This window comes from Streptomyces sp. NPDC046759, assembly GCF_040645475.1.
Lineage (GTDB): Bacteria > Actinomycetota > Actinomycetes > Streptomycetales > Streptomycetaceae > Streptomyces.
This window is the reverse complement of record NZ_JBEYYJ010000032.1, coordinates 55,012-112,682: the sequence shown is the minus strand read 5'-3', so window position 1 is coordinate 112,682 and position 57,671 is coordinate 55,012. Positions and strand designations below refer to the sequence as shown.

Below are 57,671 nucleotides of genomic sequence, written 5' to 3'. Positions count from 1 at the left end.
CAGGTCGCGCAGGTAGTCGCCGAGCCGTTCGGGAGGTACGGCGGAGTCCTCCCAGCCCTCCCAGGTCTCCCGGTCGTCCGGCGGGCGGGCGGTGACGCCGAGTCCGGCCTCGCGGGCCCTGAGCATCTTCTGCTCGCGCTCGGGGTCGTCGGAGAAGGCCACGCGCGTGTCCTTCTCGTCGCGGCCGATGGCCCGCAGCAGGGAGTGGGCCTGCGCGTCGACGTCCTCCTGGCTGTCGCCGCTGTACTGCACCATCAGCCAGCTGTCGCCCTCGGGCAGCACGGCGAGCGAGTCGAGGTAGGCGCCCTCCTCCCGCATCAGCTGCGCCATGCGGCCGTCCAGCGCCTCCAGTTGGGTGGGCGAGCAGTGCTCCAGCAGGAGCGACACGTCGTCGGCGGCGGCACAGATGTCCTCGTAGCCGAGGACCAGCAGCGACTGGTACGGCGGCACGGGAACGAGGTCGAGTTCGGCGCGCAGGACGGTGACCAGGGTGCCCTCGCTGCCGACGAGTGCCTTGGCCACGTCGAAGCCGTTCTCGGGCAGCAGCGAGTCGAGGTTGTAGCCGGAGACGCGGCGCGGGATCCTTGGGTAGCCGCGGCGGATGTCGGCGAGGTACTCGGTGGCGATGCGATCGAGGCCGGAGTAGATCTCGGCGAGCCGGCCGCCGGCGGCGACGATCCGGTCGCGCTCGTCGGGAGGCGTGGGACCGACCCAGGCACGCAGTCCGTCATAGGTGAGGATCTCCAGGCGGCGGACGTTGTCGACGGTCTTGCCGTAGGCCTGGGCGGACGCGCCGCAGGAGTTGTTGCCGATCATGCCGCCGAGCGCGCAGTGGGTGTGGGTGGAGGGTTTCGGCCCGAACTGGAGCCTGTGCGGGGCGAGTCGGTGGTTGAGCTCGTCGAGCACGATCCCGGGTTCCACCACACAGGTGCGCCGCTCGGGGTCTACGGAGATCAGCCGGTTGCAGTACTTGCTCCAGTCGATCACCACGGCGGTGTTGGTCGACTGTCCGGCCAGGCTGGTGCCACCGCCCCGGGAGAGGACGGGGGCGTCGAAGCGTGCGCACACCGCCAGTGCCCGGGCCCCCGCCTCGACCGTGCGGGGGACGACCACGCCCAGGGGGACCTGCCGGTAGTTGGAACCGTCCGTGGCGTAGGCGCCGCGGCTGCCGGCGTCGAAGCGGACCTCGCCGTCCACCTCGGCGCCGAGGGCCGCCTCCAGGCCGGACATGTCCGCAGGGGTCATCTGCCCTCCTTTTGTTCACCGACGTGCTGCCCTGTCCGAGGCCGGGCGAGTACCCGGCAATCCGACAGGCAAAACTGAACAGGAAGTCTGAGCAGGAAGGCTGAACAGTAAAACTGAGCAGCCTGGGCTGGACAGTTTGGGCTGCGGGTCCTAGGGTGACGGGCATGGCTGACATCTCCGACTCCGCCGCCCGCGCCGCGCGCGATCTGCGCGTGGTGTTCAGCCGGCTGCGGCGCCGCATCCGCGAGGTCGCACAGGACACCGACCTCAGCCCCTCCCAGGAGTCGGCGCTCACGCTGGTCGGCAAACACGGAGCCGCCACGGCCAGCGCGCTCGCCGCCGCGGAGGGCGTGCGCCCGCAGTCGATGGCGACCACGCTGGCCGCCCTCGACCACCACGGGCTGATTAGGCGCGCTCCCGACCCGCAGGACGGCCGCCGGCAGCTGGTCACCCTGACCGACGCGGGCCGGGCCCGCGTCGAGGGCAACCGGCAGGTGCGCGAGGAGTGGCTGGCCCGCGCCTTCCAGGACCGCTACACCGAGCAGGAGCGGCAGACCGTTCTTGCGGCACTGGAGCTGATGGAACGGCTGTCGCAGCCGTGATACCGAGGCTCAGCGGACGCACCGGCACGGCGGCCCGCCCCTCCCCCGCCGGTTTCGACCGCCGGCTGATCCCGCCGATGCTGGTCGGATCGGTCCTCAACCCGGTCAACTCCTCGATGATCGCCGTGGCCCTGGTGCCGATCGGCGTCGCCTTCGGGGCCCCGCCCGCCGAGACCGCCTGGCTGGTGTCGGCGCTCTACCTGGCCACGGCCGTCGGGCAGCCCGTCATCGGCCGTCTGGTGGACATGTACGGCCCGCGCCGGCTCTATCTCGCCGGTACGGCCCTGGTGGGCGTCGCCGGTCTGCTCGGCGCGCTCGCGCCCTCGCTGGGCGCCCTGATCGCGGCGCGGGTGCTGCTGGGTCTCGGGACGTCGGCGGCGTACCCGGCGGCCATGCGCCTGACCCGCAGCGAGGCGGAACGCACCGGGCAGGACAGCCCTGCCGGGGTGCTGGCGGCACTGGCCGTCGCCAACCAGACGGTGGCCGTCGTCGGGCCCGCGCTCGGCGGCCTGCTGATCGGACTGGGCGGCTGGCGTGCCGTGTTCACCGTCAACGTGCCGCTCTCGGCGGCCTGCCTGGTGCTCGGCACCCTGCGGCTGCCCCGGTCCACGACCCGTCCGCGCCGCGTCGACCTGCCCGGCATGGCGCTGTTCGCGCTCCTGCTGGCCGCGCTGATGCTGTTCTTGATGGACCCGCGCGCGGACCGCTGGTACCTACTCGTGCTGTCGGCCGCCGCAGGCACGTGCTTCGCGGTGCGCGAGCTGCGGGTGCCGGACCCGTTCGTCGACCTGCGCGTCCTCGGCGGCAACGGCCCGCTGCTCGCCACCTACCTGAGGCAACTGCTCGCCTACACCACCTCCTACGCCTTCATGTACGGCTACACGCAGTGGCTGGAGCAGGGGCGCGGGCTCGGCGCCTCCACCGCCGGTCTGATGCTGCTGCCGCTGTCGGTGTCCGCGCTGATCGTGTCCACGCTCACCGGGCGCCGGGAGGCGGTGCGCACCAAGCTGCTCGCCGGCTCCGCGCTGCAGGTCGCGGGCTGCGCCCTGCTCCTTCTCGTGCGGGCCGGCAGCGGGCTGTGGCTGCTCCTCGCGGTCGGCGCACTGCTCGGCGTCCCGCAGGGCCTCATCGGCCTGGCCACGCAGAACGCCCTGTACCGGCAGGCCGATCCGGAGCGGATCGCCTCCGCGGCCGGGCTGCTGCGGACCTTCATGTACCTCGGCGCGCTGGGCGCGTCCGCCGCCACCGCGGCGTTCTACCCGCACCGCGCCGACACGGCCGGGCTGCACGGCCTGGCCCTGTTCATGCTCGCCGGCTCCGCCCTGCTGCTGGCGACGACCCTGCCGGACCGCTCCCTGGGCCGGCTCACCCCCACCACCCGCCGAACCACCGGAAAGGCCTGACCGACTCATGTCGCTCACCACGCTCGACCCCCGTACCGCCCTCGTCGCGATCGACCTGCAGAACGGCATCGCGGCCATGCCCGTGCAGCCGCACGCGGCCTCGGACGTCATCTCCCGCACCGCTGGACTCGCCGACGCCTTCCGCGCGCAGGGACTGCCCGTGGTCCTGGTCCGGGTGTCCTTCGCCGCCGACGGCGCCGACGCCGTCCCCGGCCGCACCGAGCGCCAGCCACGCGGCCTCGCCTTCCCCGAGGGCTGGGACGTCATCGTCGACGAGCTGTCCGGCCACCCCGGTGACATCCACGTCACCAAGCACAACTGGAGCGCCTTCCACGGCACCGACCTCGACGTCCAGCTGCGCCGCCGCGGCATCACCCAGATCGTGCTGACCGGCATCGCCACCAGCATCGGCGTGGAGTCCACCGCCCGCGACGCCTACGCCCACGGCTACCACGTCACCCTCGCCACCGACGCGATGGCCGACGCCGAAGCCGCGGCGCACGCCAACAGCGTCGAGCGGATCTTCCCGCGGCTCGGCGAGAGCGGCACCACCGCCGAGGTGCTGGAGCTGCTCGCCAAGACCCGCTCCTGACCGTCCGTCCGGTCCCTTGCGGCTGAGCGGCGATATCCGCACATCCGTGCAAGGGGCCGGTTAGCATTCGGCCACGCCACCGCACCACAACGGCAGGCGAACCGAGGGGGGTTGGAGCCGGATGCCGGTCAAGGTCAGCGTCACCGCCCCCGTCCGCCCGATCGGTGCCCCGGACCGGACGACCGACCGGGCGGGCGCTCACGCCCGCCGGCGGCACCCATGCGCTGCCGCAGGCCCGGCCTGCCCGCGCAGGAGCCGCGCAACGCCCTGGGACGCAGCGAGCCGTACCCGGCCGGGGGACGGATCTGGAAGCTGCCGCTGCGGGTGGACCGCACGCGCGGTGCCGCCGAGGTGCTCCGCCCGTCGGCGCCCGGCCGCTTGCGCCGGCTGGACGCCCGGCTCGGCGGCCGCTCGGCCGGGTACGGAGAGATCCAACGACCACCACGACAGGGAAGGCGTGACGGCGTGCGGCAACTGGGGATAGGCGACGCCTGGGTGCTGGAGTCCCAGGCGTTCCCGGACGACCGGGGCAGCTTCCACGAGTGGTACCGGGCCGCGGAGTTCCGCGAGGCCACCGGGTACGACTTCACGCTCGCCCAGGCCAACTGCTCGGTGTCCCGGCGGGGTGCGCTGCGCGGCATCCACTTCGCCGACGTGCCACCCGGGCAGGCCAAGTACGTGACGTGTGTGCGCGGTGCCGTCCTCGACGTGGTGGTGGACATCCGCGTCGGCTCCCCCACCTACGCGCAGTGGGAGGCCGTACGGCTGGGCGACGACACCCGGCGCGCGATGTTCCTCGCCGAGGGCCTCGGGCACGCCTTCATGGCGCTCACCGACGATGCCACGGTGGTGTACCTGTGCTCGGCCGGGTACGCCCCGCAGCGCGAGCACGGGCTCCACCCGCTCGACCCGGCGCTGGGCATCGCCTGGCCGGAGGGCGTCGAGCCGGTGCTGTCGGACAAGGACGCCGAGGCGCCGTCGCTGTCCGAGGCGGAGCGGTCCGGGCTGCTGCCCTCGTACGCGGACTGCTCGGCCCACTACCGGCGGCTGCGCTCGGGGGAGTTCAGCGGTTGACGACGTAGAGGAGCCGGCCTGTAGGCGCGGCGGCTCGCGGCCACGAAAGCGTGTCGTGCCCCGGTCGCGTGTCACCGCCGGCGGCTGCCGGAAGCCGGCTGCAGGGAACTCCTGCGGCTCGACGGCCTGGTGCGCCCAGCAGACGGAGCACGGATGACCTGGACATCCAGGTCGTGGGTGCGGTCGCGGGCCAGGCCGGCGGGCCGGAAGGAGGCCTTGGAGGCCTGCGACTCGGCGGCGAAGTGCGCCGCCTGGCCGGCATGGGCCCCCGGCGTCTCGGCACGAGGACCGCTTCCCGTCCCGCCGGTTCAGTCCACTCCGCGCACTATGTTGTCCTCGGACCCGGTGCTCTGCCGCTGCGCCGACGTGCGCTGCGCCACGGCAGGGAGGCAGGTCCGCACGCCCCGGTTCCGCCGCCGGCGAGCCTTCGCCCACCCGGTCTCGGCGTAGCGCAGGGCGGGTTTGTCAGTGGGCTGCGCGGTCACGTCGTCCATCTTCCTTCTGGGTCGTGCTTGCTGTGCCGGGCGTCGGCGGGCCGGTCCGCCGGCCCCGCGCGCCGGCTGGGGACTGTGCCTCAGCGGGTCCCCGCGGGACGCGGCGGCAAACGCCGCCCCCGCTCAGGTGCGGCCGCCGCCTCCGCCCCCGAAGGACCCGCTGGAACCGGGCGACCAGCGCGGACGGCGCTGGTCGTCGGCGCGCCGGCTACGGGCGTTGCCGACCTGGTGGGGGGTGAGCCGCTCGCCGCCGTCCGCGGCCCGGGGCACCTCGTCCGGTTCGCGCATCTCGAGGGTCTCGCGGACCGGGCCGGACGGCGGCACCGTGGGCTGCTCGTCGGGTCGCGGCGGCGCGGATTCGTTCTGGCGCACCTTGAAACCGAAGCGGAACGCCCAGATCAGTCCGGCGACACAGGCGACCCCCGCGAGCAGGATGAGGACGTATCCGAACGCCTGGGCACCCGAGGCTGCTGCGTACATCGCGAAGTTCATGTCCGCCGGGTACCCGGCCGAGCGGCGGATACGACTCCGGGTGCGAGGCGTGGCGCGCCGGGGGCCGCAGCGCACGAGGGTAGCGTCGCCCACGATGACGGAACTACCGGAAATGTCGGACATCAGCGAGGTCGTCGCGCGCTACACGGCGCCCGCCCCGCGTCCCGGCCGGGGCCTGCTGCGCTGGATCTCCACCGCCGACCACAAGGTGATCGGCCGGCTCTACATGGTCACGGCGTTCTGCTTCTTCCTGCTGGCGGGGCTGCTCGCGCTCGGGATGCGGGCGGAACTCGCCCGGCCGGGTCTGCAGTTCCTGAGCGAGCACGGCTACAACCAGTTCTTCACGATCCACGGCACGATCATGATGCTGCTGTTCGCGACCCCGATGTTCGCCGGGTTCGCCAACGCCGTGATGCCGTTGCAGATCGGCGCTCCCGACCTCGCCTTCCCCCGGCTGAACGCGCTGTCGTACTGGATGTACCTGTTCGGCGGCCTGATGGTGGTCTCCGGCTTCGTGGTGCCCGGCGGGCCGGCCGCGTTCGGCTGGTTCGCCTACGCGCCGCTGAACAGCTCCTACTTCTCCCCCGGCGCCGGAGGCGACCTGTGGGCGATGGGGCTGGTGGTCTCGGGCGTGTCGACGACGCTGACCGCGGTGAACTTCGTCGCCACGATCCTCTCGCTGCGCGCGCCGGGCCTGACGATGTTCCGGATGCCGATCTTCACCTGGAACGTGCTGTTCACCTCGATCCTGATCCTGCCGGCGTTCCCGGTGCTCACGGCGGCGCTGCTGGCGCTGGAGGCGGACCGGAAGTTCCAGGCGCACGTCTTCGACGCGGCGGACGGGGGCGCGTTGCTGTGGCAGCACCTGTTCTGGTTCTTCGGGCATCCTGAGGTCTACATCGTGGCGCTGCCGTTCTTCGGCATCATCTCGGAGATCGTTCCGGTGTTCTCCCGCAAGCCGCTGTTCGGCTATCTGCCGATGATCGGGGCCACGATCGCGATCACCATGCTGTCGGCGGTGGTGTGGGCGCATCACATGTTCGCCACCGGGGCGGTGCTGCTGCCGTTCTTCTCCATCATGTCGTTCCTGATCGCGGTGCCCACGGGGATCAAGTTCTTCGCGTGGATCGGCACGATGTGGCACGGCTCGGTGTCGTTCGAGACGCCCATGCTGTGGGCGATGGGCTTTTTGGTGTCCTTCCTGCTGGGCGGGCTGAGCGGGGTGCTGATCGCCTCGCCGCCGCTGGACTTCCATCTGACCGACACCTACTTCATCGTGGCGCATCTGCACTATGTGCTGTTCGGCACGGTGGTGTTCGCGATGTTCGCCGGGTTCTACTTCTGGTGGCCGAAGTTCACCGGCAAGATGCTGGACGAGCGGCTCGGCAAGCTGCACTTCTGGCTGCTGTTCCCCGCTTTCCAGCTGACCTTCCTGGTGCAGCACTGGCTCGGCGAGGCGGGGATGCCCCGCCGGTACGCCGACTACCTGCCCGCGGACGGCTTCACCCTGCTCAACACCCTGTCCTCGTCGGGCGCGTTCCTGCTGGGCATCTCCACCCTGCCGTTCCTCTACAACGTGTGGCGCACCGCCGCCAAGGGCGAGCGAGTCACCGTGGACGACCCGTGGGGGTGGGGCCGCGGCCTGGAGTGGGCGACGTCCTGCCCGCCGCCGCGGCACAACTTCCTGGCCCTGCCCCGGGTGCGCTCGGAGTCGCCCGCCTTCGACCTGCACCATCCGGAGGTCGAGGCCCCGGCCGGAGAGGAGCTGGCGCGATGAAGGCGGAGGCGGTGCTGTTCGGCGGGGTCGCGCTGTTCTTCGGCGGGTCCGCCGCGCTGTACGGGCTGTGGTCGGGAGAGGAGGCGGGCACGGTCGCGCTGGTCGTCGCGTGCGGGATGTCCGGACTGATCGCGTTCTTCTGCCTGATCCAGTACCGGCGCCGGGGACCGCGGGCGCAGGACCGCACCGAGGCGGAAGTGGCGGACGCGGCGGGGCCCGTGGCGTTCTTCCCCGACGAGAGCGTGTGGCCGATCGTCACCGCGCTGGGTTTCGCTCTGACGGCGACCGGCGTGGTCTACGGGCTGTGGCTGTTCCTCATCGGCCTGGGCGTTCTGGCGCGTGGGGTGTTCGGGATGGTCTTCCAGTACGCGCACCGGTGAGTGTCCTGCGCGGGGCGCCGGGCCGGAACGTCTCGACGGGCTCGTGATCGGTCTCGTAGGCGCCGGTGACGCTCTGCCGGATCTCGCCCGTGGGCACGCCCTCGGCCAGCCGCTCGTTCTCCGCCGCCGTCAGGGCCCGGCACAGCCACCGGGTGACCAGGAAGGCGAGCACCGGTCCCACCACGAGGGCAATGCGCAGCAGCCAGGTGATGGCGTTGACGGAGACCCGGAAGGTCTGGGCGATGACGTCGTTGCCGCCGGCCAGCAGCAGCACGCCGTAGAACACCGCGCCCGCCACGCCGAGGCCGGTGCGGACGGGGCGCTCGCGGGGCCGGTCGCACAGGTACTGCTCGCGGTGCCACTCCCCGGTCAGGCGCTGCTCGACGAACGGGTACGCGTAGAGCACGGCGAACAGCAGGAAGGGCAGGACCACGGCCGGGAGCAGCACGTTCCACATCAGCGTGTGCCCGGCGAAGTTCGTCTCCCAGGGCGGCACGAGCCGCAGCGAGCCCTCCAGGAAGCCGACGTACCAGTCGGGCTGGGAGGCGGTGGAATCCTGGTCGGCGCGGTAGGGGCCGTAGTTCCAGACCGGGTTGATCTGCGCGATGCCCGCGAGGAGCACCAGGACGCCGCCGACGGTGAGGGACAGGCCGATGGAGGAGCCCGCGAACTGCGGGAACAGGGGCTTGCCGACGGCGTTGCGGTGGGTGTGGCCGGGACCGCGCCACTGCGTGTGCTTGAGCTGGAACACCAGGATCAGGTGGACGGTGACCAGGGCGATGAGGAGGCCGGGCAGCAGCAGGATGTGCAGGGCGTACAGGCGGCCGATGATCTCCATGCCGGGCCACTGGCCGCCGAAGGCGAAGAAGGCCAGGTACGTGCCCACGACCGGGATCGACAGCATGATGGTCTGCGCGATGCGCAGCCCGGTGCCCGAGAGCAGATCGTCGGGGAGCGAGTAGCCGGCGAAACCCTCGGCGAGCGACACGGCGAACAGGGTCACCCCGATCGCCCAGTTCGCCTCGCGCGGCCGGCGGAAGGCTCCGGTGAAGAAGATCCGCAGCATGTGCAGCCCGATCGCGGCGACGAAGACCAGAGCCGCCCAGTGATGGGTCTGCCGCATCAGCAGCCCGCCGCGCACGTCGAAGCTGATGTGCAGGGTGGAGTCGAAGGCCTGCGACACGAGCACCCCGCGCAACGGCGCGTAGGGGCCCGAGTAGACGACCTCGCGCATGCCCGGCTCGAAGAACAGCGTCAGCCACACCCCGGTCACGAGCAGCACCATGAAGCTGTACAGCGCGATCTCACCGAGCAGGAAGGACCAGTGCTCGGGGAACGCCTTGCGCAGCAGCGAGCCGCCCTGGCTCAGCGGCAGCCGGGCGTCGAGCGCGGTGGCGAGACGTTCGGCGCGCTCGCCCGCCCGTCTCACCGCTCGTCCGGGGCGGCCGCCGCGTGCGCCACCTCGGCCTCGACCTCGGGGCGCGGCCGGCCCGTCTCCTTCGCGTACTCGCTCACCGCGGTCTGCACGTCCCGGGCCAGATCCCGCCAGGCGCGCAGCGCCGTCTCGTACGTACCCGACTGGGCGCCGGTCATCCGCCGCTCGGCCGGCGGGCCGTACGCGTCCCGCAGCTCCTCGACCGTAGCGTGGGCCGCTTCGGCCGCGCGCTGCTTCTGCACGAGTTCGTCGAAGGTGTGTGCCACACCAATCGACCCTAGGCACCGGTTCCGCGATGCGCCTCCCCAAGCCTCTCCAACCAGCCGAAACGCACCCATGTGGCGGTCAGGCCGCGGCGGCAGGGCGGTCCCGAGGCCGGTCGTGGGGTCAGTCGCCGGGTACCAGGTCCGCCCACACCTGTTTGCCGCCGCTGACCGGGAGCGTTCCCCAGGCCGCCGACACCGCTTCCACCAGGAGGATGCCCCGGCCGCCGGTGGCCTCCCAGCCGATGCTGGTGGGCTTGACGGGGCTGCGCGGGGAGGCGTCGGCGACGGCGAGCCGCAGCCGGTGGTTGACCAGGCTGAGGTCGAGGCGGACCTGGCCGCCGGTGTGGACGAGGGCGTTGGTGACGAGTTCGGAGACCACCAGCAGAGCCGTCTCCAGGGTGTCGGGCGAAACGCCCCAGGTGCGCAGCGTGCGCCGGGTGAAGCGGCGGGCGTGCCGGACCGCCTCCGGTACCCGCCACACCGTCCAGCTCTCGCGCAGCGGGCGCACGGCCATGCCGTCGTAGCGCATCAGCAGCAGGGCGACGTCGTCGTCACGGTGGGCGCCGGTGAGCAGCGCATCGGCGACCAGACCGAGGTGCGCGGGATCGGCGCCCGCCAGTTCCGTGGCGAGCCGGTCCATGCCGACGTCGATGTCCTCGTCCGGCGACTCCACCAGGCCGTCGGTGGTGAGCGCGATCACCGTGCCCGGCAGCAGCCGCAGCGGGGTCATCGGGAACTCGGCCTGGGCGAGCACGCCGAGCGGGGGCCCGCCCTCGGCCCGCACGATCTCGGTCGTGCCGTCCGGGTGGCGCAGCACCGGCTGGAGGTGGCCCGCCCGCACGCACCAGGCGGTGCCCTCCTCCATGTCGACGTCGACGTAGGCGCAGGTCGCGAACAGGTCGGTCTCCATGTCCAGCAGCAGCCGGTTGGCGTGCGCGACGACCACGTCCGGGCTGTGCCCCTCGGCGGCGTAGGCCCGCAGCGCGGTGCGCATCTGGCCCATCAGGGTGGCGGCGCCCGCGTTGTGGCCCTGCACGTCACCGATGACGAGGGCGACGTGGTGGTCGGCGAGCGGAATCACGTCGTACCAGTCGCCGCCGACCTCCAGTCCGGCGGTGGTCGGCAGGTACCGGGCGACGGCGACCGCGCCGGGCAGCCGGGGCAGGCGGCGTGGCAGCAGGGTCCGCTGCAGCATGCCGACGAGTTCGTGCTCGGCGTCGAAGGCGTGGGCGCGCAGCAGGGCCTGCCCGGCGAGGCCGGCGCAGGCGGTGAGCAGGGCGCGTTCGTCGGGGCTGAAGTCGTGCGGGCGGTCCCAGCCGATCAGGCAGGCGCCGGCCATGCGGCCGCCGGCGGGCAGCGGCAGCACGGCGAGTCCGCCGGGTCCGACGTCGGCGAGGGCGGGTTCCAGGCTGGTGCCGGCCGGCCAGATCCGGGAACGGCCCTCGCGCAGCGCGGCGGCCAGGGTCGGCATGGCGCGTACCGGCGCGTCGGGCCACTCGGTGCGCCACTCGGTGCGCCACACCTCGGGCCAGGCCTCGGGGTCCGGCGGGTCGAGGACGGTGACGACGAGCCGGTCGTTCTCCAGCTCGGCGAGCGCCAGCCGGTCGGCCTTCAGCGGCCCGCGCAGTGCGGCGACGACGGCCTCGCCGACGTCCTTGACGGTGGTGGCGGTGGCGAGGGCGGCGGCCAGACGCTGCACCCGGGCGACGTCGGTGACGTCGGAACGCAGGGTGGAGGCGTCGGCGACGGTGCCGACGAGCCGGGCGGAGCGGCCCTCACCGGTGGGCAGCAGCCGGCCACGCAGCCGCAGCCACTTGGGCGGTCCGGAGGCCTGCAGGACGCGGAACTCCAGCTCGCGTTCGCCGATGGACATGTGGTCGGCCTCGACCACGGACATCAGCGCGGGCAGGTCCTCGGGCACCGTGAGCGCCAGCAGGGTCTCGACCCGGCCGTCGAAGTCGTCCCGGGTGAGCCCGAACAGGCGCAGGAGGTCGTCCCCGACCTCGACCCGGCCGCTCTCCATGGCCAGGCTGAAGGCGTCCGGCGACAGTTCCCCGGTGTCGCCCTCGGGCGCGGCCGCGGGTACGGCGATGGCGCGGGCGATGAGCGCCAGGCAGGCGCGGTCGTCGGCGCCGAAACCGCCGAGGTGCTCGGTGACGGCCAGCAGACAGCCGCCGCCCCGGGGGGCGAGCGGCAGCACGGCCACGGAGAAGTCCGCGGACGGGGTGCGCCGGGCCTCGGGGCAGTCGGCCAGCTGCTCGGGGCCGAGCCAGAGCGGGTGTCCGGTGCGGTGGGCCTCGGCGACCGGTGAGCCGCCGGCGGTCGGATACCCGTCGCGCAGCCCGTACAGGGTGCGCGGCAGGCCCGCCGACTCGGCCAGGGACAGCTGGGAGGGGTCGTCACCGGGCGTGTAGACACCGGCGAAGGCCGCCCCGGCGAACACCAGCGCCTGTTCGAGGATCCGGCGCGGCCGGTCGGGTGTGACGGGCGACGCGGTGAGCGCGTCCAGAGCGGCTTCGGCACGCTCCGTCCTCGTACTGCTGACCGCAGTGCCCTCACTCCTCACCACGTTCGCCATTACAGCGCGTACGGGGCTCCGGCGCAGCCCCTGTGGACGCTGCTCATGGCGACATGGTGCGGAAAACCCGGCCGAGGGTGGCCGTCGCCGCGGCCACGGTGACCAGCAGGGGAAAGACCAGCATCGCCGTGCCGGGGCTCAGACGGGCCAGCAGCGCCCCGGCCAGGGCGGGGGCCAGGGCGGCCGCCGAGCCCGCCGCCAGCAGGAGCACGCTGACCACGCGGCCTTGCAGGTGATCGGGAGTGACGGCGGCCTGATGCCCGAAGAGGGCCGCATTGGCCGTGGGGCCGAGGAACACCGCGGCCGCCAGGGGCACGGCGGCCAGGACGCCGGTGGACAGGAGCGTCGCGACCACCATCAGCACGGCGGTGACCCAGCAGAGTACGGTGATCAAGGTGGGCAGGCGCAGCCGCCGCTGCAGGGCGGGGGCCGCGAGTGCGCCGAGGAAGCCGCCCAGCGCGAAAATCGTTCCGGCGAGACCGATCAGGAACGGGGAGAGTCCGGCCCGTCTGAGGGCGAGGGTCATCGCGAAGATCATGCCGGTGAAGGCCATGTTGAGCGGTGCCGCGATCAGGAGCAGCCCCCGCAGGAAGGGGTGCCGCAGCACGAACCGCACGCCCTCGGCGAGGGACGCGCCGGCCGGAGCGGCACTCCTGGCGGTGCCCGGCCGGCGCTCCGTGCCCGGCCGGGGCCCCTGCAGCGGCCGGCGGATGCACAGGACCGCGACCAAGGACAGCAGGAAACTCAGTGCGTTGCCGAGGAACGGCAGGGACCGGCCGACCCCGAAGAGCAGGCCGCCGAGCGGCGGGCCGGCCAGCGAAGTGCCGTACGAGCGGGCCTCGTTGCGGGCGACGGCGTCGGCGATCTGGTCGGCGCGCACGAGGGTGCGGATCGAGGCGTGCTCGGTCGTGCTGAAGACGGCGGTGGCGGCCGCGCTGCCGGCCACGACCGCGAGGACCACCGGCAGGGGGGCCGCACCCGCGGCGACCGCGGCCGCGAGGACGGCGTAGGCGGCGATCCGCAGGGCATCGCAGACGGCCATCAGGCGGCGCCGGTCGCAGCGGTCGGCGAGCACCCCGGAGGGCAGCCGGCACAGTGTGGTGGCGGCGAGTCCGACGGTTCCGACGAGTCCTGCCCGGGCCGTGGACCCCGTCTGCTGCAGGACCAGCAGCGGCAACGCCAGGTCCGCCATGGCACCGCCCAGGTCCGACAGGCACTGACCGGTCCACAGGAGGTTGAAAGCGCGGTTGCACCACAGGCTCGGCGGCGGGCCGGTGTCCGGCGCGTCGGTGTCGCCCTGTGCGGTGATCGGTGGTCTGCTCACGCCGGTTCCTCGGCGGGGGCGGGGTCCGGCGTCGGCCCGGCAGCCGCCACCGGGTCCGCTGCCCCGGCGAGGCCGGACGCGGGCGCCGGGCCGGCAAATCCCCCGGTCGTTGTGGGGACGACGAGCATTTTGGTCACCGACCCGTCGTCGGCGACGACGTCCCTCAGGTGGCGGAAGCCCAGCCGGCGGCACATGGCCAGGCTGGCGGTGTTCTCGGCCCCCACCATGCCGTACGCCTCCTGCAGTCCGAGCTGGTCGGCCGCGTGGCGCAGCAGGCCGCGCACCACCTCGCCGCCCAGCCCGCGGCCCCAGTACGCGGGGGCGAGCGCGGTGACGAGTTCGTGGCCGGGGACGTTGCCGGTCTTCTTCACCTCGGCGTGGCCGGCGTAGGCGCCGTCCAGCCACAGGCCCCACACGTCGAAGCGGCGCTGCGGGTAGACGTCCGTGAGGATCGTGTGGAAGAGGGCGCGCAGGTCCGGTTCGGGCACGAGCTCCTGGCCCATCCAGCGGCACACGTCGGCGTCGCGCAGCAGGCCGACGAAGGCGTCTTCGTCCTGGGGGCGGTAGGGCAGGAATTCCAGGCGTTCGGTGCGCAGTACGGGGGTCATTCGGGCTCCTCGGTGAGGGCGTGCTTCGGTGGGGCCGAGGGCGGTGGGGCGCCGATGCGGCGGTACGGGAGGTGGGGGGGAGCGCGGCGCCTGTGCCGGGCCGGCACCGCGTGGCCGGCCCGGCAGGACGTGCCGTTCCGGGCCGGTCAGGCCCCGGCGTTCTCCATGCGCTCGCGCAGGCTCCGCGGGCGCATGTCCGTCCAGACCTCGTCCACGTACGCGGTGCACTCGGCCTCGGTGCCCTCCTTGCCGACGGGCTGCCAGCCGGCGGGCACCTCGATGTCGGCCGGCCACAGGGAGTACTGCTCCTCGTCGTTGCGCAGCACCTGGTAGCGGGTGTTCTCGTCCATGTCTTGCTCCTTCGTCGTCACGGTCACGGGATGGGCCGGGGGGCGCGGGTGGGGATCGGCCGGGGCGCGGGTGGGGATCGGCCGGGGCGCGGGGCGGGCGCGGACCTCTCGGGGCCCCGCCTCGCCGGGCCGCGTGCCCCGGTGGCGCGTGCGAGGGTGCGGAACGTCGTCACCTGCCTCCCCGGGAGTGCCGGGCGATGTGCCGCAGGGCGACGGCGAACTCCTGCGCCACCCGGCGTATCGTCGCGGTGTCGTGGACGGCGGGGCGGTGGTGCCAGCTGAACGCGAGGCGGCCGTGCTGGACCGCGCCCACCACCTCCACCGGGTGGGAGCCGGGGTCCCGCGGGTCGTGGTCCTGTCCGAAGGATCCGTGCTCGGCGCGCACCAGGCCGCCGTCCGGAGTCCCGGGCAAGGCGTCCCACTGGCCCAGGTAGTTGAACACCACCTGACTGTGCGCGCCGGCGCCGAGGCGCTCGCGGACCTCGGGCGGGCCGAAGGTGCGCAGCGCCCCGAAGCCGATGCCGTTGCCCGGTACGGCGCGCAGCTGGCGGCGCACCGACTTCACCAGGGACCGCCAGTCCCGGTCCGGGCCGAGGTCCGTGGGCGAGGGCACCCGCAGAGCGACCGGATGGACGGTGGTGAACCAGCCGACGGTGCGGGAGAGGTCGACTCCGTCGAGCAGCTCCTCCCGGCCGTGGCCCTCCAGGTCGAGGCGAACCCGGTCCTGTCCGGTCCAGCGGGCCAGCGCCAGGGCGAGCGCGGCGAGCAGCACGTCGTTGACCCGCGTGCGGTAGGCCGTCGGTGCGGAACGCAGCAGAGCGGTGGTGTCCTCCTCGTCGAGTTCCACGCTCACCACGCTGGTCCCGGTGGACTCGGGGCCGGGTGTCGCGTCCACCGGGCCGGGCTCGAGTCGCGCCGCGTCCTCCCAGTACGGCAGTTCGTGGTCGAGACCCCCTCCGGCGACGTGCGCGGCGAACCGCCTCGCCCAGTCGCGGAAGCTGGTGCTCCGTTCTCCCAGGGAGACCGGCTCGCCGTGCAGCGCCTGCCGGTAGGCGGTCTCCAGGTCGTCGCGCAGGATGCGCCAGGAGACGGCGTCGACGACCAGGTGGTGGGCGACGAGCAGGAGGAACACCGGCCGGTCCGGGTCGCCGGTGAACAGGGCCGCCCGCAGTTTCGGGCCGTCGGACAGGTCGAACCCGCTGTGCAGGTCGTCGGCGGTCTTCTCCATGGCCGCGTCCGCCTCCTCGGCGGGCAGACCCGACAGGTCGTGGTGGTCGAGGACGTCGTACCGTCCGGCCGGCGGTGGATTGAACTGCTGCCAGCCGGCCGTGCCGGCGGAGCGGGTGAACCGCATGCGCAGGGCGTCGTGGTGGTCCAGCAGGGCGTCGAGGGCGGCGCGCAGCGCGCGCCGGTCGGGGACGCCGTCGAGTTCCAGCAGTGCCGCCTGGTTGAAGTGGTGGTGGGCGGCGCGCGGGGTGCTCAGGAACCACTGCTGGATCGGGGTGAGCGGCACCTCGCCGGTGACCGGCCCGTTCTCGGCCTGCCGGGGCGCGGTCCGCACCACGCCCGCGAGTTCGGCGACCGTCTGGTGGGTGAACAGGTCGCGGGTGGCCACGTGCAGGCCGTCCCGACGCAGCCGCGACACGACCTGCATGGTCAGGACGGAGTCGCCGCCGAGGGCGAAGAAGTTGTCGTCGGCACCGATGTCCTCGACACCGAGCACGTCGGACCAGATCCGGGCGATACGGCGCTCGGTGTCGGTGCGCGGGGCGATGCGGGCGCCGCCGGAGGCCCGTCCGGGTCCCGGTGCGGGCAGGGCGCGCCGGTCGGTCTTGCCGTTCGGGGTGAGCGGCAGCCGCGGGAGCGGCACGAAGACCGACGGCACCATGTGCGGCGGCAGCAGCCCGGCCAGGTGCTCGCGCAGCTCACCGACGGGCACGTCGGTGGCGGACGGCTCCTCCGGTACGACATAGGCGACCAGCCGGGCGGGTCCGGCGGCCGCACCTTCCTGCGGTGCATCCGCGCGTACGACGACGGCCGCGTCGCGCACCAGGGGACCGCGGCGCAGCGCGCTCTCGATCTCGCCCGGCTCGATGCGGAAGCCGCGCAGCTTGACCTGGTCGTCCGCGCGCCCGGCGAACCGGAGCTGGCCGTCGGCGGTCCACCGCACGAGGTCACCGGTGCGGTACATCCGCTCCCCCGGAGCGCCGAACGGGTCGGCGACGAAGCGCCCGGCGGTGAGTCCCGGCCGGCCCAGGTAGCCACGGGCGAGCCCGGGGCCCGCGAGGAACAACTCCCCCGTCACACCCGGGGGTACGGGTCGCAGAGCGGCGTCGAGGACGTACACCCGGGTGCCGGCCGCGGGACGGCCGATGGGCGGGGCACCCGAGCCGGGAGCCAGCGGGCCGGTCCAGGTGGCGACCACGGTGGCCTCGGTGGGCCCGTACGAATTGATCATCCGGCGGCCGGGTGCCCAGGTGTCGACGAGGTCGGCCGGGCAGGCCTCGGCGCCGACGATCAGGGTGCGCAGCGCGGGCAGGCTGCCGGCGGTGGCGGACGGGACGGTGGCCAGGGCCGCGGGTGGGATCAGCGTGTGGCTGATGCGCCGCTCGGCGAGCACCTCGGCCAGCCGCTCGCCGACCAGTGGCCCCTCCTCCCCGGTCACCAGGGCCGCTCCGCCGAGCAGGGACACGCACAGCTCCAGCACGGAGGCGTCGAAGCTGGGCGAGGCGAACTGCAGGACCCGGTCGCCGGGGCCGGCCGCGTACTGCTCGGCCGCGGCCGCGGCGAAGGAGGCGAGACCCCGGTGGGTCACCACCACACCCTTGGGGGTGCCGGTGGAGCCGGAGGTGTAGATGACGTAGGCGGGATGTCCGGGGGTGAGCGCGGTGGTGCGGTCGGCGTCCGTGGGCGCCGTGTCCGGCCCGTCGGCGGTCCAGATCCCGGCCGGGTCGTCGAGCACCAGACGGGCTCCGGCGTCGCGGATCATGAACTCCCTGCGCTGTGCCGGGTAATCGGGATCCACCGGCAGGAAGGCCCCGCCGGCCTTGGCGACGGCGAGCTGGGCGACCACCGTCTCCGCCGATCGGGGCAGGGTCAGGGCCACCACGTGCTCCGGTCCCACGCCGTCCCGGACCAGACGGTGGGCGAGCCGGTTGGCGGCACGCTCGACCTGCGCGTACGTCAGTTCCCGGTCGCCGTCCACCAGCGCGACCGCGTCCGGAGTGCGGGCCGCCTGCCGCTCGAACAGGGCCGGCAGGGTGGTCTCCGGCACGGGGCGGAAGGTGCCCCGGCCCTGGTCGAGGAGGCTCTTGGACTCGTCGTCGGAGGTGAGCGGAAGGGCGCCGAGTGGGCGCTCGGGGTCCTCGGCGACGGCGGTCAGCAGCGTGCCGAGCTGATGGGCCATCCGTTCGGCGGTGGCCGGGTCGAAGAGGTCGGTGTTGTAGGTGATCAGGCCGTGCAGCGCTCCGGTGCCGGTCTCGGCGAACTCCACGGTGAGGTCGAACGCCGCCTGCCGCGCGTCGGGTTCGACGTCCGTGACGTCCAGGCCGGGCAGGCGGAGGTCGGCGGCGGGGGTGTTCTGCAGGACGACCATGACCTGGAACAGCGGACTGCGACTGGTGTCCCGGACCGGCTGGACCTCGTCCACCACCCGTTCGAACGGCACGTCCTGGTGGGCGAAGGCCTCCAGCGCCGTCCGCCGCACGCCGGCCAGGAATGCGTCGAACGGCTGCTCGGCGTCGACCCGGGAGCGCAGGACCAGGGTGTTCACGAAGAACCCGACGAGGGCTCGGGTCTCGGGCAGGTCGCGGCCGGAGGTGACGGTGCCGACGGCGATGTCCTGTCCTCCGCCGAGGCGGGCCAGATAGGCCTGGGTGGCGGCGACGAGGGCGGTGAACAGGGTGGTGCCCCGGTCCCGGGCGAGCCGGGTGAGGCGCCGGACCGTCCGGGCCGGCAGCACGAGGCGGGTCGTCGCTCCGTTGCTGGTCCGCACCGGCGGCCGGGGCCGGTCGGTGGGCAGCTCCAGCGGTTCGGTGCCGGCCAGTTGCCGCTTCCAGTAGGCGAGTTGCTCGCCTGTGCCGGTGTCGCCGGCCGTACGCTGCCAGTGGGCGTAGTCGGCGTACTGCACGGGCAGCGGCGGCAACGCGCCGTCTTCGGCGCCCAGTTCGGCGCGGTAGAGATGGGCCAGGTCGCCCAGCAGCACCGAGGTCGACCACCCGTCGGTGACGATGTGGTGCAGGGCGAACGCGAGGACGTGGTCGTCGTCGGCCAGCCGGATCAGCTGGGCGCGCAGCAGCGGACCCTCACGCAGGTCGAAGGGGCGGGCGCGCTCGTCCGCGAGCAGCCGGCGCAGGGCCGGTTCGCGCTGGGCGCGGGACAGCAGGGACAGGTCGTGCGAGGGCAGCGGTACCCGGTGCGGCGGGTGGACGATCTGGACGCCCTGACCGTCCACGCTGTCGAAGGTGGTGCGCAGTGACTCGTGCCGGGCCACCAGGGCGGTGAGCGCCGCGCCGAGGGCGGCGGTGTCCGGGGTGCCGCGCAGGCGCAGGGCGAGCGCGGTGACGTATTCGGCACCGCCGGGCGCGAACTCCTCGAGGAACCACAGGCGTTGCTGGGCGTACGACATGGGCGCGGCCGCGTCGCGGGCGACCGGGACGATGGCCGGGCGTCGCGTGCCGTCCTGTGCGGTGAGCAGCCGCGCCAGAGCGGCCGGAGTGGTGTGGGTGAACACCTCCCGGGGAGTGAGGTCCGCGGTGAACGCCTCGGCCAGCCGGGCGGCGAGCCCGATGCTGAGGATGGAGTCGCCGCCCAGCTGGAAGAAGTCGTCCTCCACGCCGGGCGGTTCGATGCCCAGGACCTCCGCGAAGATCTCCGCCGTGCGCCGCTCGGCCTCGGTGCGGGGTGCGACGTGCTCGCCGGGCGCGGACGTCTCCGGCGCCGGCAGGGCTGCCCGGTCGACCTTGCCGTTGCCGCTCAGAGGGAGGGTGCCGAGCGGGACGAACGCGGCCGGGACGAGGTAGTCGGGCAGGGTGCGGGCGGCGAAGGCGCGCAGGCCGGCCGGGTCCTTGCCGGCCGGTCCGACGACGTAGGCGACCAGACGTTTGGCACCCGGCCGGTCCTCGCGGGCGAGCACGGCGACGTCCAGCACGTCCGGGTGGGCCGCGAGGGCGGCCTCGACCTCGCCGGGCTCCACCCGGAAGCCGCGGATCTTCACCTGGTCGTCGGCACGGCCGAGGAATTCGACGGTGCCGTCGGGGCGCCGCCGGGCCAGGTCCCCGGTGCGGTACATCCGGGTGCCGGGCGGGCCCGCCGGGTCGGCGAGGAAGCGGGCCGCGGTGTCCCCGGGACGGCCCAGGTAGCCGCGGGCCACGCCCTCACCGGCGATGTACAGCTCGCCCGCGCAGCCCGGCGGGACCGGCCGCAGCCGGGAGCCGAGAACGTGGATGCGCAGGTCGTCCAGCGGACGGCCGATGGGCACGGTGTCCGGCACGGCCGTCGCGTCGGCGAGCTCGTAGGAGGTGGCGAAGGTGGTGGTCTCGGTGGGTCCGTAGCCGTCCACCACGGTCAGTCCCGGGCAGGCGGCCAGTACCCGGCGCACGGCCGGTGCGGGGACCACGTCACCACCGGTCCACACCTGCTTCAGGCCCCGGAAGCAGTCCGGTGCGTCCTGCGCGAGCAGCCGGAAGAGGCCGGCGGTGAGCCACAGTGCCGTCAGTGCGCCGTCAGCGGTCAGCCGCCGCACCAGGCCCGCGTCCACGCCCTCGCCGGGCGCGACGACCACACAGCCGCCGGTGAGGAGCGGCGCCCACACCTCGAAGGTGGCGGCGTCGAAGGCGACGGGCGAGTGCAGCAGCACGCCTGCGCACACCCCGCCGGCGAAACGGCTGTCGGTGGCCAGCGCCGCCACGTCCCGGTGCCGTACCGCCACCGCCTTGGGCCGCCCGGTGGAGCCGGAGGTGAACATCACGTACGCCAGGCGGTCGGGGTCGGCGGACGGCAGCGACCGGCCTGTGGCGCCGGCACCCGGCTCGCGGTCCGGGGACGGGCGCAGCCGGCCCATCGCGCCGACCACGGGGTCCGTGACCCCGAAGGCCGCGGGCACGCCCGGGCTCCCCGCCGCGCCCACGTCGGTGTCGGCGTCACCGCGGACCGCGCACGGGCGGGGTTCGTTCTCGGGGCCGGAGGGTGTGGCGGGCGGGTCGGCCGGCGGAATGTCGGCGTCCTGCGCGCGGGCACGTGCGGCGGTGACCTCGGCCGAGGTGAGCCGCACGGTCACACCGGCCTGTGCGAGCAGCGCACGCCGGCGCTCCTCGGGGGCCCGGGCGTCGACGGGCACGTAGGCGCCGCCGGCGGTGAGTACGGCGAGCTGGGCGACGACAAGTTCGGCCGAGCGGTCCATCAGGAGCGCCACCCGGTCCTCGGCGCCCAGGCCGTCGGCCCGCAACCGGAGGGCGAGGCGCCGGGACCAGCCGGCGAGTTCGCGGTAGGTGAGCAGGCGGTCGCCGTCCCGCACCGCGGGGGCGTCCGGGGTACGGCGGGCCTGCTCGGCGAAGAGCTCCACCGGGCTGCGCGGGTCCGCCGGACGCACGGTGGTGTTCCACTCCGCCAGCAGCCGCCGGTCGGCCGGGGTGAGCGCGTCCAGGTCCCCGACGGACGTGTCGGTTGCATCGATGCCCTCGGTGAGAGCGATGAGCAGCCCGGCCAGCCGGTCGGCGGCGCGTTCGACGGTGTCCCGGTCGAACAGGCCGGGATCGTAGGCCAGGTCGAAACCGAGCCGCTCGGCGAGGTGGGCGCGCAGGCACCACGGGAACGTCGTGGCGTCGTCGGCGCGCACCTCCACCACACGGACCCCGGTGCGTGCGGTGGCCGCCTCGTCGACCGGGTAGTTCTCGAACACCACCATGCTGTCGAACAGGGCTTCGCCGGGCGGCACTTCGGCGGCGGCCTGGATGCGGGGCAGCGCGAGGAAGTCGTGACGGCGGGCGTCGCTCTGTCGTTCCTGCAGGTCGCGCAGCCATCGCAGCACCGGGCCGCCTCGGGGCACGCGGACCCGGGTCGGCACGGTGTTGATGAACATGCCGATCATGCCCTCCACGCCGGGCAGTTCGGCGGGACGGCCGGAGACCGTGGTGCCGAAGACCACGTCGTCACGGCCCGAGCAGCGCGCCAGCAGCAGCGCCCAGGCGCCCTCCACCACGGTGTTGACGGTGAGCCCGGCGCGAGCGGCGGTGTCCCGCAGCCGCCGCGAGGTCCGCTCGTCGAGCTCGTGGTGGACGGCCGCGGTGGAGCGCGCGCGGTGCGCCTCGGTGGGCGTACGGTCGTACGGCAACGGGGTGCGGGCGGTGAAGCCGTTGAGGGCTTCGGCCCAGTGCCGTTCGGCGGCGGTCTCGTCCTGGTCGCGCAGCCAGCGCAGGAAGTCGGAGAACGGCCGCCGCACCGGGGGCTCGGCGTGCGGGCCACCGGTGCGCCCGGCGTAGCGCTCGCACACCTCGGTGAGCAGCTGCCCGGTGCTCCAGCCGTCGAGGGCGATGTGGTGGGTGGACCAGAGCAGCAGCACCTCGTCGCCGGGCAGCGCGGCCAGCGTGAGCCGGGTGAGCGGGGCGGTGGTGACGTCGAGACCGCCGGCGCGGTCCTCGGCGATCAGCCGCTCCGTCTCCCGTGCCCGCCGCACGGGGTCCAGGTGCCGCCAGTCGAGGTGGGTGACGGGCAGCTCGGCCCGGCGGTGGACCACCTGGACCGGGTGCGGCAGGCCCCGCCAGTGCACGCTGGTGCGCAGCGCGGGGGTGCGGTCGGCGACCTGCTGCCACGCATCGGCGAACGCCTGCGGGTCGGCCACCCCGGACAGCCGTACCGCGGTGCGGTCGAAGTAGGCGCCCTCGGTGTCGACGAGCCCGTGGAAGAGCATGCCGGACTGCAGCGGGGTCAGGGGCAGCACGTCCTCGACGTGGCGGCCGTCGCCGACGAGTTCGTCCAGCCGGTCCTGGGTGAGGCCGGCGAGGGGGAAGTCGGAGGGGGTGCGTCCGCCGGTTCCGGGGCGGGCGCAGTGCGCCACGATGTCACGCAGGGCCGCGGCCGTCTCCTCGGCCAGGGCGCGGACGGTGTCCTCGTCGTACGTCCCGGCGGGGTAGGTCCACGCCAGTTCGAGCCGCCCGTGCTGGACCACGCCGGTGATGTCCAGGAGGTAGGGGCGCAGCTCGCCGGGATCGGTGTCGCGGCCGGCCGGGGGCAGGGCCGCGCGGTACAGTCCGTCGCCGGCGTCCGCGTCCCACTGTCCGTGGTAGTTGAAGCCGACTTGCGGGGCTGGGGTGCCGGCGAGCGGGCTGCCGGGCAGGAGGTGGCGCAGGGCGCCGTGGCTGAGGCCGTGCAGCGGGATCTCGCGCAGCTGTTCCTTGACCGAGCGCAGCGTGTCGTGCCAGCCGGCCGCGGGGTCGACGCGCAGGGCGAGGGGGAATTCGGCGGTGAACCAGCCCACCGTCCGCGACAGATCCATGTCGTCGAAGAGGTCCTCGCGGCCGTGGCCCTCCACACCGAGCAGCACGGTGTCCCGGCCGCACCAGCCGGCCAGGGTGCGGCCCAGTGCGCTGAGAAGGACGTCGTTGACCTGGGTGCGGTAGGCCTCGGGGACCTGCCGGAGCAGGGCGTCGGTCGTCGCCGGGTCCAGCGCCACGGTGACCGTGGCGGCTGTGCCGTGCGTGTTGGGGCCGGGCCGTCCGGCGGGCAGCGCGGCGGCCGGAGCGGCGCAGGTCCGCGTCCAGTACGGCAGGTCGCCGTCCAGGCCGCCGTCCCTGGTGTGCGCGGCGAGCCGCTCGGCCCAGCGGCCGTAGGAGGTGCCCGCGGGAGGCAGTTCCACCGGCTGCCCGGTCGCTGCCGCCCGGTACCCGGATTCCAGGTCGGTCAGCAGGATGCGCCAGGAGACGCCGTCGATCACCAAGTGGTGGGCGGTGAGAACGAGTTGGCTGCCCCGATCGGGTCCGCGATCGAGGAACAGGACCTGGACGACCCGTCCGGTGAGTGGGTCGAGCGCGGTCTGGGCCTCCTCCGTCAGCCGCTGCACCTCCGCCTCCAGTGCCGTTCCGTGCAGCCCGGTCACGTCGTACCGGGTGAAGACGGGGGCCGGCGCCTCGTCCAGGGCCTCCTGGAGCCAGCCGGGGTCCGTTCGGCGGAAGCGGGTGCGCAGGGCGGCGTGACGGCGTACGACGGCCTCCACGGCCCGGCTCAGGGCGGACGGGTCGGTGCCCGGCGCCAGTTCCAGCCGCTGGGTCATGCTGAAGCGGAGCGGCGCGGCGGGATCGCGGTCACCGAGGTACCAGTGCTGGATGGGGGTGAGCGGGGCCTGTGCGGGCGGGACGTCGGCGGCTGCCCGGCTCGGCCGCGACCGGCCGGCGCTCAGGGCGAGTTCGGCCACCGTCTGGTGCCGGAAGACGTCCTTGGTGGTGAGGGCGAGTCCGGCCTGCCGGGCCCGGGCGACGATCTGGATGCTGAGGATCGAGTCGCCGCCGAGCGTGAAGAAGTTGTCCCGCGCGCCCACCCGTTCGACGCCGAGCACCTCGGCCCAGATGGCGGCGAGGCGCTCCTCGGTCCCGGGCCGGGGGGCGACGTACGGGGTGGTGCCGTCGGGCCGGGCGGGCGGCGCGGGCAGCGCGCGCCGGTCGGTCTTGCCGCTGGTGGTGCGCGGGATGCGGGCCAGCGGCACGAAGGCGGCGGGCACCATGTGGTCGGGCAGGGTCCGGCGCAGCTCGACGCGCAGCTCGTCCCCGGACGGAACCTGCCCGCCCGCGGGGACCACATAGCCGACGAGCATCAGGCGGCCCGCGTGCTCGCGCGCGCTCACCGCGGCGTCCGCCACGCCGGGATGCGCGCGGAGCGCCGCCTCCACCTCGCCCGGCTCGATGCGGAAGCCGCGGATCTTGATCTGTTCGTCGGTGCGGCCGAGGAACACCAGGCGGCCGTCGCGGTCCCAGCGGGCCAGGTCGCCGGTGCGGTACATCCGCTCTCCCGGCGCGCCGAACGGGTCGGCCGGGAAACGGGCGGCGGTCAGGCCGGGGCGGCCGAGGTAGCCGCGGGCCACCTGGTCGCCGGCCAGGTACAGCTCGCCGGGCATGCCGCAGGGCACCGGGCGCAGGGCGTCGTCGAGGACGTAGGCCCGCAGGTTGCCGCCGGGACGGCCGATGACCGGGTGGCCGGGGTGGTCGGCCACGCGGCCGTAGACCGCGTCGACGGTGCATTCGGTCGGACCGTACATGTTGTAGGCGGTGACCCCGTGGTCCCGTGCGGCGTCGGCCAGTTCGCGCCAGGTCGCCGCGGGGACGGCCTCGCCGCCGACGAGCAGCAGGGGCGGGTGGTGCCGGCCCGGCGCGAACAGACCGGCGGAGATGAGTTCGCGCAGGAAGGACGGGGTGACGTTGACCAGGTCGAGACGGTGCTCGGCGATCTGGGCGCAGAACGCCTCCGGGTCCATGCGGACGTCCTCGGCGACGAGGTGCACCTGGTGGCCGAGGGCGAGCAGCAGCGGTCCCTCCCAGGAGGTGTCGAAGGAGAAGGAGGCGCTGAGCGCCGCCCGCAGCCGGCGCCCGTCGGCCGTGTGCGGGGCGAGCAGGTTGTCGCGGTGGTCGTGGCAGAGGTTGACCAGGTGCCGGTGTTCGACGGTGACGCCCTTGGGGCGTCCGGTGGAGCCGGAGGTGTAGACGATGTACGCGGCGTGCTGCGGCAGCAGCGGGCGGATGCGGTCGGCGTCGGCGGGGTCGTGGGCGGGCAGCCGGTCCCAGGGCACCTGGCCCAGGTCGGTCAGCAGGCTGTGCGGTCGTGCGTCGCGGAGCAGGAACTCCGTCCGCTCGGCCGGGAGTTCCGGATCGAGGCAGAGCAGGGTGGCGCCCGCCTTGAGGACCGCGAACACCGCCACGACCAGGTCTGAGGTGCGTGGCAGCCGTACCGCGACGACGCGTTCGGGGCCGGCGCCGAGCCCGATCAGGTGGTGGGCGAGCCGATTGGCCCGCTCGTTCAGCGCGGCGAAGCCGAGGGTGGCGTCGCGGGCGACGAGGGCGGTGTGGTGCGGGGTGCGCGCGGCCCGGGCCTCGAAAAGTGCGGGGAAGGTGGTGTCCGGCCGGGGCAGCCGCGGGCCTGTCCCCTGCCGGAGCACCCACCGGCGTTCGGCGTCGGTCGTGAGCGGCAGGTCCCGTACGGCGCGGTCCGGATCCTCGGCCACCGCCTCCAGCAGGATCCGCAGCCGGGCCGCCAGGTTCTCGGCGGTCTCCGTGTCGAACAGGCCTGTGTTGTACTCCAGATGGCCGGTGAGGCCGCCGTCGCGTTGGACGAAGTCGAAGGCGAGGTCGAAGGTGGCGTTGCGGACCGGCGGGGTCAGCGGCTCGACCTGCAGGCCGGGCAGGCGGGGTGTTTCGGCGCCGAGGTTGTGCAGCGCCACCATCACCTGGAACAACGGAGTCCGGCTGGTGTCCCGCTCCGGCTGGAGGGCGTCCACCAGCCGCTCGAAGGGCACGTCCTGGTGCGCGAAGGCGTCCAGGACGGTCCCCCGTACCTGTGTCAGCAGCTCACGGAACGGGAGTTCGGGGCGCACCCGGGCGCGCAGCACCAGTGTGTTGACGAACATGCCCGCCACGTCGTGCAGTTCGGGCCGGTCCCGGCCCGCGGTGACGGTGCCGACGGTCAGGTCGTCCTGGCCCGCCCAGCGGGCGAGCAGCAGCTGGCAGGCGGCGACCAGGGTCATGTAGAGGGTGGCGTCGGCCTCCCGGCCCCGCCCGGTCAGCCGCTCGACGAGTGCGGGGGGCAGGGCGAAGGTGACGAGGGCGCCGTCCCGGGTGCGGACGGCGGGGCGGGGCCGGTCGGTGGGCAGCTCCAGCGGGGTGACGCCCTCGAGCACCCGGCGCCAGTGGGCGAGGTCGGCCTCGGCGCGGTCGGTGCGGCTGCGCTGCCAGGCGGCGTGGTCGGCGTACCGGACGGGCAGGGCGGGCAGGTCGGGAGCCCGGTGCTCGCGGGCCGCCGTGTAGAACTCGCCCAGGTCCCGGCCCAGTACGCCCAGGGACCAGCCGTCGGTGACGATGTGGTGCAGGGCGAGGACGAGGACGTGCTCCTCGGGGGCGAGGCGGGCCAGGCGGGCGCGCAGCAGCGGGCCGGTGGTCAGGTCGAAGGGCGTGGCGGCCTCGCGGTCCAGGAGGGCGTCGAGGGCGGCGCGGCCGGCCGTCTCCTCCACGGGGAGGTCCACGGGGGCCGGCGGGTGGATCACCTGGCGTGGCCGGCCGTCCTGTTCGGCGAACGTCGTGCGCAGGGACTCGTGCCGGGCGACCAGGCCGTCCAGTGCCGTGCGCAGGGCGGGCACGTCCAGCGGGCCGCGCAGGCGCAGGACGGACAGGGTCGTGTACTCGGTGCTGCCCGGCTCGAACCGGTCCAGGAACCACAGGCGTTGCTGGGCGTACGACAGGGGTGCCGGCGCGTCCGGGGCGAGGGCCGGGACGGCGTCGTCCGGGGTACCGGGACGGGCGGACGGGTCACCCAGCGCGGCCGCGAGGTCCGACAGCGTGGCGTGGGTGAACAGCAGCCGGGGCGAGACGTCCCGGCCGTAGGCGGCGCGCAGCCGGGAGGTCACGCGCACCGCGAGGAGGGAGTCGCCGCCGAGGGCGAAGAAGTCGTCCTCGGCGCAGATCTCGTCCGTGTCCAGGACGTCCTCCCACGCGGCGGCGACGAGGCGTTCGGCGGGGGTGCGCGGCGCGGTGCGCTCGCCGCGGGTGGCGAAGCCGTCGGGGCCGGGTGCCGGCAGCGCCCGCCGGTCCAGCTTGCCGTTGACGGTCAGGGGCAGCGCCGCCATCGGCACATAGGCGGCGGGCACCATGTGGGCGGGCAGCAGCCGTTCGAGGTGCGCCCGGAGTTCGGCGGCGGGGGGCGGCGGTGCGGCACGGTCGCCGGTGCCGGTCCCGACGACGTGGGCCACCAGGCGCCGGGTGCCGGCGGAGTCCTCGTGGACGCCGACGGTCGCGGCGCCGATCCCCGGATGGGTGTGCAGGGCGGCCTCGATCTCGCCGGGCTCGATGCGATAGCCGCGGATCTTGACCTGCTGGTCGGCGCGGCCGAGGTATTCCAGGGTGCCGTCGGCCCGCCACCGGGCCCGGTCGCCGGTGCGGTACATGCGGGTGCCGGGGAGCCCGAACGGGTCGGCGAGGAAGCGGGTTGCGGTCAGGCCGGGCCGGCCCAGATAGCCGCGGGCCAGGCCCTCGCCCGCCACGTACATCTCGCCGACGGCCCCGGGCGGTACGGGCCTGAGCGCGTCGTCGAGGACGTAGACGCGCAGGTCGGTTATGCCGGTGCCGATGGGGCTGGCGGTGCCGGTGCGGGCCGTGGTGCGGTCCAGCGGGGCGTAGGTGACGTGCACGGTGGTCTCGGTGATGCCGTACATGTTCACCAGGCGGGGCGTGGTGTCCGGGTGGCGGGCGTACCAGTCCGCGAGCCGGGACACGTCCAGCGCCTCGCCGCCGAAGATCACCGTGCGCAGCGCCAATCCGCCGGCGACGTCGGGGAGTTCGTGGTCGGCGCGTATCAGGGGGTAGAAGGCGGACGGGGTCTGGTTGAGGACGGTGACCCGCTCGTCGGCGAGCAGGCGCAGGAAGTCCTCCGGGGAGCGGGCGGTGTCGTCGGGGACGACGACGAGCCGGCCGCCGTGCAGCAGCGGGCCCCACAGCTCCCACACGGAGAAGTCGAAGGCGTAGGAGTGGAACAGGGTCCACACGTCGTCGGCGCCGAAGCCGAACCAGTGCGCGGTGCGGGTGAACAGCCGGACCACGTTGGCGTGCGGGATCACGACGCCCTTGGGGCGGCCGGTGGAGCCGGAGGTGTAGATGGCGTAGGCGGGGCTCTCGGGCAGCGGGCGGCGGGCCGGTTCCGCCGGGCCGGAGGCGGGACGGCAGGCCAGGTCGGCGCGCACGGCCGGGTCGTCCAGCAGCACGAGCGGCACGGTCGTGCCGGCCGCGGCGCCGGACGTGGTGGTCACCAGCGCGACCGGCGCGGCGTCGGCCAGCAGGTGGGCGACGCGTTCGGCGGGCAGTTCGGGGGCGATGGGCAGGTACGCGGCGCCGGTCTTCAGGACGGCGAGGACGGCCACGACCAAGTCGGTGGAGCGGGGCAGCGCCAGGGCCACGAACCGTTCGCGTGCCGCGCCCAGTTCGGTGAGCCGGTGGGCCAGCCGGTTCGCCCGGGCGTTCAGGGTGGCGTAGTCGAGGCGGTCGTCGCCGCAGGTGACGGCCTCGGTGTGCGGGGTGCGGGCGGCCTGTGCCTCGAAGAGGTCGACCAGGGTCTCGGCCGGCCGGCCCCGCTCGCTGCCGTTCCAGTCCCGCAGGATGTGCCGTTCTTCCTCGGCGGTCGTCCAGGTGAGACGGTCGAGCGGGCGGTCCGGGTCGTCGGCCAGGCCGGTGAGGAGCAGGCAGAGCCGGTGCGCGAGGGTCCGTACCGTAGCGGCGTCGAACAGCTCCGGGTCGTAGGCGAGGTCGAAGCCGAGGCGTTCACCGTGGTGGGCCCGCAGCACGAGCGGGTAGTTGGTGGCGTCCCGCGAGGAGACCTCGGCCAGGCGGATGCCGGAGCCGGCGGAACGGGCCTCGTCGAACGGATAGTTCTCGAAGGCCACCATGCTGTCGAACAGCGCGCTGCCGGCCGGCACGTCGCTCAGCGCGGTGAGTTCGGCGAGCGACACCGCGGCGAACCTCCGCGCCTCGGCCTGCGCCTCCTGCAGCTCCCGGAGCCAGGCGGTGGCGGTACGGGCGCCGTCCACCCGCACCCGTGTGGGCAGGGTGTTGATGAACATGCCGACCATCGACTCCACGCCGGGCAGGTCGTCGGGGCGGCCGGAGACCGTGGTGCCGAACAGCACGTCCCGTTCGGCGCTGCAGCGCGACAGCAGCAGTGCCCAGGCGCCCTGCACCACGGTGCCGAGGGTCAGCCCGGCGGCGCGGGCGGTGCGGGCCAGCCTCGCGGACACCTCGTCGCAGAGCCCGGCCGTGTGGACGCCGGCCGAGCGGCTCTCGTGGCCGGGCCGCCGGACGCGGTCGGCCGGCAGCGGGGTGGGCGTGGCGAAGCCGGCGAGGACGTGACGCCAGTGCGCGCGGGCGGCACCGGTGTCCTGGCCGGCCAGCCAGCGCACATAGTCACCGAACGGGCGCCGTACCGGCGGCCTGGGCTCGGTGCCGGAGACGAGCGCGGCGTACTCCTCGAAGACCTCGGTGAGCACCTGGGCGAGGCTCCAGCCGTCGAGGATCAGGTGGTGGGAGGTCCACAGCAGCTGTACGCGGGCCTCGGGCAGCCGGACGAGGGTGAGCCGCATCAGCGGTGCGCTCCCGAGGTCCAGGCCGCGTGCGAGGTCCTCGGCCCGCAGCCGGTCGAGCCGCCCGTCCCGCTCCTCGGCGGGCACCGCGCGCCAGTCCACGACCTCGGCGGGAAGCCGTACCTCGCGGTGCACCACCTGGAGCGGCGCCGGCACGCCCTCCCACACCACCGAGGTGCGCAGGGCGGGGGTGCGGTCGGCGACCCGTTGCCACGCGACGGCGAGGGCGTCGGGGTCGGTCACGCCCTCCAGCAGCAGTGCGGCCTGGTCGAGGTACACGTCGTCCGGCCCGCCGACCAGGCGGTGGAAGAGCATGCCCTCCTGCAGCGGGGTGAGCGGCAGCAGGTCCTCCACCTCGCGTCCGTCGCCGGCGAGGCGGTCCACGGTCGCCTGGTCCAGGCGGGCGAGCGGGAAGTCGGAGGGGGTGCGGCCGCCGGCGTCCGGGCGGGCGCAGTGCTCGGTGACGTCGGCGAGCGCCCGGACCATGGCGTCGGCCAGCGCGCGGACCGTCTCGGCCCGGTGCACCTGGTCGCTGTAGTGCCAGGTGATCTCCAGCTCGCCGTCGGCCACCGCGGCCGTGACGTCGAGGAGGTGGTCGAGCGGCTCGGCCGGGTCCGTGTCCCGGCCGGGTACGTCGGCGGCGGGCGCGAAGTCCCGGCCCGCGGCCGTCTCCCACTGACCGTGGTAGGTGAAGCAGACCTGGGGCAGCGGCTGGTCCCTCAGGGCCCGGGCCTCCGGCCGGGGCGAGCCGAGGTGGGCCAGCGCCTGGTGGCTCAGGCCCCGGCGGGGCACGGCCCGCAGCTGTTCCTTGACCCCCTTGAGCGTGGCGCCCCAGTCGGACGGGGCCGCCGGGGTGAGGGTGACGGAGTACTGCGTGGTGAACCAGCCGACCGTACGGGAGAGATCGGCGCCCTCCACCAGGTGCTCCTCGCGGCCGTGGCCCTCCAGGGCGACGGTCACGTGCTCGGCGCCCGTCCAGTCGGCGAGCACCCGTCCCAGTGCGCTCAGCAGCACGTCGTTGACCTGCGTGCGGTACACGCCCGGCACCCGCCGCAACAGGGCGTCGGTGGTGGCGCGGTCGACGCGGGTGCGCACGGTGCGCACGGATCCGGCGAGGGGGGTGCCCGGCAGGTCCACGGGCAGCGGGGTGCGCGGCCGGGCCGCCTCGGCCGCCCAGTACGGCAGGTCGTCGTCCAGGGCGCCGGACCGCACCAGTTCGGCCAGCCGACGCGACCAGTCGGTGAACGGGGTCTGCTCGGGCTGCGGTTGCGGGTCCTGCCCCGCCGCGGCCTGCCGGTAGGCGTGTTCCAGGTCGGCGAGCAGCACGCGCCAGGAAACACTGTCGACGGCAAGGTGGTGGGCCGCCAGGAACAGTTGAGGCCGGTCGCCGTGCGGCAGCAGAACGGCGCGCAGCAACACCCCCGTGCCCGGGTCGAGGGCCGCCCGGGCGGCGTCGGCGGCGTCGGCGGGTTCGGTGCCCGAAGGGGCCCGGGTCAGCAGTCCGGTGGCCGGCGCCCCGGCCGGGTGCAGCCGCCAGGTGTCCCCGGCACGGGTGTAGCGCGCGCCGAGTGCCGGATGCCGGGCGACGACGGCCTCCAGGGCCCGTTCCAGCGCCCGTTCGTCGAGGTCGTACGGCAGGTCGAGCAGCATCGACATGCTGAAGTGCCGCAGTGGGCCGTGCGTGGCGAAGAACCACTCCTGGACGGGCGTGAGCGGCGCGGGTCCGTCGTCGTGCGGTCGCCGGGGCGCGGGTACGGGGGCGGTGCGGCGGGCCGACGCCGCGGCCAGGTCGGCGACCGTCTGATGGCGGAAGACGTCCTGCGAGGCGAGGTGCAGCCCCGCGGCGCGGGCGCGCGAGACCGCCTGGATGCTCAGGATGGAGTCGCCGCCCAGTTCGAAGAAGTTGTCCGTCACGCCCACCCGGGACACACCGAGCACCTCGGCCCAGATCCCGGCCAGGGTCTGCTCGGCGGGGGTGCGTGGGGCGACGAACTCCCGCTCCCGCTCGGCGCCTTCGAAGTCCGGGGCGGGCAGGGCGCGGCGGTCCAGCTTGCCGCTGGTGGTCAGCGGCAGCGCGTCCAGCGCGGTGAAGGAGGACGGCACCATGTGATCGGGCAGCACGGCGCGCAGGGCTGCCCGCAACTGGCCCGGGGCGGCCCCGGGGGCGCCTGCCGCGGGGACCACGTAGGCGGCCAGGCGGATGTGTCCGTGCCGGTCCGGTACGGCGGCGACGGCCGCAGCGCCGATCTCGGGCAGGTCGAGCAGGGCCGCCTCGATCTCGCCGGGCTCGATGCGGTGACCGCGCACCTTGACCTGGTCGTCGGCGCGCCCGAGGTAGTCGAGGCGGCCGTCCGCCGTCCAGCGGGCCAGGTCGCCCGTGCGGTACATGCGGGTGCCCGGTGTCCCGTAGGGGTCGGGCAGGAACCGGGCCGCGGTCAGGCCCGGCCGGTGCGTGTAGCCCCGGGCCAGCTGCGCGCCCGCCAGGTACAGCTCGCCGCCGACGCCGGGTGGCACCGGCCGGAGCCGGTCGTCGAGGACGTAGGCCCGTACGTTCGGCAGGGGGCGGCCCACCAGCGGACGGTCGCCGCCCTCGATGCGGCAGGCCAGCGCGTCGACGGTGCACTCGGTGGGGCCGTAGAAGTTGTAGGCGGCCACGTCGGGATGTGCGGCCAGCTCGCGCCACAGCGCGGCGCCGACCGCCTCCCCGCCGAGCATCAGCACCCTCGGCCGGTGCCGGGGGTCGGTGAGCAGCCCCGCGGGCAGCAGTTGCCGCAGGTACGACGGGGTGACGTCGAGGAAGTCGACACGGTGCAACACGACGTACTCGACCAGGGCGGCCGGATCCATCCGGGTCGTCTCGTCCACCAGGTGCAGCGGATGGCCGTCGGCCATCAGCAGCACGCCTTCCAGGGAGGTGTCGAAGGAGAACGACGCGGTGAGGGCGACCCGCAGCGGGCCGCCGCCCGCGTCGGCGACGAAACCGCTGCGGTGGGCTGCCAGCAGATTGACCACCGAACGGTGCTCGACGGCGACGCCCTTGGGGCGCCCGGTGGAGCCCGAGGTGTGGATGACGTAGGCGGTGTGCGAGGGGTGCAGCGGCCGGCGGCGGTCGGCGTCGGTGGGGGCGGTGTCGGGCGCCCCCTCCGGCACCTCCCGCAGCGCGGCCTCGTCCAGGACCAGCGCGGGCCGGGCGTCCTCGAGGAGATGGCGGACGCGTTCCTCGGGCAGGGCCGGGTCCACGGGCAGATAGCCGGCGCCGGACTTCCAGACGGCGAGGATCGCCACGATCGTGTCGGCGGTGCGCGGCAGCCGCAGCGCGACCAGCCGTTCGGGACCGGCGCCGCGGGCGATGAGGTGGTGGGCGAGCCGGTTGGCGCGGGCGTCGAGCGTGGCGTAGTCGAGGCGTTCACCGCCGGCGACCAGGGCGAGCGCGTCGGGCGTCAGGGCCGCACGGCGCTCGAAGAGCTCGGGGCAGGTGGTCTCCTCGACCGGCCGTGCGGTGGCGTTCCAGTCGTGCGTCACCTGCCGTACTTCTGGCGCGGACAGCAGGGGCAGGGTGCCGAGCGGCCGGTCGGGTTCGGCGGCGGCGCCCTCCAGCAGCCGCAGCAGCTGCCCCGCCATGCGCTCGGCCGTCGCCGGTTCGAACAGATCGGTGCGGTATTCCAGCAGGCCGGCCAGGCCGTCGCCGTCGGGGACGAACTCGACGCTCAGGTCGAAGGTGGCCGCCTGCCGGGGCACGGTGACCGGCTCGGCGGCGAGGCCCCGCGGTGCGGTCGCGGCGGGCGGCTCGGGGTGGAGCAGGACCATCACGTCGAACAGGGGGTTGCGGCCCGCCTCGCGGGGCGCGCCCACCGCCTCCACGATCCGCTCGAACGGCGTGTCGCCGTGCGCGAAGGCGTCGTTGACGGTGTCGGTCGCCCGCGCCAGCAGATCCCGGAAGGTGCCAAAGGCCCGCACCGGGGTGCGCAGCACGACCGTGTTCACGAAGAAGCCGACGGCCCGCTCGAGCTCGGTGCGCGGGCGGCCGGGGGTCAGCGAGCCGACGCAGCTGTCGTCCTGGCCGGACCAGCGGGCCAGCAGGGCCTGGGTTCCCGCGACGAGGGCGGTGTGGAGGGTGGTGTGCTGTTCTCTCGCGAGATCGCGCAGCCGGGCCGTGAGGTCGGCCGGCACGGCGAACGTGTGGACGGCTCCCGCGCCGGCCTCCTCGCCGCGCCGCGGCCGGTCCAGCGGCAGCTCCGGCGCCACCGCGCCCGCCAGCTGCTGCTTCCAGTACGACAGATGACGCTCCAGCCGGGCGCCGGAGAGCTGCTCGCGCTGCCACACCGCGAAGTCCGGATACTGCGCGGGCACCGCGGGCAGGCCGGGTGCGGCGCCACAGGAGAGGGCGTCGTAGGCCGTGCACAGCTCGCCGAGGACTATGCCCATCGACCAGCCGTCCGTGACGATGTGATGGGCCGTCAGCAGGAGCACGTACGCGGTCGCCGACTCCCGCAGCAGGGCGGCGCGCAGCAGGGGCCCCCGCAGCAGGTCGAAGGGGCGGGAGTACTCCGCGAGCAGGGTGGCGTCGACGTCGTCGGGCTCCAGGACGGTCAGGGGCACCGGGCTGGCGGCGTGCACGGTCTGCACCGGCCTGCCGTCGGTCTCGTCGAACGTGGTGCGCAGCGCCTCGTGGCGGGCCACGACGGCGGCGAGGGCGGCCTCCAGCGCGCCCTGGTCCAGGTCGCCCGTGAGCCGTACCGCGACGGCGCTGTTGTAGCGGGCGTCGCCCGGTCGCAGCCGGTCCAGGAACCACAGGCGCTGCTGGGCGTACGAGAGCGGCAGCGGGCGGTCGCGGTCGGCGCGCGGGATGCCGGGCGCCGCTCCCGGGGCCGCGCCGGCCCGTCCGGCCAGGCGCCGGCGCAGGGCCTCCCGCAGGTCCTCGGGCAGCGCCTGGGTGCGCTCCCGCCTGGAAGGCTGCGAAGAACCGGCGGGGTTCGCGGGGTTCGCGGGGTTCGAAGACGTCATGGTCGTCGGATCCTCACCGTTCGTCGTGGTCGTGGCCGCCGTACGCGGCGTCTTCGAGTTCGCTGAGCACCTGCTCCTCCACCAGGTCCGCCAGGGCGGCGACGGTGCGGGAGGCCAGGACGTCGCGCGGGGTGAGGGTGACGCCGAACGCGTCGCCCGCGCGGGAGGCGATGAGCAGCGCCCGCAGGGAGTCGCCGCCCAGGAGGAAGTAGTCGTCCTCGGCGCCCACGGCCGTCTGCAGGGCCTCCTCCCAGATGGCCGCCAGGGCCTCCTCGGTGGGCGTGCGGGGCGCCACGTGCTCGGGCCGTTCCCGTTCCTCGGCGGGCGGCGGGGCGGGCAGGGCGGCCCGGTCGGTCTTGCCGTTCTCGGTGAGCGGGAAGCGGTCCAGGGCGACGAACGCCGAGGGAACCATGTGGCCGGGCAGCGAGCGGGCGGCCAGCGCGCGCAGTTCGGCGCCGGAGGGCGGCTCGGCGCCGGGCGTGGTGAGCAGGTGGGCGACCAGGCGCGGCAGACCCGGTTCGTCCTCCCGTACGGACACCACGGCGTCCAGCACGGCCGGATGGCGCACCAGGGCCGACTCGACCTCTCCCGCCTCGATGCGGTGGCCGCGCAGCTTCAGCTGGTGGTCGGCGCGTCCCAGGTAGTGGAGTTCGCCGCGCCCGTCACGGCGCACCAGGTCGCCGGTGCGGTACATGCGGGTGCCGGGCGGCCCGAAGGGGTCGGCCGTGAAGCGGGCCGCGGTCAGACCGGGCCGGTCGAGGTAGCCGCGCGCCAGCGCCGGTCCGCTCAGCCAGAGTTCGCCGGTGGCGCCGACCGGAACCGGCCGGAACCGGGAGTCGAGCACATAGGCGCCGGTGGCGGGCAGCGGCCGGCCGATGGGCGGCGCGCCGGCTGCCGGTTCCAGGGGCGCCGACCAGGTGGCGACGACGGTGGCCTCGGTGGGCCCGTAGGAGTTGACCATGCGGTGGTGCGGGGCCCAGCGGTTGACCAGCTCCGCACCGCACGCGTCGGCGCCCACGATCAGCGTCTTCAGATCCGGCAGGGTGCCGGGTGCGTCCTGCGGCACGGTGGCGAGCGCGGCCGGCGGCAGCAGCGTGTGGGTGATGTGCTCGGTGCGCAGCACCTCGGCGAGCTGCGCACCGAGGAGCGGGCCCGGCGGCGGCACGACGAGCCGGGCGCCGTGCGGCAGGGACATGCACAGCTCCAGCACGGAGGCGTCGAAGCTGGGCGTCGCGAAGGCCAGGACCCGGTCCGCGGGGGCCACTCGGTAGTGGGCGGCCTCGGCGGCGGAGAACGCGGCGAGCCCCCGGTGGGTGACGACGACGCCCTTGGGGGTGCCGGTGGAGCCCGAGGTGTAGATGACGTAGGCGGGGTCGTCCAGGTCGAGCGCCCGGGTGCGGTCGGCGTCGGTGGGGCGGTGGCCGGGCACCTCGTGGGGTGGCGCGGCGATCAGGCCGGCGACCTCTTTCGCGTCGAGGGTGAGCGCCGGGGCCGCGTCGCGCAGCATCAGCGCGATCCGTTCCTCCGGGTAGGCGGGGTCCACGGGCAGGAACGCGGCGCCCGACTTCGCCACCGCCAGCTGGGCCAGCACCATGTCGGCGGAGCGCGGCAGGAGGAGCGCGACGAGGCTCCCCGGTCCCGCGCCGCGGGCGATGAGCCGGTGGGCGAGGCGGTTGGCCGCGGCCTCCGCCTCGGCGAAGGTCAGCAGCCGCCCGCAGTCCTGGAGCGCCGGTGCGGTCGGCCACCGGTCGACGGCGGTCTCGAACAGCTCGGGGAGGGTGGCCTCCGGCACCGGGCCGGTCTGCGGGCGGACGGGCCCGCGCAGCAGCCCGTCGCGCTGTCCGGGTGGCAGGACGTCGATGTCGTCCAGCCGGGGCGTGCCGTCGGATGCGGCCAGGGTGCCCAGGGTGTGCAGCAGCTGCCCGGCGAGCGACCCGGCGGTGGCCTCGTCGAAGTACCGCGGGTCGTAGCCGAGTTCGACCGCCAGGTCGTCGCCCGGGGAGACGACGACGGTGAGCGGGTAGTTGGTGGCCTCGCGGGCGTCCAGGTCGCGCAGAGTGAGACCGTGCGCTCCCGCCGTGGCGTCGCCCACGGGGTAGTTCTCGAAGACCACGAGGCTCTCGAAGAGGGCCGTCCCGGCGGGCAGTTGCGCAAGGCCGTGGAGCGTGTTCAGCGGCACGTGGTCGAAACGGCGGTCCTCGGCACGGGCGTCCTGCACCGCTCGCAGCCAGGCGGCACAGCGGGCCGTGCCGTCGACGGTGACGCGGGCGGGCAGGGTGGTGATGAACAGGCCGGTGATGGTGTCCGCGCCGGGCAGGTCGGCGGGGCGCCCGGACACCGTGGTCCCGAAGCACACCTCGCGCTCGCCGCTCCAGCGCGCCAGCAACAGCGCCCACGCGCCCTGGACCAGGGTGTTCAGGGTGAGGCGGTGCCGGCGGGCGAACTCCTGGAGCCGGTGCGTGGCCTCGGCGCCCAGCCGCTGCGACAGCCAGGTGCCGGAGCGTGCCGTGCTGTCCGGGGCGGGCCTGCGGTCGTAGGGCAGCGGGGTCGGGGCGGACAGGTCCGCGAGGACGGTGCGCCAGTGCTCCTCGGCCCGGCCGCCGGTGGCGCGGGCGGCGAGCCAGCCGGCGTAGTCCGCGAACGGCCTGCGCTCGGGCAGCCGGGGGCCTTCGCCCCGGGTGAGCGCGGCGTGCGCGGCCATGACGTCGGACAGGACGTGGAAGACGCTCCAGCCGTCGAGCAGGACGTGGTGGAAGGTCCACACCATGCGCACCGCGTCCGGTCCGAGCCGGACCAGCGCGAGCCTCAGCAACGGCGCCCGGTCCAGGGCGATGCCCCCGGCTCGCTCGTCGGCGAGGAGCCGCTCCAGCTCCGCCGCGCGCCGCTCGGGCGCGAGTCCGGTCCAGTCGTGTTCGGTGACCGGCAGGGGGACGTCCCGGTGGACGATCTGCAGCGGTACGGGCACACCGCTGAGGGCGAGGGAGGTGCGCAGGACGGGCGTGCGGTCCACGACGTGCCACCAGGCGTCGGCCAGCAGCCGCAGGTCGCGGGCGCCGTCCATCACACAGGTGATCTGCTCGACGTACATACCGTGTTCGGCGTCGTCCAGGCCGTGCACGACCATGCCGGTCTGGGTGGGCGTGAGCGGATACACGTCCACCACGTCCGCCCCGGTGCCGACGAGCCGGTCGAGGGCCGCCTGGTCCAGCGGTGCCAGCGGGAAGTCGGACGGGGTACGGCCGCCGGCGCCGGGCTCGGCGCAGTGCCGCACCAGCGCACGCAGTTCACCGGTCAGCTCGGCCGCCAGCCGGGCGACGGTCTCGCGCCAGTGCACCGCACGGGAGTACGACCAGGTGAAGCGCAGCTCGCCCCCGCTCACCCGGGCCACCACGTCGAGGAGGTACGGCCGGTCCGCCGAGCGGTCCATGCCTCCGCCGAGGCCGTCGTGCGGGGCGTGCAGCAGTCCGCCGGTGGAGCGGGAGGTGCGGTCCTCCTGCCCGAGGTAGTTGAAGCAGATGCGCGGCAGGTCCGGCAGGTCCGTTCCGGACGTGGGGTGCAGGTGGCGCAGGGCGCCGTAGCCGAGTCCGCCGTGCGGTACCGCCCGCAGGCTCTCCTTGACGGCCTTCAGCGCGGTGCCGGTGCCCGCGGTGCGGGGCACGTCGAGGACGACCGGGTACATCGTCGTGAACCAGCCGACGGTCCGGGCGAGGTCCACGTCCGGGAACACCTCCTCACGGCCGTGGCCCTCCAGGGTGACCGCCACCCGGTCCCGGCCGGCCCAGCGCGCCAGCACCCGGCCCAGTCCGTACAGCAGCGCGTCGTTGACCCGTGTGCGGTACGCCTCCGGTACGTCCTGGAGCAGCCGGCGGGTGTCCTCGGTGCCGAGGGTGGCGGTCACGCTCTCCTCGTCGGCGACGGAGTTGGTGCCGTCGGGGTGGTCGGCGGGAAGGGCGGCAGCGGTGTCGAGGCTGTGCCAGTGGCCGAGTTCGTCGTCGAAGCCCCCGGCAGCGGTGTGGGCGGCGAGTCGCCGGGCCCACGCCGGGAACGACGTGCTCTTGGCGCCGAGGGCGGGCCGGTCGCCGTCACGCAGGGCGACGTAGGCCGTGTCCAGGTCCTCCAGCAGCAGCCGCCAGGACACCGCGTCCACGACCAGGTGGTGCGCGGCGAGCAGCAGCACTGGCCGCCCTCCGTCGTCCGGCCGGCACAGCGCGGCCCGCAGCAGCGGACCGGCGGCCAGGTCGAAGCCGGACGCGAGGGCGTCGCCGATCTCGCGCGAAGGAGCGGCGCGGTGCACCTCCAGGTGTGGGGCCTCGCCGGGTGCGGTGCAATGCTGCCGCCACGTCCCGTCGCCGGCCGGTTCGAAGCGCAGTCGCAGCGCGTCGTGGTGCTCCAGTACGGCGGCCAGGGCGGCCCTGAGCAGTTCCTCGTCGGTGTCGTCCGCCAGCTCGAAGGAGACCGCCTGGCTGAAGTGGGCCGGGGCGCCGGTGACGGAGGCGAACAGCCAGTGCTGTACGGGCGTGAGCGGCGCGTCACCGACCACCGGGCCCTGCTCGGCGCCGACGGTGGTCGCTGCCACGGGGAACTGCTCGGCGACACTCGCGAGTTCGGCGAGCGTCTGATGGCTGAACAGGTGCCGGGGCGTCAGGGCGAGACCGGCGCGGCGGGCGGCGGACACGAGCTGGATGCCGAGAACCGAGTCGCCGCCGAGCTCGAAGTAGTTGTCGTCCGCGCCGATCTCGGGAACGCCGAGCACCTCGGACCAGATCGCGGCGAGGGTCTTCTCGGCCTCGGTGCTCGGCGGTCGGGTGGCGCGCCTGGCGGGGGCCGCCCACAGCGGTGCCGGCAACGCGCGCCGGTCGAGCTTTCCGGTGGCGCCGAGCGGGAGCTGCTCCAGCGGCATGACGAGGGCGGGCACCAGGTGGTCGGGCAGGGTGCGGGCGAGGAAGGCGCGCAGCTCGGCCGGGTCGGGCAGGGCGGTGCCGCGGGGCACCGCGTAGCCGACGAGCCGGCGGTGGCCGTCCTGCTCGGCCACCGCGGCCGCCGCGGCCGCCACACCCGGATGGCGGGCCAACGCCGCCTCCACCTCGCCGAGTTCGATGCGGAATCCGCGCACCTTCACCTGGTCGTCGCCGCGGCCGAGGTAGACGAGGTCGCCGTCGGCCGTCCAGCGCACCAGGTCGCCCGTGCGGTACATGCGGGTGCCGGGCGGTCCGAACGGATCGGGCAGGAACCGGGCCGCGGTCAGACCCGGCCGGTGCAGATAGCCGCGGGCCACGCCGGTGCCGGCGAGGAAGAGTTCGCCGGGCGCGCCGGCCGGCACCGGGCGCATCCGCCCGTCCAGGACGTACGCGCGGGCGCCGCCCAGCGGGCGGCCGATCGGCGGGTCGCGGTCAGGGTCGGCCGGATCGCAGACGAAGGCGGTGGCGTAGACGGTCGCCTCGGTCGGGCCGTAGATGTTGTGCACCTGGCAGCCGGGGATCGTCTCGCGCACCTGGCGGACGGTGCGCGCCGGCAGGCCCTCGCCCGCGAGCACCACGGTGTCCGCGCTGACCTGTACCGCGTCCTCCGCCAGCAGCCTGCCCAGGGCCGAGGGAACCGCGCTGAGCAGTCCGGCGTGCCAGGGCTCCGTGCGGTCGGCCAGGGCCAGCAGGTCGCGGACCACCTCGACACGGCCGCCGCAGAGCAGCGGCGAGAAGATCTCGAACACGGACACGTCGAAGTTCAGCGACGTGGAGGCGACGACGTGCTCCAGTCCCCTGCCGGTGAACTCGGCCGCGGCCCAGTCGGTCAGGGCCAGCACGGAGGCGTGCGTCACCACGACCCCCTTGGGGCGGCCGGTGGAGCCGGAGGTGTGGATGACGTAGGCCGGGTGGTCCGGCAGCAGGGTGCCGTGGCGTTCGCCGTCGCTGACCGGGTCCGGCGGGGCGGCGAACGCCCCGGGGTCGTCGAGCGGTATCCGGGTGAACGGTCCCCCGGGCAGCCGTGCGGCGGTCTCCGCGCCGGTGATCACGGCGTCGGGGCGTACGTCCTCCAGGAGGAACGCGACCCGCTCGGCCGGGTACCCGGGGTCGACCGGCAGATAGGCGGCGCCGCTCTTGAGGACGGCCAGGAGCGCCACGACGAGGTCGGCGGTGCGGGGCAGGCACAGGGCGACGAAGCGTTCGGGGCCCGCGCCGGCGGCGATGAGCCGGCGGGCCAGCCGGTTGGCGCGTTCGTCGAGGCCGCGGTAGGTGAGGTGGTCCGCGCCGTGCACGACGGCCACGGCCTCCGGGGTGCGGGCTGCCTGCCGCTCGAACGCCTCGGGCAGGGTGCCGCGCGGGGCCCGGGTCACCGCCCCGCCGAACCGGCCCACGAGGTCGCGGCCCGGGGCGGGGTCCAGGAGCGCGAGGTCGGCAAGGCGGCGGTCCGGGTCCTCGGCCATCTGCGTGAGCAGCGTGCGCAGGCTCTCCCCGAGCCCGGACACCGTGGCGGCGTCGAACGTGGCGGGATCGTAGTCGAGGTGGACGGCCAGGGCGTCACCGGGCGCCACCACCACGCTGAGCGGATAGTTGGTGGGCTCCAGGTCCCGCTCCGTCTCCATGGCGAGGCCGCGCCGGGCCAGCGCGCCCTCGTCGAACGGGTAGTTCTCGAAGACCACGATGGAGTCGAACAGGCTGGTCCCGCCCGGCACCTCGCTCCAGGACTGCACCTGCGCCAGCGACACGAAGTCGTGGCGACGTGCCTCCGACTGGGCGGCCTGCAGCTCGCGCAGCCAGTCCAGCAGCGGCCGCCGTCCGTCGACGCGGGCCCGGGTGGGCAGGGTGTTGATGAAGAGGCCGACCATGGAGGTGACACCGGGCAGCTCGGCGGGCCGCCCGGAGACGGTCGTGCCGAACACGACGTCCTCGCCGCCGCCGTAGCGGGCCAGCAGCAGCGCCCAGGCGCCCTGCACCACGGTGTTGAGCGTCAGGCCCGCCTGCTGCGCCGTCTCCCGCAGCCGCGCCGACACGCCGGAGCCGAGGGCGATCCGCACCGACTCGGACGAGGAGCTCCGGTGCGCCTCGGCCGGGCGCCGGTCCCTCGGCAGTTCGGTGGGGGCGGTGAAGCCGGCGAGCAGCTCGCGCCAGTACCGTTCGGCGCTGCCGGTGTCCTGCCCGGCCAGCCGGCGGAGGTAGTCGGCGAAGGGCGGCCGCTCGGGCAGCCGCGGATCGCGCCCGGTGGTCAGTGCGGCGTACCGTTCGCACACCTCGTCGAAGACCTGGGCGGCGCTCCACCCGTCGAGCAGGACGTGGTGGAAGGTCCACACCAGCCGTACCCGGTCCGGCGAGAGCCGGATCAGGGCCAGCCGCATCAGTGGCGCCGCCCCGAGGTCGATGCCGGCGGCGCGGTCCTCGCCGAGCAGCCGCTCCAGTGCGCGTTCGCTGCGTTCGGCGGGCCATCCCGACCAGTCGTGGTGGGTGACCGGCACAGCGGCACGGCGCCGCACGACCTGCAGCGGCTCGGCGGCGTCCCGCCATTCCAGCCCCGTGCGCAGCACCGGGTGGGCGTCCACGGTGCGCTGCCAGGCCTCGGCGAGGGCGTGCGGATCGGTGACGCCGGACAGGACCAGCTGCACCTGGTTGACGTAGGTGCGGCCGTCGGGGTCGAGAAGGCTGTGGAAGAGCATGCCCGCCTGCATCGGCGTCAGCGGGTAGACGTCCTCGACTCCGCTCCCGTCCCCCACGATCCGGTCCACGGCCGCCTGGTCGAGCCGGGCCAGCGGGAAGTCCGACGGGGTGCGGCCGCCCGCGTCGGGCCGCGCGCAGTGGGCGACGATGTCCCGGAGCCCTTCGAGCATGCCCTCGGCGAGCCGGGTGACGGTCTCCCGGCGGTGCCGGCCGGCGCTGTGGTACCAGGTGATCTCCAGCCCTTCGTCCGTCACGCGGGCCACCACGTCCAGCAGGTGCGGGCGTTCGGTGCCGGGCGCCTCCGCGCCGCCCAGTCCGCCGGGCACCGAGCCGACCAGGGTGCCGCGGTCGGCGGACCAGTCGAAACGGCCCAGGTAGTTGAAGCTGATCCCGGGCATCGGGGTGCCGGTGACGGCCTCGTCGCGGGCGAGGTGGCGCAGGACGCCGTAGCCGACTCCCCGGTCGGGCACCGCCCGCAGCTGCTCCTTCACCGACTTCAGCGCCGTACCCCAGTCGCCCGTGGGGACCGTGAGGGCGAGCGGGAAGAGGGAGGTGAACCACCCGACCGTGCGGGACAGGTCGACGTCCTCGAACAGCTGGTCCTCGCGGCCGTGGCCCTCCAGGCCGACCGCGACGGTGGCGCGTCCCGTCCAGTCGGCGAGCACCCGGCCCAGCGCGGTCAGCAGCACGTCGTCGACGCGGGTGCGGTACACCCCGGGGACCTTGCGCAGGAGGTCGCCGGTGGTCTCCGGGTCCAGCCGGACGGTCACCTCGCGGACGTCCGCGGCGGTGTTGTCCCCGTCGCCGTCCACGGGAAGCGGCTCGGCGCAGTGCCGGGCGGCGCCGGCCCAGTGGGCGCGCTGCTCGGCGAAACCGCCGCCGTCGGCGCGTTCGCGCAGCCGACGGGCCCATTCCCGCACGGAGGTCGACCGGGCCGGCAGGCGCACCGGCTGTCCGGCGGCGGCCTGCCGGTAGGCGGTCTCGAGGTCCTCCAGCAGGATGCGCCAGGAGACGCCGTCGACCACCAGGTGGTGGACGACCAGCAGCAGCCGGGCGGGGCCGGGCGTGCCGGCGGTGAACAGACGGGCGGTGAGCAGCGGGCCGCTGTCCAGCCGGAACCCGGCGTGGGCCGCCGCCGTGGCGCCGGCCTCGGTCGCCGGGTCGCAGACCTGGAGCAGCTCCGGAGCCGGTGCGTCCGCGTCGGTGACGTACTGGCGCCAGGTGCCGTCTGCGTCGAGGACGAACCGCGAGCGCAGGGCGTCGTGGTGGCCCCACAGGGCGGTGAGGGCGCGGCGCAGGGCCTCCGGGTCGACGGTGCCGGGCGTGTCCACGACCACGGACTGGTTGAAGAAGCCGGCGTGCGGTGGGCGCGGGTCGAGGAACCAGTGCTGGATCGGGGTGAGGCCCACCTCGCCGCTGACCGGTTCGGTGCCGGCGACGGACCGGGTGTCGCCGGTGGCGGCGGCCAGCTCGGCCACGGTCGGATGACGGAACAGGTCGCGGGGGGTGAGGTCGAGGCCCGCGGACCGGGCACGGGAGACGACCTGGATGCTGAGGATCGAGTCGCCGCCCAGCATGAAGAAGTTGTCGTCCACGCCGACCCGCTCCACGCCGAGCAGGTCCGCCCAGATCCCGGTGAGGACGCGCTCGGTCTCGGTGCGCGGCGCCCGGTGGGCGCCCTCACCGCCCGCCGACCACTCCGGGGCGGGCAGCCGTCGCCGGTCGACCTTCCCGTTGGCGGTCAGCGGCAGCTCGGGCACCGTGACGTACGCGGCGGGCAGCATGTAGTCGGGCAGGTCGGCGGCCAGGTGGGCGCGCAGGTCGGCGGCGGAGGGCACGACGGCGCCGGCGGACGGCACGAGGTGGGCGGCCAGGCTCTTGCGACCGCCGTGCTCGTACAGGGAGACGACCGCCTCGGCGATGTCCGGGTGCCGGGTGAGCCGGGCCTCGATCTCGGCGGGTTCCACGCGGAAGCCGCGGATCTTGATCTGGCGGTCGGCGCGGCCCACGAAGTGCAGTTCGCCGTCGTCGCTCCAGCGCACGAGGTCACCGGTGCGGTACATCCGCTCGCCGGGCGCGCCGAACGGGTCCGCGACATAGCGGGCGGCGGTGGCGCCGGGCCGACCGGCGTATCCCCGGGCCACACCGGCCCCGGCGATGTACAACTCCCCGGGCACGCCCGGCGGCTGGGGCTGCAGTGCGCCGTCCAGGACGTAGACGCGGGTGTTGTCCAGCGGGCGCCCGATCGGCAGCACGGCGGGCAGCGGGTCGCCGGAGCGGAAGACGCGCCGGGTGGCGAAGGTGGTGGTCTCCGTGGGCCCGTACCCGTCGACGACGGTCAGCGAGGGACAGGCGTCCAGGACCCGGCGTACGACCGCGCCCGGCACGGCCTCACCGCCGGTCCACACCTCGCGGGCGCCGCGCAGGCAGGCGGGGTCCTCCTGGGCGAGCAGGCGGAACAGACCCGCGGTCAGCCACAGACAGGTCACCCCCTGCTCGGCGACGGCACGGCGGACCAGGGCCGCGTCCAGGTCGGCGGGCGGCGCCAGGACGGCCGTACCGCCGCGCAGCAGGGGCACCCACACCTCGTAGGTGGACGCGTCGAAGGCGTGCGGGGAGTGCACGAGCACCCGGTCGTGACCGGCGAACGCGCGGTCCAGGGCCAGCGCTGCCACGTCCCGTTGCCGTACCGCGACGGCCTTGGGGGTGCCGGTGGAGCCGGAGGTGAACATCAGGTACTGCACCTGGTCGGGATGGACCGCCGGGGGCGCGTAGGCAGCAGGCCGCGGTCCCCTGGCGTCGGCGCGCACCACCCCGTCGCCGGGGAACACGCTCCTCGCGGTCTCCTCCCACGCGGCATCCGTGAGCAGCAGGCCGGCCCCGGCCTCGGTCAGCATCCGGCGCAACCGCTCGTGCGGTGCCCTGCCGTCGAGCGGTACGTACACACCACCGGTGCGCACGAGTGCCAGCTGGACGACGACCAGGTCCACCGAGCGGTCCATCAGCACGGCCACCGGGCACTCCCGGCGTGCGCCCAGCGCGGCCAGCCGGACGGCCAGTTCCTCGGCCCGGGTGTCGAGTTCGCGGTAGGTGACCCGCTCGGCACCGGCCTCCAGGGCGGTGGCGCCGGGTGTGCGCCGCACCTGCGCGGCGAAGAGGTCGGCCACCGTGGCCTCGGGGAGCGCCGTGGCCGTGTCGTTCCAGTCGTGCAGCACCTGCTCGCGGCGGGCGGACGTCAGCAGGCTGAGGCGCGCGGGCGGGAGTTGGGCGCTGTGCACCATGCCGTCCAGCAGGACGGTGAGGTACTCGGTCATCCGCCGGGCGGTCGCGGCGTCGAACAGCTGCGGGTCGTAGCCCAGCCGGAGGGTCAGCTCGGCGCCCGGGTAGGCGACGAGGCTCAGCGGGTAGTTGGTGGTCTCGACGCCGTCCAGGTCGCTCAGGCGCAGCCCGTGGGCGGCGGCGAGGTCGCCGTCGACCGGGTAGTTCTCGAAGACGACGATGCTGTCGAACAGGGCGGCACGTTCCGGGAGTTCGGTGAAGGACCGCAGACGGGTGAGCGGCACGTGGTCGAAGCGCCGGTCCTCGCTCTGGTCCTGTTGGAGCCGGCGCAGCCAGTCGAGCAGGGTGCCGTCGGCGGGAAGCCCGGCCCGGGTGGGCAGGGTGGTGATGAACAGGCCGGTCATCGTCTCGGCGCCGGGCAGCTCGGGAGGCCGCCCGGAGACGGTGGTGCCGAACACCACGTCGTCCCGGCCCGCCTGGCGGCCCAGGAGCAGGGCCCAGGCACCCTGGACGAGGGTGTTCAGGGTCAGCCCGGCGTTCCGCGCGAGCTCCTCCAGCGCCCGGGTCGTGGCGGCGGGCAGCGTGGCGCGGACCGCCTCGGTGGACTCGGCTTCATGCGTCTCGAGCGGCTCGCGGTCGTAGGGCAGCGCAGTGGTCTCGGTCAGCCCGGACAGCCGGTGCCGCCAGTGCCGTTCGGCCGTGTTCCGGTCGCGTTCGCTCAGCCAGGCCACGTAGTCCCGGTAGGGGCGCCGGTCGGGCAGGGTGTCGGCGGCGCCCGCGTGGCAGGCGAACACGTCCGACAGGACCTGGAACAGGCTCCAGCCGTCCAGGAGCAGGTGGTGGAAGGACCACACGACGCGTACGGCGGTGTCGGAGACCCGGGCGAGCAGCAGACGCTGGAGCGGCGCCCGGGTCAGGTCGAGGCCGGCCGCGCGGTCACGCGTGAGCAGGTCCCGCAGCCGGTCGCCGCGCTCCTCATCGGTCAGGGCGCGCCAGTCCTGGTGGACGACCGGCACGGTCGCCTCGCGCTGCACCACCAGCAGCGGCTCTGGCACGTCCTGCCAGACGGCCCGGCCGCGCAGCACCTCGGTGCGGTCGGTGACCCGCTGCCAGGAGGCGGCGAGGGCCACCGGGTCCGGCACGCCGTCCAGCACGAAGGTGAGTTGCTGGAAGTAGGCGCCGCGGGCGTCCTGGGAGAGGCCGTGGAAGAGCATCCCGGCCTGGGTCGGCGTCAAGGGCAGGATGTCCTCGACCGCGCCCGGGTCGTCCCCCACGAGGCGATCGACGGCCGCCTGGTCGAGCCGGGCCAGCGGGAAGTCCGACGGTGTGCGGGCGGCCGCGCCCGGCCGGGCGGCGTAGCGCGCGAGTGCGGCCAGCGCTCCGGCGAAGCGCTCCGCCAGGTCCGTGACGGTGCCCTCCCGGTGCAGCTGGTGGGAGTAGAACCAGGTGAACTCCAGGGCGTCGCCGTCGAGTCGGCCGACCACTTCCAGGGCGTGCGGGCGCACGGCATCGGGATCCGAGTCCAGCTCCAGCGGCCGGAACGTGCCGCGGTACAGGCCGTCGGCCCCGTCCGGCGGCGCCATACGGCCCAGGTAGTTGAAGCTGATCTGCGCGGCCGGGGTGCGCGGCGCCTTTCCGGGGCCGGCCAGGTGACGGAGTGCGTCATGGCCGATCCCGTGCCGCGGTACGGCGCGCAGCTGCTCCTTGACCCGCTTCAGGACGGCGCTCCACCCGGCGTCCTGCGGAACGGCGAGGGCGACGGGGTGCCGGGTGGTGAACCAGCCGACGGTGCGACTGACGTCCAGGTCGGGGAAGAGTTCCTCGCGGCCGTGTCCCTCGACGTCCACGACCACCCGGTCGTGACCGCTCCAGCCGCACAGCGCCCTGCCGAGGGCGGCGAGCAACACGTCGTTGATGCGGGTGCGGTGGGTGTCGGGCAGGGTGCGCAGCAGGACGGAGGTGTCCTCGGAGGTCAGACGTATCGTCACCGACCGCTGCGACCCGTAGGTGTTGACGCCGCCGAGATCGGTGGGCAGGGCGGGCTGGGCGTCCGGCACCGCCCGCGCCCAGTACGCCCGCTCGTCGTCGAAGCCGCCCTCGACGGCATGGTCGTGCAGCCGGCGGGCCCATTGGCGCAGCGGCGAGGACTTGGGGGGCAGCGCCGTGCTGCCGTCGGTGCCGGACCGGCGGGCCCGGTAGGCGCGGTCGAGGTCCTCCAGCAGCAGCCGCCAGGAGACCCCGTCGACCACCAGGTGGTGCACGGCCAGGTGCAGCACGGGCGGGCGAGCGGCACCGCGGTCGTGCAGCACGGCACGCAGCAGCGGGCCGTTGCCGAGGTCGAACGGCCCGAAGTGCGGGGTGTCGGTGTCGGGGCCGGTGTGCCGGGCCAGGGCGATCCCGGGGGCCTGTGCGTCGATGCGCCAGCCGGCTCCGGTGCCGTCGGTGCCGCTCACGAAACGCGAGCGCAGGGCGTCGTGGTGGGCCACCAGATCGCCCAGGGCGGCTTCGAGCGCCGCCGCGTCGACGTCGTCGGGCAGTTCGAGCGACACCGCCTGCGCGAAGTGACCCGCACGCTCGGCGGCGGTGTCGAACAGCCAGTGCTGAATGGGTGTCAGGGGTGCCGTTCCGGTGGCCGCCTCGGGTGCGGGGGTGGCCCGCCGCCGGCTTTTGGCGGTGTCCGCGACGCGGGCCACAGCGGCGACCGTCTGGTACCGGTAGACATCGCGGGAGGTCACCATGAGGCCCTCCTGCCGGGCCCGGGCCACCACTTGGATGCTGAGGATCGAGTCGCCGCCGAGTTCGAAGAAGTTGTCGTCGACGCCGACGCGCTCCATGTGCAGCACGTCCGCCCAGATCGCGGCGAGCGCACGCTCGGTGGGGGTGCGCGGAGCGACGTGGTGTGCGGTGCGCACGGCGGGGCCCGCGTCGGGCAGGCGGTGGCGGTCCACCTTGCCGTTGGGGTTGAGCGGCAGGGCGTCCAGCACCAGGACGATCGAGGGCACCATGTAGTCGGGCAGCGTGCGGCCGAGTGCCCGGCGTACCGTCTCCGGCTCGGCGTGCTCCCCGGCGACCGGGACGACGTAGCCGACCAGACGCCGGTGTCCGTCGGTCTCGGTGGTGACGGCCGCCGCCTCGGCGACGCCCGGGCAGCGGCGCAGCGCCTCCTCCACCTCGCCCAGTTCGATGCGGAAGCCCCGCACCTTGACCTGCTGGTCGGCCCGGCCCAGGTACTCCAGTTCGCCGTCGGCGCTCCAGCGCACCAGGTCCCCGGTGCGGTACATGCGCTCACCCGGCGCGCCGAACGGATCGGCGGGGAAACGGGCGGCGGTCAGTCCCGGGCGGTTCAGGTAGCCGCGGGCCAGTCCACCGCCGCCCAGGTACAACTCGCCCGTGACACCGGGCGGCTGCGGGCGCAGGGCGTGATCCAGGACGTACGCCCGGGTCCGGGCCACCGGCCTGCCGATCGGCGGCGCCTGCTCGGGCAGCCGGTCGCCCGCGTGCCAGGAGGTGGCGTACACCGTGGCCTCGGTGGGGCCGTAGATGTTGGCGATCCGGCAGTCGGGCAGGGCGGCGCGCAGGTCGCGCAGGGTCTGGGCGGGCAGGGCCTCCCCGGCCAGGACGACCGTGTCGGCCGTCACGGGTGATGTGCCTCCCGCGATCATCCGGGAGATCGCGGACGGTACACCGCTGAGGAGTCCGGCCCGCCGCGAACCCGGCGTGTCGGCCAGGGCCGGCAGGCCGGCGACCACCTCCACCGTGCCTCCGGCCAGCAGGGGGCACAGCAGCTCGAAGACGGACACGTCGAAGTTCAGGGACGTGGAGGCGATCACGTGCGCCAGCCCGTCGGCGCCGAACCGCTCGCGCGCCCAGTCGGCCAGCGCGGTGACGGTGCGGTGCGTGACCACGACACCCTTGGGACGGCCGGTCGAACCCGAGGTGTAGATGACGTACGCGGGATGGTCCGCGGTGAGTGGCCGGATCCGGTCGGCGTCGGACAGGCCGACGTCCGGCAGCCCGGCATCGGACGGGCCGGAGCCGTTCGGGCCCGCGCCGTTCGGGCCCGAACCATCGGGGCCTGAGCCGTTGCGACCGGAGTCGGGGTCGGAGCCGTTCCGACCGGAGGCCTCCGGACCGGCGTCGGGCAGATCCGTGCCGGACCCTCGGGCGCCGCGCGGACCGGCGCCGTCCGTCGTGAGGCGGGCACCCAGTGCCCCGGTGAGCTCCGCGCAGTCCTCGAGGATCAGTGGGGTGCACTTCTCGGGCAGCGCGGCCGCCGTCTCCCTGGTCGCGACGACCAGGGCGGGCCGGGCGTCGGCGAGCATGAAACGGATGCGCTCCGCGGGGTAGCCGGGGTCGACGGGCAGGTATCCCGCCCCGGACTTCAGCACCGCCCACAGCACGGGCAGCAGGTCGGCGGAGCGTGGCAGGCACAGCGCGACCAGGTGTTCCGGCCCCGCGCCGCGCGACACCAGCAGCCGGGCCAGGCGGTTGGCCCGCCGATCGACCTCGGCGTAGTGCAGCCGGACGGGACCGCAGGTCACCGCAGTGCGGTCGGGGGTGCGGGCCACCTGGGCCTCGAACAGCTCGGGCAGCGTGGCGTTCCCGGTGTCCCGGGCGCGCCGCGCGGGCGGGTTCCACGAGTCCACCAGCGTGCGCTGCTCGGCCTGCGACAACATGCCCAGCTCGGCCAGGGTGCGGCTCGGCCCCTCGGCCATGCCTTCCAGCAGGCGGTGCAGATGCCGCGCCATGCGGGCCGCCGTCGCCGCCTCGAACAGGTCCGTGTTGTACTCCACCGTCAGCGCGCAGCCGCCGCCGGCGTCCGGCTGGAACTCCAGGACCAGGTCGAAGCGGGCGGCGGGACGGGGCAGCGGGTGGTCGTCGAGGTGCAGGCCGCCGGCCACCGGCGGTACGGCCGTGGCGGTCTGCTGGACGACGAGCGCCTGCACGAGCGGGGTGCGGCTGGGGTCACGGGGCGGGGCGAGTTCCTCGACCACCCGGTCGAACGGCACGCCGTCGTGGGCGAAGGCGTCCAGCACCGTCGTGCGCACGGACTCCACGAACCGGTCGACGGTGGCCTTCTCGTCCACGTCACCGCGCAGGACCACGGTGTTGGCGAAGAAGCCCGCCACGTCCTCCAGGTCCCGGCGGCCCCGTCCGTTGGTGACGGTGCCGAAGGCGACGTCCCGCTGGCCGGAGTAACGGGAGAACAGCAGCGCGCAGGCTCCGGCGTACAGGGTGAACACCGTGGTGCCCCGGCCCCCGGCGAGGTTCCGCAGCCGGGTCACCAGGTCCGCGGGCAGCCGGTGCCGGTGCGCCGCGCCGGTGGTGGTGCGCACCGCCGGGCGGGGCCGGTCGGTGGGCAGCTCCAGGTGCTGGATCCCGGCCAGGTGCCGCCTCCAGTAGGCGAGGTCCTCGGCGTCCTGGCCCGTGGCCCGCTGCCGCTGTTCCCAGACGGCGAAGTCGGGGTACTGGACGGCCGGTTCGGGCAGCCCGTCCGGCTCTCCGGTGACCTCGGCGTGGTACAGGGCGGCCAGTTCCCTGGTGAGGACGCCCACCGACCAGCCGTCGGTGACGATGTGGTGCTGGGCGAGGAGGAGCAGGTGCTCGTCGCCGGTCAGCCGGACGAGCAGGGCCCGGGTGAGCGGACCGGCCGCCAGGTCGTAGGGACGGCTCAACTCCTCGGTGAGCAGCCGTTCGGCGGCCTCGGCGCGTGTCTGCGCCGGCACGTCCCGGAGGTCGGCCGTGAGCAGCGGCAGCACCGGCTCGGCGGCGACGCGCTGTGCGCCCTGTCCGCGGACCGTGGTGAACGTGGTCCGCAGGGCGTCGTGGCGGCCGGCGAGCCGCACCAGGCAGCGGCGCAGGGCGTCCGTGTCGAGCGGGCCGCGCAGCCGCAGGGCGACGCCGGTGTTGTACTCGGTGCCGCCGGCGCTGAGGTCGTCCAGGAACCACAGCCGCCGCTGCGCGCTGGACAGCGGCAGGGTCTCTGCCCGCGGGGCGGACGGGATCGGCTCGGCCGGGGCGGCGGCGGCCGGATCGACGAGCAGCGGGGCCAGCGCGGCGACCGTGCGTGCGGTGAAGACGTCCCGCACCGTCAGCCGGACGCCCAGGTCGTCCCGGATCCGGGCCAGTACACGGGCGGCGAGGATCGAGTCGCCGCCCAGCTCGAAGAAGTCGTCCGTCGCGCCGACCGGCGCCACGCCCAGCACGTCCTCCCAGATCGCCGCCAGGTCCCGCTCCTGCGGGCCGCGCGGGGGCACCTGACCGGCCGCGGACGCGCGCCCGGGGGCCGGCAGCCCCCGCAGGTCTATCTTGTGCTGTGCGGTGAGGGGCATCCGGTCCAGCACGACCACCGTGGACGGCACCATGTGGGCGGGCAGGGCAGCGGCCACGGCCGTGCGCAGCGCGACCGGGTCCAGGCTCGTGCCGGGGCCGTCGGCGACGACGTAACCGACCAGGCGCTGTCCGCCCGGCTCGTCCTGCCGTACGACGACCACGGCCTCGCCGACGCCGTCCACCCTGCGCAGGGCCGCCTCGACCTCCCCGGGTTCGATGCGGAAACCGCGGATCTTGACCTGCCGGTCGAGGCGGCCGAGGTACTCCAGTTCCCCCTCGGCGGTCCAGCGCGCCCGGTCACCGGTGCGGTACATGCGCTCCCCCGGCGCGCCGAACGGGTCGGCGACGAACCGGGCGGCGGTCAGCCCGGGGCGGCCCAGATAGCCACGCGCCACGGCGTCACCCGCGACGAACAACTCGCCGTCGGCACCGGGCGGTACGGGCCGCATCGCGGCGTCGAGGACGTACACCCGGGTGTGCGGCAGGGCGCGCCCGATGGCGGGCGCGCCCCGGCCCGCGGTGAGCGGGCCGGTCCAGGTGGCGACGATGGTGGCTTCCGTGGGGCCGTAGGAGTTGATCATCCGGCGGCCGGGCGCCCAGCGGTCGACGAGTGCCGCCGGGCACGCCTCCGCGCCCACGATGAGCGTGCGCAGATGGCGCGCGGTGCCCGAGGCCGGCTCGGGGAGGGTGGCCAGGGCGGCCGGTGGTATGAGGGCGTGGGTGATCCGGAACTCGTCCAGGACGGCGGCGAGTTCGTCGCCGAGCCAGGGCCCGTCCGGCGGCACGACGAGGGTGGCACCGGACAGGACGGACGCGCACAGTTCCAGGACGGATGCGTCGAAGCTGGGCGAGGAGAACTGCAGAACGCGGTCGCCGGGACCCACGGCGTAGCGTTCGGCGGCGGCCCTGGTGAAGCCGCCGATGCCGCGGTGGGTGACGGTCACGCCCTTCGGGGTGCCGGTGGAGCCGGACGTGTAGATGACATAGGCCGCGTGATCCGCGCCCGGGCCCGCCGGGCTGCCTGCGGCTGCCGGGAGGTCCGCGTTGCCGCCGGCGGCGCCGCCGGAAGCGGCCCCGGCGTCGGCGGGCCCGAGGGCGGGCGAGGCCTCGACGGCATCGGCGGTGCCCCCCAAGTCACCGGCGTCCCGGACGGCGGCGGAGGCGCCGGCGCCCCGGCCGACCGCGGTGCCCACGTCGTCCGCGGCATCCGCGCTCTCCATGAGGGCCCGGACCTGCCGCAGGTCGTCCAAGGTCGCCGCGGGTGCGGAGTCGGCGAGCATCAGTGCCCGCCGCTCGGAGGGATACGCCGGGTCCACGGGAAGGAAGGCGGCGCCCGCCCGGGCCACGGCCAGCTCCGCCGCGATCAGTTCCATGGACCGGGGCAGGACCAGGGCGATCACCCGGTCCGGCCCCGCCCCGCGGGTCACCAGGTGGCCGGCCAACCGGTCGGCGCGGGCCGCCAGTTCCCGGTAGGTCCAGGTCCGCCTGCCGTCGGTGAGGGCCGGTGCGTCCGGAGTGCGCTCCACCCACGCGGCGAAGAGGTCGCCGAGCGTCGGATGTGCCCGTGCGGTGGTGCCCTCCAGCGCCTCGCCGGCGTGGCCGGGCTGCGACAGGGAGAGCGCCGGTGCGGGCTCTTCGTGCAGGTCCGTCATGGGTGAAGCCCTTCGGAATGCGGGACGATGCGACGCGCTCCGCGCCGGTCGGCGCGATCGGCGCGTGCGGCTCACGGACCCACCGGGTACGGCGGTGGGCGGGGCGCACAGGCGTGCGGAAGGGTGGTGCGGCCGCGGCGGGAAGCGGTGTGCGGGGCAGGGGGGTGCCGTGCGGCAGCGCCGTGCGGCTCAGCCGTCCTCGGTGCGGCGTGCCGTGCGTCCGGCCAGTTGCAGCCGGTCGATCCTGCCCGTGGCGGGGTCGCGGAGGAACTGTCCGCCCGGCTCCGGGCGGCCGGTGGCCGGGTCGACCAGGTCGCACGACAGGTCGGCGTAGCAGACCAGCGGGAGCGGCAGGTCGCCGTCGACGGAGAGGGCGGACACGCCGTCGGGGCCGGCCACGACGCGGTAGGTGGTGCTCCCGTTGCGGTACGTGCCGGCGCAGTCGGGCAGGGCGACGGGGCGGCCGCGGTGGGCGGGACGGGCGGTGGCGGGCACCCGGACTCCGGTGAGGCGGGCGAGGTCACCGGCCAGCTCGCGCCACATGCGGGTGGCGCCGCCCGCGTTGCCGGTGAAGGCGACCACCACGCCGCTCTCCGGATCGGCCCTCACATGGCAGGACGTGCCCTGGGCGTTGCCGTCGTGGCCGCACCAGAGGCGTTCGTCCCGCTGGTACAGGGCGAGTCCCGGCCCCCACCCGTCGGCGAGACCCCCCGGCCTTGCGGCGGGTTCCGGGCGCCGCATCTCCTTGGCGACCGCGGGCGGCAGGACGTCCGAGCGGCCGACGAGCGCCCCGCCCAGGACGGCCAGGTCCTCCGCGCCGGCCAGCAGCGCGCCGGCCGGCGCCTCCAGCGGCGCCAGGGTCTGCGCGGCGGGCCGCAGCTGCCCGGTGGCGGTGTTGACGGCGTGCCCGGTGGCGACCGGGCGGGCGGGGTGGCGCTCGCCGATGAACGCGGGCTCGATGCCCAGGGGTTCGAGGAGCAGCGTCCTGATCGCTTCCTGCCAGGTCATGCCGGTCACGGTCTCCACCAGCCGTCCTGCGGCGACATAGCCGGCGTTGGAGTAGGAGAAGCCGGTGCCCGGGGGGAACAACAGGTCCTGTGCGGTGCAGACGTCCGCAAGGTAGCGGCTCGGGGTGGTCGCGGCGGCGGCATCGGAGTCGGGACCTGTGGGCAGGCCGCCTGTGTGGCTCAGGAGCTGGCGGACGGTGACGTCGGGGACGTGACGCAGTTCGGGCAGCTGGCCGGCGGCGGGCTCGTCCAGGTCGAGGTCGCCGTCGTCGGCGAGGAGCAGCACGAGGGCCGCCGTACAGGGCTTGGTGAGGGAGCCCAGGGGCACGGCCGTGTCCGCGGTGCAGGGGACGCCGGTGGACACGTCGGCCGTGCCGGTGTGCAGCGTGAGGAGGTCGGTGCCGTTGTCCATGACCAGCTGGGCGCCGGGCACCCGGTGGGTCCGGGCGAGTGCGTCGAGGCGGTCCTGGAGCTCCTGGCGTAACGGGGACGGCACCCAGGAGGCGGCTGTGGCGGCGGGGAGGGTGTACGGCATGAGAAGGGGACTCCCGTGGCATGGGTCTCATGTGCGGGTGACGGTTCGGCCCGTCGCGAGCGGTGCGGGGGCCGACCGGGGCGCGGGCGCGCCGGGCTTACGCTCTGCTGACCTCGACGGGCAGGTGGCGTACGCCGATGATCACGGCCGGGTTCTGGAGGGTGACGTCCTCGTAGGAAGGCACCCCCAGCCTGCGGAATCGTTTATGCAGCATGCGCAGGGCGATCCGCGCCTCGAGCCGCGCCAGCGGCGCGCCGAAGCAGAAGTGGATGCCGTGGCCGAAGGTCAGGTGCGGGTTGGGGCGGCGGGTCACGTCGAGGACGTCGGGCGCGGCGAAGCGGGCCGGGTCACGGTTGGCGGCGCCGAGGTGCACCATGAGCAGCGTGTCGGTGGCGAGTTCGCGGCCGCCCAGGACCACCGGCCGGGTGACGCGGCGTCCCAGCTCGGGAAAAGGAGGCAGCCAGCGCAGCACCTCCTCGATGGCGTCCGGAAGCCCGGCGGGATCGGCGCGCAGCGCGGCGTTCGTACCGGGGTGCCGGTCGAAGGTGACGACGGCGTTGCCGAGCAGCGCGGTGGTGGTGATGTGCCCGGCGACCAGCAGCAGGGCGACGAACCCGACCATCTCCTGGTCCTGGAGGCGGACGCCGTCCACCTCGGCGGCGATGAGCGCGCTGGTGAGGTCGTCGCCGGGGTGCGCGCGACGGTGGCGGATGTGGTCCAGCATGTAGCCGTTCATCTCGCGCACCGTGGGGGCGATGGCCTCCAGGGCCCGCTCCAGGTCGGCCATGTCCGGGGCCTCGCCGAGCTGGTCGCCGCCGAACAGCACGCTCGCCCACTCCTGGAAGAGCCGGTGTTCTCCGGCGGGGATGCCGAGCAGCTCGGCGATCACGATGATGGGGAGCGGATAGGCCAGCGCGTCGACCAGGTCGAACCGGTCGTGGTCCGCGACGGCGTCCAGCAGCCTCGCGCACACCTCTTCGATGCGGGGTTCGAGCGACTGGACGACCCGAGGGGTGAACGCCTGGCTGACCAGGGTGCGGAGCTTGCGGTGCTCCGGTGGGTCCATTCCCACGAAGTTGCCCTGCCGGAAGGTGTCGAAGTCCGGCTGGCTGGGGGTGAGGGCGGTCATGTCCGAGGAGTACGTCGCCGGATCGGCGAGCACGGCGGCGGCCGTCTCATGGTCCACTACCTGCCATATGCCCTGGCCCTCGTCGTGGCGCACGGGTCCGGCCTCGCGTAAGCGCCGCCAGCGGTCGGGTAACGCCTCCAGGAGGAAGGAGTCGCCCGTCAGTTGGTTGCTGATCACCTTGTCTCCTTGATAACGGCGCGCGGGCACGGAGGGATCACGCACACGGCTGGTGCCGGGAAGTGACGGTGGAGCACTCAGGACCGCCGGTACGACCACCCTCAGTACGACCGGGCCACGACCGGTGAGCCGGCCGGGCCGGCACGATCCGACCTCGACGGCCTGGCACGACCCGCCTCGACGGCCCCGGGTGGCTCGTGGTCGACTGCTGTCAGGCAACGGCCAGGGCGGCCGGAGGCGGCGGGGCCTCACGATGCGCGGTGCGAGGCACGGCGGCTCCAGGGTCTGTCACGACCTCGTTCCGCCCTCTGCTCTCCGACGGACCAGACATCTCTTCTCCCCCTTGGCGATACCTCCCGCGCGGCGCTGCGCGCGGAAACCCTGCCGGTCCCTGACGGCAAGCGGCCTGGACGGGACCACGCGAAACGAGACGCAGGAATGCGTGCCGACGCCCCTTACTGCCCCTGATCGGCAGGGAGTGCCGCCATTCACACCTTCGTTTCGACGGAACGCGGCCACAGTCTTCACGGCGAGTCACCCGATCGCAACCCCCGCAAGTTGAACGGAGAGTGCCTGGGTGAATCATTTGCGTCACCATCCAGCCAACCCGGCGGGACGGGAGGACACAGAACGTCTCCGGCCGTATTCCGCGGGGCGTGTGCCCCCGCACTCCACCCGTAAACCCGCGCTCACGGAAATACCCGCCACCGCGGCGTGTCCCGTCGTGCGGCTCGCGGCCGCTGCTCCGCCGGGCCCCGCGCATCGCGCGCCTCGCTCATGGCCGACCCCGCCTCTGACCAGCGTTGACGGGCGATCTGCGGGAAGGTGGGGGCACCGCCGGGACCGTCGGGCGAGCACCGCCGCGCCCGACGCCGCGCCAGGAGGTTTTCACCGCCCTCACCGCTCCGCAGCGGCACGGCGCGGCCACGAACCGCCGGGCAGCGGTACGGCCGGGAAGCCACCCCTTCGTGCG

The 57,671-nt window shown here is 74.6% G+C and carries 18 protein-coding genes (1 of these 18 running past the window's edge); 6 read left to right on the top strand and 12 right to left on the bottom strand.

The window, feature by feature from the left end; translation table 11 throughout:
• Positions 1-1,245, bottom strand: the start of a protein-coding gene (locus tag ABZ919_RS33665) for an FAD-linked oxidase C-terminal domain-containing protein (protein ID WP_361255402.1). It extends 1,797 nt beyond the left edge of the window; only the first 1,245 of its 3,042 coding nucleotides appear in the window; the start codon lies at positions 1,243-1,245; the stop codon falls past the left edge of the window.
• A gap of 164 nt (positions 1,246-1,409) precedes the next feature.
• On the opposite strand from ABZ919_RS33665, the gene ABZ919_RS33660 reads away from it, so the two are divergent.
• From ABZ919_RS33660 to rfbC, 4 genes are all read left to right on the top strand, one after another.
• Positions 1,410-1,847 carry a MarR family transcriptional regulator gene (locus tag ABZ919_RS33660; protein ID WP_361255399.1) on the top strand — a complete coding sequence of 146 codons (438 nt, stop codon included), beginning with the start codon at positions 1,410-1,412 and terminating at the stop codon, positions 1,845-1,847.
• Positions 1,844-3,250: an MFS transporter gene (locus ABZ919_RS33655; RefSeq protein ID WP_361255396.1), complete on the top strand. Its 1,407-nt coding sequence runs from the start codon at positions 1,844-1,846 to the stop codon at positions 3,248-3,250. The genes ABZ919_RS33660 and ABZ919_RS33655 overlap by 4 nt, the downstream gene beginning before the upstream one ends.
• Before the next feature lie 7 nt (positions 3,251-3,257).
• Positions 3,258-3,842 (top strand): hydrolase, encoded by a 585-nt coding sequence (locus ABZ919_RS33650; protein WP_361255394.1) that lies wholly within the window; start codon positions 3,258-3,260, stop codon positions 3,840-3,842.
• Positions 3,843-4,307: 465 nt separating this feature from the next.
• Positions 4,308-4,916 carry a dTDP-4-dehydrorhamnose 3,5-epimerase gene (rfbC, locus tag ABZ919_RS33645; RefSeq protein ID WP_361255431.1) on the top strand — a complete coding sequence of 203 codons (609 nt, stop codon included), beginning with the start codon at positions 4,308-4,310 and terminating at the stop codon, positions 4,914-4,916.
• Between the two features lie 617 nt (positions 4,917-5,533).
• Here the strand turns inward: rfbC and ABZ919_RS33640 are convergent.
• Entirely contained in the window at positions 5,534-5,902 is a 369-nt protein-coding gene (locus tag ABZ919_RS33640) for a DUF6479 family protein (RefSeq protein ID WP_361255391.1), read from the bottom strand.
• A 112-nt stretch (positions 5,903-6,014) separates the two neighbouring features.
• On the opposite strand from ABZ919_RS33640, the gene ctaD reads away from it, so the two are divergent.
• Together ctaD and ABZ919_RS33630 are read left to right on the top strand one after the other, a co-directional pair.
• A complete protein-coding gene (ctaD, locus tag ABZ919_RS33635; RefSeq protein WP_361255389.1) occupies positions 6,015-7,679 on the top strand; it encodes a cytochrome c oxidase subunit I in 1,665 nt (554 codons plus the stop codon).
• A complete protein-coding gene (locus ABZ919_RS33630) occupies positions 7,676-8,059 on the top strand; it encodes a cytochrome c oxidase subunit 4 (RefSeq protein ID WP_361255386.1) in 384 nt (127 codons plus the stop codon). Before ctaD ends, ABZ919_RS33630 begins: the two co-directional genes overlap by 4 nt.
• Here the strand turns inward: ABZ919_RS33630 and ABZ919_RS33625 are convergent.
• The 10 genes from ABZ919_RS33625 to ABZ919_RS33580 form a co-directional block, all read right to left on the bottom strand.
• Entirely contained in the window at positions 7,995-9,488 is a 1,494-nt protein-coding gene (locus tag ABZ919_RS33625; RefSeq protein WP_361255383.1) for a cytochrome bc complex cytochrome b subunit, read from the bottom strand. The genes ABZ919_RS33630 and ABZ919_RS33625 overlap by 65 nt on opposite strands.
• Positions 9,485-9,760, bottom strand: coding sequence for a hypothetical protein (locus ABZ919_RS33620; RefSeq protein ID WP_361255380.1), 276 nt, complete (start codon positions 9,758-9,760; stop codon positions 9,485-9,487). The genes ABZ919_RS33625 and ABZ919_RS33620 overlap by 4 nt, the downstream gene beginning before the upstream one ends.
• A 121-nt stretch (positions 9,761-9,881) precedes the next feature.
• Positions 9,882-12,338: a SpoIIE family protein phosphatase gene (locus ABZ919_RS33615; RefSeq protein ID WP_361255377.1), complete on the bottom strand. Its 2,457-nt coding sequence runs from the start codon at positions 12,336-12,338 to the stop codon at positions 9,882-9,884.
• Positions 12,339-12,381: 43 nt separating this feature from the next.
• The gene (locus tag ABZ919_RS33610; RefSeq protein ID WP_361255375.1) at positions 12,382-13,662 is read right to left on the bottom strand and encodes an MFS transporter; all 1,281 of its coding nucleotides are present in this window, start codon (positions 13,660-13,662) and stop codon (positions 12,382-12,384) included.
• Entirely contained in the window at positions 13,659-14,270 is a 612-nt protein-coding gene (locus ABZ919_RS33605) for a GNAT family N-acetyltransferase (protein ID WP_361255372.1), read from the bottom strand. The genes ABZ919_RS33610 and ABZ919_RS33605 overlap by 4 nt, the downstream gene beginning before the upstream one ends.
• A 146-nt stretch (positions 14,271-14,416) precedes the next feature.
• Positions 14,417-14,620, bottom strand: coding sequence for an MbtH family NRPS accessory protein (locus ABZ919_RS33600; protein ID WP_361255369.1), 204 nt, complete (start codon positions 14,618-14,620; stop codon positions 14,417-14,419).
• 169 nt (positions 14,621-14,789) lie between these two features.
• Complete coding sequence (locus ABZ919_RS33595; RefSeq protein ID WP_361255366.1) at positions 14,790-34,940, bottom strand: non-ribosomal peptide synthase/polyketide synthase; 20,151 nt, start codon at positions 34,938-34,940, stop codon at positions 14,790-14,792.
• A 13-nt stretch (positions 34,941-34,953) separates the two neighbouring features.
• Entirely contained in the window at positions 34,954-53,850 is an 18,897-nt protein-coding gene (locus ABZ919_RS33590) for a non-ribosomal peptide synthase/polyketide synthase (protein ID WP_361255363.1), read from the bottom strand.
• 189 nt (positions 53,851-54,039) lie between these two features.
• Positions 54,040-55,392: a serine hydrolase domain-containing protein gene (locus ABZ919_RS33585; RefSeq protein ID WP_361255360.1), complete on the bottom strand. Its 1,353-nt coding sequence runs from the start codon at positions 55,390-55,392 to the stop codon at positions 54,040-54,042.
• 97 nt (positions 55,393-55,489) lie between these two features.
• Complete coding sequence (locus ABZ919_RS33580; RefSeq protein ID WP_361255357.1) at positions 55,490-56,698, bottom strand: cytochrome P450; 1,209 nt, start codon at positions 56,696-56,698, stop codon at positions 55,490-55,492.
• Positions 56,699-57,671: the final 973 nt, after the last annotated feature.

What these genes read in the sequence shown, in the direction of transcription:
- ABZ919_RS33590 (WP_361255363.1), bottom strand. Translation starts at nt 53,850, where the DNA reads ATGACGGACCTGCACGAAGAGCCCGCACCGGCGCTCTCCCTGTCGCAG.
- ABZ919_RS33585 (WP_361255360.1), bottom strand. Translation starts at nt 55,392, where the DNA reads ATGCCGTACACCCTCCCCGCCGCCACAGCCGCCTCCTGGGTGCCGTCC.
- ABZ919_RS33640 (WP_361255391.1), bottom strand. Translation starts at nt 5,902, where the DNA reads ATGAACTTCGCGATGTACGCAGCAGCCTCGGGTGCCCAGGCGTTCGGA.
- ABZ919_RS33615 (WP_361255377.1), bottom strand. Translation starts at nt 12,338, where the DNA reads ATGGCGAACGTGGTGAGGAGTGAGGGCACTGCGGTCAGCAGTACGAGG.
- ABZ919_RS33660 (WP_361255399.1), top strand. Translation starts at nt 1,410, where the DNA reads ATGGCTGACATCTCCGACTCCGCCGCCCGCGCCGCGCGCGATCTGCGC.
- ABZ919_RS33630 (WP_361255386.1), top strand. Translation starts at nt 7,676, where the DNA reads ATGAAGGCGGAGGCGGTGCTGTTCGGCGGGGTCGCGCTGTTCTTCGGC.
- ABZ919_RS33600 (WP_361255369.1), bottom strand. Translation starts at nt 14,620, where the DNA reads ATGGACGAGAACACCCGCTACCAGGTGCTGCGCAACGACGAGGAGCAG.
- ctaD (WP_361255389.1), top strand. Translation starts at nt 6,015, where the DNA reads ATGTCGGACATCAGCGAGGTCGTCGCGCGCTACACGGCGCCCGCCCCG.
- ABZ919_RS33595 (WP_361255366.1), bottom strand. Translation starts at nt 34,940, where the DNA reads ATGACGTCTTCGAACCCCGCGAACCCCGCGAACCCCGCCGGTTCTTCG.
- ABZ919_RS33605 (WP_361255372.1), bottom strand. Translation starts at nt 14,270, where the DNA reads ATGACCCCCGTACTGCGCACCGAACGCCTGGAATTCCTGCCCTACCGC.
- ABZ919_RS33650 (WP_361255394.1), top strand. Translation starts at nt 3,258, where the DNA reads ATGTCGCTCACCACGCTCGACCCCCGTACCGCCCTCGTCGCGATCGAC.